This window comes from Deefgea rivuli DSM 18356 (assembly GCF_000620145.1).
Lineage (GTDB): Bacteria > Pseudomonadota > Gammaproteobacteria > Burkholderiales > Chitinibacteraceae > Deefgea > Deefgea rivuli.
Genome location: NZ_JHVM01000008.1, coordinates 1 through 57,671 on the forward strand (window position 1 = coordinate 1; position 57,671 = coordinate 57,671).

Genomic DNA, 57,671 nt, shown 5'->3' on the forward strand with positions numbered 1-57,671 from the left:
CGGAAGCAGAAGCAAACTATTACCGTAATCAAAGCGAGCAGGCTATGTTGGTCTGACTCAAACCAAATAGCCTCCGCGAAACCCGGTGCGATTCAGCAACTAGCGCGCTGGATTATGAGTCGGAACGCATTATTCAAAACAATATGAAAGCTATCTGCCAGGGACGCACAGTGTTGATTATTGCGCACCGTCTTTCTGCAGTACGCGATGCTCATCGAATTGTCGCAATGGAGCGAGGGCAGATTGTGGAAGAAGGCCATCACAGTGAATTAGTTCATCGACCAGATGGTTATTATGCGCGGCTGCATGCGATGCAAGCGGAGTAGCCCACCCCGAATTAAAGTGGAAGTTTTGCCTTGCTTGAAATTAGTAATCAGCATAGACACTAGTGGCGGTTTTGCTATCGGAATCAGTGGTGGGTTTGTGATCGTTTTGAGTGGTAGGTTTGGAGTGTAATATGCAGCTCAGGCCATTTTGGTCTGACTCAAACAACACAGCCTCCGCGAAACTCGATGAGATTCATCCAAAGCCGACCTTGGGTGTAGCACTCGTCTGTTTTTAGCTGCAAACACAGGTCCTAGAACAACTTCAAAACTATGTCGGGGCATTTGTCGGGGCATTAAGCATATTTTCGGAAGAAATAAAAAATGGGTTACAACCGTGAAGTTGTAACCCATTGATTTTATTGGTCGGAATAGTGGGATTCGAACTCACGACCCCTTGGACCCCATCCAAGTGCGCTACCAGGCTGCGCTATATTCCGAGAAAACGCATTTTAGCTGAAACAAACTTACTGTTCAAGCCAAACAAGTAAGTCTTCTAACTCATGGCGCAATTCAGTGAAGCTCACTTCATCGGACGCATGATCGCCCATTGTCGCCATCGATGCACCTAATTGATTTCGAGCCCCACTAATCGTAAAGCCTTGCTCATACAGCAAACCACGAATACGGCGCACCAACAGCACTTCATGATGTTGATAGTAGCGCCGATTACCGCGCCGTTTTACCGGCTTGAGCTGCGTGAACTCTTGTTCCCAGTAGCGCAAGACATGCGGTTTAACACCGCACAGCTCGCTGACTTCACCAATGGTGAAGTAACGCTTCGCTGGGATTGAAGGCAGATCACTGGTTGGAATAACGCTGCTGGAGTTTTGCATAGTGAATTTCAACCATTCCCTTCAGCTTTTGACTTGCGTGAAATGTAACCACACGGCGTGCAGAAATTGGAATTTCCTCGCCAGTTTTTGGGTTACGACCTGGGCGTTGCGGCTTATCGCGCAATTGGAAATTACCAAAACCCGATAGTTTAACGGTGTCGCCTTCTGCCAATGAAATACGAACTTCATCAAAAAAAGACTCAACCATATCCTTGGCTTCGCGCTTATTTAGACCAACTTTGTCGAATAACATATCGGCAAGATCAGCTTTTGTTAGTGTTAATGTGCTTGTTTCGTACTGCATTATGCTCTCAAGATCGCGCCGCATTCCTCTGCCTTCTGGAGTAATTTTTCTACTGCTTCATCGACTTCTACGTCAGTCAAAGTTTTGAGAGTATCTTGCATTAAGACTTTGAATGCAAGGCTCTTTTTGCCTTCTGGCAAACCTTTCCCGCGGTAAACGTCAAAAACTTCGATGCTAGCAACAATAGGCAAATTTGCACTTGCAAAAGCCGTTTGTAACGTGCTAACAGCGAGTGATTCATCCATCAACAAGGCCAAATCACGACGCACTTGCTGAAATTTTGACACCGGCGTTGCTTGCAATTTGTCGAGTTGAGTGAGGATCAATACATCCAATTCAAACACCACAGGCGCGCTCGTTAAGCCATAGCTTTGCACCCACTGTGGGTGCAACTCACCAACGACACCAATCACTTTTCCATCTAGCACAACTTCAGCCGAGCGGCCAGGATGCAATGCTGGATGCACGCTACGGCGGTACTCTGCAACACGTGGCGCAAGCAAAGCTTCAACATCGGCTTTCACATCAAAGAAATCAACACGCTCTTTACCTGTACCCCACTGCTCGGCAAAACGGCCACCCCATGCTAAAGCAGCAATACGCTCTGGCTGTTGATCTGCAGCAACACCTTGAAATACGCGTGCGACTTCAAAAAGGCGAACTCGGTCTTGCTTGCGGTTTAAATTATGTTGCAAGCCAGCGACCAAACCGCCCAGCAAAGTCGAGCGCATCACGCTCATTTGGCTGGCAATCGGGTTCATCAGGCGAATCGGCGTGGTATTCGCTGCAAAATCAGCTTCCCATTTTTCTTCGACAAAGGCGTAAGAAATGGTTTCTTGGAAATTCCTTGAAGCCAAAATCGATTTCAGTGCATTCTTGCTGCGGCGATTACCGGCTTGCGGCAATATACTCATCCGCGCCAATGAAGGGCTGACTGGAATATTGTCGTAACCAAACACGCGCGCCACTTCTTCGATTAAATCTTCTTCGATTTCAATATCAAAGCGGTACGATGGCGGGGTTACGGTAATCACATCGCTGGCTAACTCACACGCCAAACCCAAGCCTTGCAGCATCGCCATAATTTCAGCGGCTGGCAAAGTAATACCCAACACTTTAGCCACGCGGCTCACGCGCAATACCACGGGTGGGCGAGCTGGCAATGTCGTTAATTGCTCAGTGATTGCACCGACTTGACCACCACAAATCTCGACGACGAGTTGCGTCGCGCGTTCCAGCGCTTCGCGCACATTGCCAAAATCAATCCCGCGCTCAAAGCGATGGCTTGAATCTGAAGAAAAACCAAAACGGCGTGCTTTGCCCGCAATGATTTCAGGCGCAAAGAACGCTGATTCAAGGAAAATGTCTTGCGTAGCGACAGTCACACTTGATGCCAAGCCGCCCATAATGCCAGCCAGCGCAAGCACTTCACGCTCATCAGCAATCACCAGCAAATCATCAGTCAGCGTTAGCGCTTTTTCATTGAGCAAAGTAATTGTTTCGCCTGCTTTGGCAAAACGCACGTTAACGCCACCCGACAATTTCGCCGCGTCAAACGCGTGCATCGGTTGGCCGAGTTCAAGCAATACATAATTCGTAATATCAACAATCGCCGAAATCGAACGAATGCCCGAGCGCTCAAGGCGTTGCTTCAGCCAATCTGGCGTTGCAGCGGCTTGATTGATGCCTTTGATGACACGGCCTGCGTAACGTGGGCAAGCAGCACCCGCATTGAGCCCGACAGGGATTGCCGCATCGGAAGCGATTGCTGCAGCTTCAATCGCAATCGGATTCAAATCAGATTTTGTTAATGCAGCTACTTCACGGGCGATACCACGAATCGACAAGCAATCGGTGCGGTTCGGGGTGAGCTTCAAGGTCAGCAAACGATCATCGAGTGCCAAATACTCACGAATCGGCATACCCACTGGGGCATTGCTCGGTAGCACGTATAAACCATCGATGTCCGAGGCTATACCCATCTCATCGCCCGAGCACAACATGCCCGATGATTCGATACCACGAACTTTAGCTTTCTTGATTTTAAAATCGCCGGGCAATACCGCGCCAATTCGCGCGCAGGGCACTTTCAAACCGGCGGCCACATTTGGTGCGCCGCAAACGATTTGCAGTGGTTCAGCTTCGCCGACGTTCACGCTGCATACATTCAAGCGATCCGCATCGGGATGCTTGGCGACGCTTAATACTTCAGCGACAAAAATATCGGTAAATGCGGGCGCTGCCGCTTCATTTTCTTCGACTTCCAAACCCGCCATCGTCAATAAATGCGCGAGTTCGTCGGAATTGAGTGCTGGATTAACCCAGCTACGCAGCCATTGTTCTGAAAATTGCATGATTGATGCTCCGTTTATTTGAATTGTGACAAGGCTATTTGAATTGAGCCAAAAAATTCACGTCGTTTTCAAAAAACAGCCGTAAGTCATTCACGCCGTAATACAGCATCGCAAACCGATCCAAACCAATCCCGAACGCAAAGCCGGTGTATTTTTCTGAATCAATATTCACGCTTTTTAATACATTCGGGTGCACCATGCCGCAACCGCCCACTTCCATCCAACCTTTCGACCATTTCACGTCAATTTCAGCCGATGGCTCAGTAAACGGGAAGAATGACGGACGGAAACGCACTTCCAAATCATCGCGCTCAAAGAAACGGCGCAGAAAATCAACAATCACGCTTTTCAAATCAGCGAAAGAAACGCCCTCTTCAACCCATAAGCCTTCCATTTGATGGAACATCGGTGAATGCGTTGCATCAGAATCCACGCGATAAACGCGGCCCGGCGCAATGATTTTAATCGGCGGTTCGTTATCGAGCATATAGCGCACTTGAATCGGACTAGTGTGCGTACGCAACACCAAAGGCTCGGCTTCATTGTCGATATAAAACGTATCTTGCATCGCACGTGCAGGATGATTTTTAGGGATGTTCAGCGCTTCGAAATTATGAAAATCATTTTCAATTTCGGGGCCATCGGCGACGGCAAAACCCATGCTGCCAAACAGCGCTTCGATGCGCTGCTGCACCAAAGTCACTGGATGCAAGCCGCCTTTTGCGTGGCCACGACCTGGCAATGAAATATCCAAAGCTTCGGCAGCGAGTTGCGCAGCCAGTTTTTCAGCAGCAATGCCATCACGTTTGGCATTGAGCGCAGTTTCAAAAGCTTGCTTGGTCACATTCACTTGCGCACCAAAGGCTTTTTTCTCTTCGGGTGGCATTGCGGCCAACAGCTTCATCAAGGCAGTGATTTGGCCTTGTTTGCCGATATACGTCGCTTTTACGATTTCGAGTTCAACGGGATCATTGGTCGCATTCAGTGCGGCCAGACCAGCGTCAAGCAAGGCTTGCATATTCGCATCCATGTTTTAGGCCCGATAAGGTGAGAGATAGATTGAAAAGTAAATAGAAAAAGCAAAACAAAGCACACACGCAATGCGCTGCTTGGTTTGGATTTCTCAAAACAAATTTAGAATAAAAAAGGGAGGCTGAAAGCCTCCCTTATCACCGGCAGAACCGATTAAGCAGTCAGCTGAGCTTTAGCTTTTTCAACAAACGCAGCAAAAGCTGGTTTATCAAAGATAGCCATATCAGCCAATACTTTACGGTCAACTTCAATACCAGCTTTTTTCAAGCCATTCATGAAGCGGCTGTAAGCCAGACCGCACTCACGGGAAGCAGCGTTGATACGCGCGATCCAGAGTTGACGGAATTGACGTTTTTTCTGACGACGGTCACGGTATGCGTATTGACCTGCCTTCATTACCGCTTGTTTAGCGATACGATAGACATTTTTACGACGACCACGATAGCCTTTAGCCAGGGCTAAGACTTTCTTATGACGAGCGCGAGCTGTGACACCACGTTTAACGCGAGGCATATTTTATCTCCTAGGTTAAGCGTAAGGCATCATTGCACGTACAGACTTCATATTGGTTGAATCAACCATTGAAGTACCGCGCAATTGACGTTTAGTTTTAGTCGTTTTCTTGGTCAAGATGTGACGTTTGAAAGCGTGACTACGCTTAACACCACCACCGCCAAGCACAATGAAGCGCTTTTTGGCGCTACTCTTGGTTTTCATTTTAGGCATTACTTACTCCAGCTAGCCTCGGCTCAAAAGAACCTATTAGTTTAGGCAAAAGGGCGTCTGATGTTGCCATCTGAACTTAATACCCTTCACCCCACCGCGACTACTGACCAATTACTGCTTTGGTCTTAACAGATGTAGTCGCCAACCCGTTATACTTTTTTCTTCGGCCCTAACATCATCACCATTTGGCGACCTTCTAGCTTCGGATATTGCTCTACCACTGCTAGCTCGGCCAAATCAGCTTCAACGCGTTTGAGCTGTGCCATACCAATTTCTTGGTGGGCCATTTCACGACCACGGAATCGCAAAGTGAATTTGCACTTGTCGCCTTCGTTCAAGAAACGGATCGCACCACGCAATTTAACTTGGTAGTCGTTCTCGTCTGTGCTTGGGCGCAGCTTAATTTCTTTAACCTGTACCTGCTTTTGCTTGAGCTTGGCAGCGTGCTTTTTCTTGGCCTCTTCGTACCGGAATTTGCCGTAATCCATCAAACGACAAACAGGCGGCTGAGCGTTTGGCGCGATCTCTACCAGATCTACCTCAGCATCTTCAGCTAATTGGAGGGCCTGATTGAGGGAGACGATACCTAGTTGTTCGCCTTCCACACCTTGCAAACGAATTTCTCGCGCGGTGATTTCACCGTTAATACGCGGGCCTTTATCTTGAGCAGCTATTGTTATTACTCCAAGTCATTCAAAAACAAAACCGTGCACCTGCAAGCGTTAAACTTTAGGCAAATCAGCTTTAACCAGCGCAATCAGCGCTTCCACTGTCATTTGCCCTAAGTCTTCACCACTGCGGTTACGCACGGCCACCAAACCAGCATCACGTTCTTTATCACCGACAATCAGTTGATAAGGAAGGCGTTGCAAGCTATGTTCGCGGATTTTATAGGTAATCTTCTCATTTCTCAAGTCCGTTGATGCACGAAGACCACTTTGATTCAATAAATCAGCCGTTTTTTGTGCATATTCACGCTGTGACTCGGAAATATTCATCACCACCAGCTGCACCGGCGCTAACCAAGCCGGAAATGCGCCAGCGTGATTTTCGATCAAGATGCCAATAAAGCGCTCCAGCGAGCCCAAAACTGCACGGTGCAGCATAATTGGGCGATGTTTTGCATTGTCTTCGCCGACGTATTCAGCACCAAGGCGTTCTGGCAAATTCGGATCAATTTGCAGAGTCCCGCACTGCCACAAGCGACCCAAACAATCTTTCAGCGTAAATTCAATTTTCGGACCATAAAATGCGCCTTCGCCCGGCAAATACTCAAACTCTAAGCCTTTGGAATTGAGCGCTGCAGCCAAAGCAGCTTCTGCCCTATCCCATGCTTCTTCAGTGCCAATGCGTTTTTCTGGGCGAGTCGACAACTTAACGAGAATTTCTTCAAAACCGAAATCGGTATAAACCTCTTTCAGCAAATCAATGAATGCAGCCGCTTCTTGCTGAACTTGATCTTCCGTACAGAAGATATGCGCATCGTCTTGCACAAAACCACGCACGCGCATAATGCCGTGTAATGAGCCTGATGGTTCATTACGGTGACAAGAACCGAACTCAGCGTAACGTAGCGGCAAATCACGGTATGAACGCAAGCCCTGGTTAAACACCTGAATATGGCCCGGGCAATTCATCGGCTTAACAGCGTAATCACGTTTTTCCGATTCGGTCGTAAACATACCTTCGTGGTAGTTTTCCCAGTGACCTGATTTTTCCCACAAACTGCGATCCATCACCATCGGCGTACGAATTTCTTGGTAGCCATGGCGATTCAATTTAGCACGCATGTACTGCTCAATCGTTTGCCATAGCGTCCAGCCTTTCGGATGCCAAAACACCATACCTGGCGCTTCTTCTTGCATATGAAACAAATCAAGCAACTTACCCAGTTTACGATGATCGCGCTTTTCTGCCTCTTCGAGCATATGGAGGTATTGGGCTAGATCCTCCTTCTTAGCAAAGGCTGTGCCATATACCCTAGTTAACATTTCATTCTTGCTATCGCCACGCCAATACGCGCCAGCGACTTTCATCAATTTAAATACTTTTAATTTACCAGTTGAAGGCACATGTGGGCCACGGCACAAATCAGTGAAATCACCTTCACGGTACAAACTCAAAATTTGATCCGCAGGAATCGATTCAATAATTTCAGCTTTGTAGTTTTCACCAATGCCTTTGAAATAAGCAATCGCATCATCACGGCTCAACTCATAACGTTCAAGCGGAATATCTTTCTTGGCCAACTCAGTCATTTTCTTTTCAATGGCGGCCAAGTCATCCAATGTAAATGGACGCTCATAAGCGAAATCATAGTAAAAGCCATTTTCAATCACTGGGCCAATCGTTACTTGAGCTGTTGGATAAAGCTGCTTCACGGCATAGGCCAACAAATGCGCGGTCGAGTGACGAATCACTTCAAGACCTTCAACATCTTTATCCGTAATGATATTCAGCGATACATCGCTCTCCATCACATAGCGCGTATCAACCAGCTGACCATCAACCTTGCCAGCTAACGCGGCACGAGCTAAGCCCGGTGAGATGCTATGCGCAACATCGTATACAGAGACTGCGGCATCATATTGACGTACTGAACCATCGGGGAGCGTAATCGCTGGCATAATCATCGCCTAAATCAGTTACTCGGCAAACCGAGACAAATATCATTTTAAAAAAACAAAAAAAAAGTGCGGCCTAGCCGCACTTTTCTGTCAAACCCGCGTACGACTAGCCTGAAATCACTGAGGTGGTCGTATCGGTCAATAGCATGGGTTTGATTCCTAAATTTTGGTAGGCACGATTGGATTCGAACCAACTACCTCTTCCATGTCAAGGAAGCGCTCTAACCAGATGAGCTACGCGCCTAAAGAAGCAACATAATAAATACCAAAGCACACTTTGGCAAGTAAAGATCGCAACTTCTTACAACTTATATACCCGGCTTGCGCCAAAAATAGCGCCAAACAAAACCTGGCCAAGCAAAAACAATAAATAATGCCAAAGTGCTCGCATAAAACGGCCAGTTTTGTTGATGAACAGGGCTTAATCGGCTCTCAAGCCAATAAGCAAAGACACCAACAAAAACATACAGCAATAGCAATTCACAAAGCCGAAAAATAAAAGCTTTCTTACCGCTTTTAGGCATTACAAAGAAAAAAACCTTCTCAGAGAGAAAAGGCAGGTTAGCTGCAATCACAGCTAACCCGACAATAAACAAAAAATTCTGCATTGAATTAGAACGGCAATGAAGTAAACGATTGTGACACTGCGTCAGACAGTAAGTTCATCAAACGATCCGGCATAAAGCCCAACACCAACAAGAGCAGGCAGTTAATTGACAATACGAACTTCGCATCTGCACCAGCAAGCAAAGGTGATTTGTCTGTTGCATCATCAAAATACATCACTTTGACAATCCGCAGATAGTAGAACGCGCCAATCAGCGAGAACACCACGGCAACAATAGCAAGGCCGACAAAACCCAAGTTCACAACTGCTTTTAAGATCGCTAGTTTGGCAAAGAAGCCCACAAAAATCGGAATCCCCGCCATAGAGAACATCGTGAACAGCATCATCGCAGCAAACCATGGGCTGCGTTGATTTAAGCCTTTCAGGTCTTCAATTTGATCCGCTTCAAACCCTTGGCGCGACAACAGCATAATCAAACCAAATGCCGCAGCGCTCATCAAAATATAAGCCACGACATAAAACAGCGCCGCAGAGTAACCAATTGGACTCGCCACCAAAATGCCCAACAACACAAAACCCATATGCGAAATCGTTGAGTAACCCAGCATACGCTTGATATTCGTTTGTGAAATCGCAGTAATATTACCCAAGCCCATTGAGAGCACAGCCAACACCATCAACATACCACGCCAATCCGGCGCAAAGCCTTCCAATGCCTGAGCCAAAATACGCAGTGCGAATACAAACACCGCCGCTTTAGGCGCAGTTGAGATCAGTTGCGTAATCGGCGTTGGTGCACCTTGATAGACATCAGGCACCCACATATGAAACGGTACAGCACCAAATTTAAAGCCCAAACCGGTCACAATAAAGACGATACCAAACACGGCAAGCAGATTATTAGCTTGACCCGATTGAATCGATTTAGAAACCTCAAAGATATCTAATGAGCCTGTCGAACCGTACAACATAGAAATACCGTACAACAACATCCCCGAAGCCAAAGCCCCCAAGATAAAGTACTTCATAGCCGCTTCTGTTGAAGCCGTTGAATCACGATTCAAGGCAACTAAAGCGTATACAGACAGCGACATTAATTCTAAGCCAACGTACAGCGCCAAGAAATTAGACGCCGACGCCATCACCATCATCCCCAACAACGAGAACAAAGACAGCGTAAACAACTCACCACGGAACAAACCGCGCGCGATGGCGTAACTACGTCCATAAATCAATACAAGTGCCACACCAACAATCATGGCGAGCTTAGCAAAATCAGCCATCGGATCAGCTAAGAACAAACCACTAAATGCCAAACGTGCATGAGGCTCGTGCCCACTCAAAACCAAGGCCGCAGTAACGCCCAAAGTAACAAGAGTGATGATGTAAGTGATATGCCGTTTAGCATCACTGATAAAAATGTCAAGCAGTAGAATGGCGCAAGTTGCACACAGAAGGAAAATCTCTGGTGCTGCCACCCATGCATTAAGACTGGTCCAGGTCATGGTTCTAGCCTATTTCTTATAATAAGGATTAGTTAAGCTTGGTCTGTGAAACTTGCCAAATCAGATCATTCACGGATTGGTGCATCACTTCGGTAAATGGCGCTGGATATAAACCCATCCCCAATACGGCAATAGCTAGGATTGCCAAGATCAAGAATTCACGCGCATTAACATCTTTCAGCTCAGCCACATTTTGATTGGCAACTTCACCAAAAATAACGCGTTTGTACATCCAGAGTGTGTAAGCAGCACCAAAAATCAAGGTTGTTGCACCTGCGACGGCGTACCAGAAATTAACCTGTACCGCGCCCAAGATCACCATGAACTCGCCAACAAAACCTGATGTTGCTGGCAAACCAGAGTTAGCCATAGCAAACAGCATCATGAAAGAAGCAAAAATAGGCATCTTGTTGGCAACGCCACCGTAATCAGCGATTTTGCGGCTATGCACGCGGTCGTACATGACACCGATACAGAAGAACATCGCGGCTGAAATAAAACCGTGAGAAATCATCTGAACCAAAGCGCCTTCAACAGCCCAAGAGTTCAATTCACGGCCTGTTGCACCACCAAACATAAAGAAGCCCAAGGTCACAAAACCCATATGCGAAATCGATGAGTAAGCCACCAATTTCTTCATATCAGTCTGAACTAAAGCCACCATACCGATGTATACGACTGCAACCAGCGATAATCCAACCATTAGCCACGCATACTCCCGTGATGCGTCTGGCGCAATCGGCAATACAAATCGCAAGAAACCGTAAGCACCCAGCTTCAATGTAATTGCCGCCAACACCATCGAACCACCTGTTGGTGCTTCAACGTGAGCATCTGGCAACCATGTGTGAACTGGCCACATCGGTACTTTGACTGCAAACGCAAAGAAGAAAGCAATCAACAACAAGGTTTGCGCGCCCATCGTCAACGGCAAGCGTTGGAATGCAGCGATTTCGAAGCTGCCACCACTTTGATAATACAAGTAGATAAAGGCAACCAAGGTCAACAAAGAACCCATCAAGGTATACAGAAAGAACTTCACCGATGCATAAACACGGTTTGCACCACCCCAAACACCGATAATCAAGTACATCGGAATCAGCATGGCTTCAAAGAATGCGTAGAACAAAATCGCATCCAAAGCCGCAAAAGCGCCGTTAATCAAACCGGACATAATCAAGAATGCAGCCATGTATTGCGCTACACGCTTGTCAATCACTTGCCAGCCAGCCAATACCACCAATAAAGTGGTAAAGCTATTCAGGATCACAAACAGCATGGACAAGCCGTCCACACCCAGATGGTAATTAATATTAAAACTCTCAACCCACGGCGTCATTTCCGTGAATTGCATGCCGCCATGAAAGGTATCAAAACCGAGATAAAGCGGAATTGTTACTAAGAATGAGGCCAAAGCGCCAGCCAGCGCCAGCCAGCGCGCTGCGGGAGCGTTTTTGTCGCTGCCCGTAGCGAGCACAATCAAACCTGCCACGATGGGCAGCCAGATTGCAAGGCTGAGGAGATTACCCGTCATAAGTTAACCTACTTGTTATGTATTAAATCTGTCGTCAACAAAAATGTGAGCAACACCAATCACTGCATAGTCAGCACGCCACCCAACCACCATGTCATCAGCAGCAAAGCACCGATAATCATTGCAAAAGCGTAGTGGTAAATGTAGCCCGTTTGCAGGCGACGAATGATGCTTGAGAACAAACCAACAAGCTTGGCTGTACCATTCACGATCAGACCATCAATCAGCAACGTATCACCCACTTTCCACAACACCGTACCCAAGACACGAGCGCCGGCGGTGAAAACGTTAATGTATAAATGATCCATGTAGTACTTTTCTTCGAGCAATTTCCGAATACCAATTGAAGTAAAGAAACGATCAAATGCAGCAGGAATTTGCGGTGCTTTCATATAGAAGAGCCATGCCGAAGCAGCACCGGCAAACGCTAACCAGAATGGCAAGGTTGCAAGGGCATGAGTCGCCATACCAAATGCATCATGAGCGTGATGCTGCACCACTTCCATTGCTGGATGCGCTTCAAGATTAACCGTCAATACGCCTTTGAAGAACTCGCCAGCGAGCATCGGCCCAATGGCGATATAACCAATCACAACCGACGGAATAGCCAGCAAGATCAATGGCAAGGTCACAACCCAAGGGCTTTCGTGCGGCTTGTCGTTTGGACCCAGACCGTGATGATGATCAGCATGATCGTCATCTGCATGAGCTGCATGGTCATCATGACCGTGTGCGTCATGGCCATGATCTTTCTTAATCATCCACTGCTCTTTGCCATGGAAGACCAAGAAATACATGCGGAATGAATAGAATGCAGTCACAAACACGCCAGCAATCACAGCGAAGTAAGCAAAACCAGCGCCAGGCAATTTCGAAGCTTCAACGGCCAAGATGATCGAATCTTTCGAGTAGAAGCCCGAGAAGAACGGCGTACCAATCAAAGCCAATGAGCCGATCAATGAAGTAATCCATGTGATCTTCATATACTTGCGCAAGCCACCCATATTGCGAATGTCTTGATCATGGTGCATACCCATAATCACTGAACCCGCAGCAAGGAACAACAATGCTTTAAAGAAGGCATGCGTCATCAAGTGCATCAAAGCCACTGAATAAGCCGAAGCACCCAGTGCAACCGTCATATAACCCAATTGCGACAAGGTCGAATAGGCAACAACGCGCTTAATGTCGTTTTGGATAATCCCAAGGAAACCCATAAACAAGGCAGTAATCGCACCAATCACCAGCACAAAGTTCAATGCAGTATCCGACATTTCAAACAGCGGGCTCATCCGCGATACCATAAAGATACCGGCAGTCACCATCGTTGCAGCATGAATCAACGCTGAAATCGGCGTTGGACCTTCCATCGAGTCTGGCAACCAAACGTGCAGCGGAAACTGCGCAGATTTACCCATCGCACCAATGAAGAGCAAGATACAAGTCACGGTCATCAACGACCAATCGGCACCCGCAAACAAGCTAATCGTTGCGTCTTTAAGCTCCGGCGCTTTGGCAAATACTTCGGCGTAATCCAAAGTACCAAAGTGCGCCAATACCAAGCCAATACCGAGCAGGAAACCCAAGTCACCCACACGATTCACTAAGAATGCTTTTAAGTTGGCAAAAGTCGCCGTTGGGCGCTTAAACCAAAAGCCGATCAGCAGGTAAGAAACCAGACCAACCGCTTCCCAGCCGAAGAACAGCTGAACAAAGTTATTACTCATCACCAACATCAGCATCGAGAAGGTAAACAGAGAGATATAACTAAAGAAACGTTGGTAGCCTGGATCTTCCGCCATATAGCCGATGGTGTAGATATGCACCATCAACGAAACAAAAGTCACCACGCACATCATCATGGCGGTGAGATTATCAACTAAAAAGCCGATATTCAGATCCACACCATTGACTGACAGCCATGTATAGAGATTGCCATTAAATGATTCGCCACCATTGAGCAAATAATTTAGCGTGTACGCAGATAAGGCAAAAGAAACAGCAACACCTGAAATGGTTGCTATATGCGCCGCGCGCCGCCCGATGGCCCAGCCGAATAAACCGGCAATGAGCGAGCCCAGTAAAGGCGCCAGCGGTATAAGTAGATAAATCGATTTCATATCCATTGGTATTCTTGTCCGATTCTATGTTGTCCGGTTTAACCCTTAGACTATCCAGATTTTTGACACAGCTCATTACAATCAACGAGCCGTGTCAAACTCGATTAACCCTTCAAACTATCCAAATCTTCAACGTTGATCGACCGTAGATTACGGAAGAGCACCATCAAGATGGCGAGGCCAATAGCCGATTCAGCTGCGGCAACGGTCAGGATAAAGAAGACGAAAATCTGGCCACCGGTATCGCCCAAGAACTGCGAGAACGCGATGAAGTTCATATTTACTGACAGCAACATCAATTCGATTGCCATCAGCAATACGATCAGATTTTTGCGGTTCATGAAAATGCCAAACACACTGGTCGCAAACATAATTGCGCCCAGCAAAAGGTAATGAGTCAGTGTTAGCACATATCCTCCTAAACTCTTATCTAGGCCAATTAAGCGGCAGGTTGATCGGGAGTCGTCGCTGAATCATCAGCCACTTCTTTTGGCTCAGAGGCCATTTTCACAATCCGCAAGCGATCTTCACGTTTCACGCGAACTTGCTCACCTGGATTAATGTACTTGGTGTCTTTACGTTTACGCAGCGTTAACGCAATCGCAGCCACCATACCGACGAGCAACAAGACAGCAGACAATTGGAACGGTAAGAAATATTGGGTATAAATCAACATCCCTAAGGTTTCAGCTGATGCCGTATTGAAACTTGGTTCAAGCAAACGCGACTCATCAATTTGTGCAGCACGATGCGACAGAATCATGACCATTTCAATCAACATAATGATTGCAACAGTGCCTGCCACGGGTAAAAACTTCCAGAAACTCTTACGCAGCGCTTCAAAGTTAATATCCAACATCATCACGACAAACAAGAACAACACCATTACTGCACCGACATAAATCACGATCAGCGAAACCGCTAAAAACTCTGCTTTAATCAGCATCCACAATACGGCGCTATTAAAGAAAGCCAACACCAGATACAACACGGCGTACACAGGGTTTTTAGCTGTAATTACGCGAAACGCGGCAAAAATCAGTACAGCAGCAAAGACATAAAAAAGCGCTAAAGTCATGTTTGTTTCCTAGCGGTATTTAGCATCAGCAGCTTTACGTTCAGCGATTTCTGCTTCGTATTGATCACCGACCGCCAACAACATTGGTTTGGTGTAATACAAATCGCCACGTTTCTCACCGTGATATTCATAAATATGCGTTTCGACAATCGCATCAACCGGACAGGCTTCTTCACAGAAACCGCAGAAAATGCATTTTGTCAGGTCGATGTCATAGCGGCTAGTACGACGAGTTTTGTCGTCTGGGCGCGCTTCTGATTCGATCGTAATCGCCATTGCAGGACAAACAGCTTCGCACAATTTACAAGCGATACAACGCTCTTCACCATTGGCATAGCGACGCTGGGCGTGCAGACCACGAAAACGTGGGCTGTACGGCGTCTTTTCCTCAGGGAATTGCACTGTAATCTTCCGTTGGAAAAAGTGACGACCTGTTAATAACAAGCCCTTCACTAATTCAACCAACAAGAAGGTTTTAAAGAAATATAAAATTTTATCCATGGTCTCAGCCCTTTTCCATTACCAGATCGACCAAGGGGTCATCATCCAAGCACCGACCAAGACAATCCAAACCAAAGTCACTGGAATAAAGATTTTCCAACCAAGGCGCATTAATTGATCGTAACGATAGCGAGGGAATGTTGCACGGAACCACAAGAAGCAGAACAGCAAGAACGCAACTTTCAACACCCACCACAATGGACTTGCAGCGCCCAATACTGGGATCGATGCAGGGAATGGCGACAACCAACCACCCAAGAACATCACCGAAGCCATCGCTGAAATCAAAATCATATTGGCGTATTCAGCCAAGAAGAACAGCGCGAAACCCATACCTGAGTATTCGACCATATGACCCGCAACAATCTCAGACTCACCTTCAGTCACGTCAAACGGTGCGCGGTTGGTTTCAGCTACGCCAGCAATAAAGTACACAACGAACAGCGGCAGCAATGGAATCAGATTCCACGACAAAATTGATCCGCCTGCCATGCCATGACCTTGCTGCTCAACAATCGCCGTGAGGTTCAAACTACCCGAAACCATAATAACGCCAACGAGCGCAAAACCCATTGCCAGCTCATAAGAGATCACCTGAGCCGCAGCACGCATCCCACCAAGGAAGGCGTACTTCGAGTTTGATGCCCAACCAGCTAAAATCACACCGTAAACACCCATCGACGTAATGGCCATCACGTAGAGCAAGCCCACGTTCACATCAGCCAATACATACCCGGGGTAAAACGGTACAACCGCCCATGCAGCTAGCGCAGGAACCAATACCATCACTGGAGCCAAGAAGAACAGTTTCTTGTCTGCGGCACTCGGTGCAATAATTTCTTTCAGCAGTAACTTAACACCGTCTGCAACTGGTTGCAGTAAACCAAACGGACCGACCCGATTTGGGCCAATCCGAATTTGCATAAAGCCAATCACTTTACGTTCAGCGAGTGTCAGGTAAGCAACAGCTCCCATGATTGGTGCAACAATCAATAGAATCTTCAGCAAAGTCCAAACAAAGAATGCAATTTGATAAGCTGTTTCGGCGCTAAAGTAACCCGCTAGGATGTTTTGTAGAAACTCCATTATCTACCCCCTTATCCTTTGAGTACTTCGACAGCAGCAACCATCTCACCCAAACCACGGGTTAATGGATGTGCAGCAGCAGCACGAATAACATCATCAAGCAAACCGTCGTCAACAACTGCTGTCAACTCAGCGCTCCCCTGCCCTTGCTTCACAATCGCTTTATCGCCAGCACTTAAGCCTAGCTTCGCGAGTGTTACCGCATTAGCGCGCAATGTCGTTGCCAACGCAGCTTCTGCTGTCGCTTGCAAACTAGGAGCACGGCGCACTAATGAATCAGTTTGATACAAAGGCACTTCACCTAAGCGAACCAAGCCTTGTACCGATTTCGTGGCCACTGCAACTGGATTGAGCAAAGCATTATTCAAACGGCCAGCGATATCACCAGCGAGTGCTTCGTCGCGAATTTCTTCTGATGAATTGTACTCAAAGCCGTTAAAGCCCAAGATATTGCCAAGCACACGGAATACTTTCCATGCTGGACGCGTTTCACCCAATGGACGAACCACGCCGTTAAAGCTTTGAACTTTGCCTTCCATGTTCACGAATGAACCTGATGTCTCGCTAAATGGCGAAACAGGCAAGAGCACATCGGCATAATCCATCGCGCAGCTTTGGAATGCAGACATCACGACAACCATCTCAGCATTTTTAGCCGCAGCCAATGCTTGCGCGCCGTTGTGTGCATCGTATTCAGGTTCTAGGCCTAAGAATACATACGCTTTTTTACCCGATTCGAAAACATTGCCGCCAACATCCGCACCGATCAATTCAGCACCAACGCTATTGGCGCTCGCCGCTGGCAAGCCCAATTTAGCATCAGTCAATGTCGCCAACGCTTCTGCTGCGGCGTAGATTTCAGCAAAACGGGCTGATTGTTGCGCGATATTGCCCAGCAAGATGGCTGATTTTTCTTTACCGTCAAAACTCTTCGCAATAGCACGTGCTGCATCACTGACTTCAACGCTAGCCAAATCAACGCCAGCAGGCGCGCTAGTTGATTTCAACTCAACAACAGCTTTAACAACTTGCAACAAGCCTTCAACCAATTGGTCTGGGCGAACAACAACTTCACCAGCCAACTTGGTCAGCAATTCATCGCTATGTACATTCACCAGTGACAAGGCCAAGCCTTTTTTCACTGATTGACGCAGGCGCTGTGCTAACAACGGTTGTTCTTTACGGATTGTTGAACCAACGATCAAAACAGCTTCGTTTTGTGCCAATTCTTCAATCGATTGACCTAGCCATTTCGCGCCTTGCGTTTTGGCAGAAAAATCAGCTTGGCGAGCGAATGCTTGAACCGCATCAACACCCAAACCCGCCATCAATTTGCGCAGCGAGAACAACTCTTCAACAGTGCTATTTGGCGATGCAACAGCAGCAACACTATCTTTACCATGCTCAGCAACGACTTGTTTTAAGCCATTCGCAATATATTCAAGCGCAGTTTGCCAATCTGTAGTTTGCCAAACGCCGCCTTGTTTCAACATCGGCTGAGTCAGGCGCTCTTCAGAGTTCAAAGCTTCGTAAGAGTAACGATCACGATCCGACAACCAGCATTCGTTGATTGCATCATTTTCTAGCGGCAGAACACGCATGACTTTATTGTTCTTCACTTGGACAACCAAGTTAGAACCTAAGCCATCATGCGCGCCGACTGATTTACGACGCGACAATTCCCAAGTTCGTGCCGAATAACGGAACGGCTTGCTGGTCAATGCGCCAACTGGACAGAGATCAATCACATTACCGGAAATTTCTGAATTCACGGTCTTGCCAATAAATGGCATTACTTCAGTAAATTCGCCGCGGTTGGCCATACCCAATTCTTGGAAGCCCGCGATTTCTTCGGTAAAGCGAACACAACGGCTGCAATGAATGCAGCGCGTCATATCGGTCGCAATCAAAGAACCCAGGTCTTTGTTGGCGACAACGCGTTTTTCTTCGCTGTACACAGAACCCGTTTGACCATAACCAACAGCCAAATCTTGCAATGAGCACTCACCACCTTGATCGCAAATTGGGCAATCTAGCGGATGATTAATCAGCAAAAATTCCATCACGCCTTTCTGTGCGGTAACCGCTTGATCAGAATGGGTGAAAACTTTCATACCATCGGTAACAGGCGTTGCACAGGCCGGTAAAGGCTTAGGTGCTTTTTCGACCTGAACTAGGCACATACGGCAGTTTGCGGCAATTGATAGTTTTTTGTGATAGCAAAAATGTGGAATGTGCACACCAATTGAATTGGCTGCGTCCATCACAGTGCTACCACCAGGGACTGTCAATTTTTTACCGTCGATTTCGATTTCCAACATGCTCGACTCGATTCAAAGGCAATAATTCAAAAGAAAACTCGATTAATTACAATCTGGCTAATTAAAGCGCGACCAATTTATAAAGCTTTGGCCGATTGGGATTGATTAATCAAATCTTCGAATTCATGGCGGAAGTGTTTCAACATTCCGCGCACAGGGAATACAGCAGCATCACCCAAGGCACAAATAGTGCGACCTGCGATATTGTCACCAACGCGTGACAATAAATCCAAGTCTTCCATTTTGCCTTCACCGTGAGCAATACGATGCACTACACGATATAACCAACCCGTACCTTCACGGCATGGCGTGCATTGACCACACGATTCTTCGTGATAGAAATACGATAAACGCTCCAAAGCGCTGACCATACTCACAGTTTCATCCATCACAATCACTGCGCCAGAACCCAACATAGAGCCCGCTTTAGCGATTGAATCGTAATCCATTGTGCATTCCATCATGACATCCGCTGGCAGTACCGGCGCTGAAGAGCCGCCTGGAATCACTGCTTTCAGCTTTTTGCCATCACGCATACCGCCGCACATTTCCAACAAGACTGAAAATGGCGTTCCCAATGGGATTTCGTAATTACCTGGACGATTCACATGACCAGAAACCGAGAACAATTTAGTACCGCCATTATTTGGCTTACCGAGTTCCAGGAATTTCTGGCCGCCTTCACGAATAATGAAAGGCACTGATGCAAATGTTTCAGTGTTATTGATCGTGGTTGGCTTGCCGTACAAACCATATGACGCTGGGAATGGTGGCTTAAAGCGTGGCTGGCCTTTTTTGCCTTCTAAAGATTCCAGCAAAGCGGTTTCTTCACCACAAATATAAGCGCCATAGCCATGATGACCATGCAGCTGGAAGCAGAAATCAGAACCCAGAATATTGTCACCTAGAAAACCAGCCGCACGGGCTTCTTCTAAGGCTTCTTCAAAAAGCTCGTATGCCGCAAAAATTTCACCGTGGATATAGTTGTAACCCACGCTAATACCCATTGCATAAGCACCAATAATCATGCCTTCAATCAAAGCATGTGGGTTATACATTTGGATATCGAGATCTTTAAAGGTGCCCGGCTCACCTTCATCGGTATTACAGACCAAATATTTTTGACCTGGAAAACTGCGCGGCATGAATGACCACTTCAAACCTGTCGGGAAGCCTGCACCACCACGGCCACGTAGACCAGAGGCTTTCATTTCAGCAATCACTTCATCTTGAGTGATTTTATCTGCAATGATTTTTTTCAGTGCTGCATAACCACCGCGCTTAACATACTCTTCTAAGCGCCAGCAATTTGCATCTTCAAAATCAACGCCGTCAAATACGACGCCCTTAACATAGACGGTCATTATTCAAGCTCCGCCAGTTTTTTATCAATCGCTTCCGGCGTCATGTGATTACACATGCTGTGATTATTCACCAACATCACAGGTGCGTAACCACAGGCTCCCATGCACTCGCCTTCTTTCAAGGTGAATTTACCGTCTGCGCTTGTTTCATTAAAACCAATACCGAGCTTTTTCTTTAAATAATCAGCTGAGGTATAGCCACCTGATAAAGCACAGGGTAAGTTAGTACAAACAGTAATTTTGTACTTGCCCACTGGCTTCATATTGAACATGTTGTAGAACGTTGCCACTTCGTACGCCATCATTGGAGCGATATGAAGATAAATAGCAATGGCTTCAATCAAGTCATTCGTCAAAAATTGCTTTTCAACTTGAGCAATCCGCAGAGCGCTCATCACGGCAGAGCGCGACTGCTCTGCAGGATATTTAGCGACTTCGCGATCAATTTGCTTTAGCGAATCCGCAGATAGAAGATTGTGTAAAGACATTAGCGGTCAATCTCCCCAAATACGATATCTTGCGTACCAATAATTGCTACCACGTCAGAAATCATGTGGCCACGTGACATTTCATCGAGCGCAGACAAATGCACATAACCTGGCGCACGAATTTTCATGCGATACGGTTTATTCGCACCATCTGACACCATGTAAATACCAAACTCACCCTTAGGATGCTCAATCGCCGCATAAGCCTCACCTTCTGGCACATGCATGCCTTCAGTGAATAACTTAAAGTGGTGAATCATGTCTTCCATATTGGACTTCATGCCTTCGCGTGAAGGTGGCGCCACTTTATGGTTGCTCGTGATTACAGGGCCTGGATTGGCTTTCAACCATTGCACGCATTGTTTGATAATGCGGTTGGATTGACGCATTTCTTCAACACGAACCAAATATCTATCGTAACAATCACCGTTCTTACCGACAGGAATATCAAAATCCATCTTGTCGTACACTTCATACGGTTGCTTTTTACGCAAATCCCACTCGATACCCGAGCCACGCAGCATCGCACCAGTGAAGCCCAGTGCCAATGCGCGCTCAGGCGACACCACACCGATACCGACAGTACGTTGCTTCCAGATCCGATTATCCGTGAGCAATGTTTCATACTCATCAACATAAGTCGGGAAGCGATTAGTGAAGTCTTCGATAAAATCGAGCAAACTGCCTTCACGATTTGAATTCATGCGTTTGATGGCGGCGGCATTGCGGATTTTCGATGCTTGATACTTCGGCATTTCATCCGGCAGATCGCGATACACTCCACCTGGACGGTAATACGCCGCATGCATACGCGCGCCAGAAACCGCTTCGTAGCAATCCATCAAGTCTTCACGCTCACGGAAAGCGTAAAGGAAAATGGTCATTGCGCCACAGTCAATACCATGCGCACCAATCCACAATAAGTGGTTCAATACACGCGTGATTTCATCAAACATCACGCGAATATACTGAGCACGAATTGGCACATCCAGATTGAGTAATTTCTCAATCGCCATACAGTAGGCATGCTCATTGGACATCATTGACACGTAGTCAAGGCGATCCATATAAGGCAAAGACTGGATGTAGGTTTTGCTTTCAGCTAATTTTTCAGTACCACGATGCAAGAGGCCGATATGCGGGTCCGCACGCTCAACCACTTCACCATCCAACTCCAACACAAGACGTAAAACGCCATGTGCTGCCGGATGTTGTGGACCAAAATTTAATGTGTAATTACGGATTTCAGCTGCCACCGTAGTTCTCCTCGCGGACAATGCGCGGCGTAATTTCGCGCGGATCGATGGTTACAGGCTGATAGATTACCCGCGCTTGTTCTGGGTCGTAACGCATTTCTACGTAACCCGACAATGGGAAATCTTTACGGAATGGATGACCCACAAAACCGTAATCGGTCAGCAAACGACGTAAATCAGGATGACCTTGATAAACGATGCCGTACAAATCGAATGATTCACGCTCAAACCAGTTCACCGCAGGCCAAATATCAACCACCGAGGCAACAACTGGGAATGAATCATCCGTACAGAACACACGAACGCGCAGGCGGACGTTATATTTGTACGAAAGAAAATGGTAAACCGTCGCGAAGCGATCGCCTTCCCAAACACTGTCTTTGTACGTACTGTAATCGAGACCACAGGCATCAATGAGTTGCTCAAACTGCAATGCAGAATGATCACGCAGTGCCAACGCGACTTCGAGCCAGTTGGCCGCAGAAACTTCTAACGTCACTTCATCAAGCGCAGATTTAAGCGAGACAATTTTGTCTTCACCCAAAGCGGCGCGCAGACTACCCATGAGCGTTTCTAACTTATTCGCCATAGTTCACCTCACGAGCGCGCAATGGTATTGGTACGCTTAATCTTGTTTTGCAGCTGAATGATGCCGTACAAGAGCGCTTCAGCTGTCGGAGGACAGCCCGGAACATACACATCAACCGGCACAATACGGTCACAACCACGTACGACTGAATACGAGTAGTGATAATAACCGCCGCCGTTGGCACAGGAACCCATTGAGATAACCCAACGTGGCTCTGGCATTTGATCGTAAACTTTACGCAGTGCGGGTGCCATCTTGTTACAGAGCGTACCTGCAACAATCATCAAGTCAGACTGACGCGGCGATGGGCGAAACACAACGCCAAAGCGATCCAAGTCATAACGAGCAGCACCTGCATGCATCATTTCTACTGCACAACAGGCCAAACCAAAAGTCATCGGCCAGAGCGACCCAGTACGGGCGCTATTGATAACAGCATCCACTGTCGTGGTGATAAAACCTTTATCTTGGGCTTCCATTTGCTTTACTCCCACTCTAGAGCGCCCTTCTTCCATTCGTAGATGAAACCGACCACTAGAATGGTCAGGAAAATCATCATCGACAAAAAGCCGAACATCCCCAATTCTTTAAGCACAACGGCCCAAGGAACTAAAAATGCAACCTCCAAATCAAACAAGATAAACAAAATCGCCACAAGATAATAACGCACATCAAATTGCATGCGCGCATCTTCGAATGCTTCAAAACCACATTCGTAAGGCGAATTTTTTGCCGTATCTGGCCGAACCGTTCCCAAAACCTTGCCCACTCCATAGCCAAGCACTAGCGGCACAACACCAACCAGTAGACCGACAAAGAGAAACAGCAGGATGGGGAAATAGTTTTGCAGCATGAAAATCCCCAGTTCAGAGTATTACAAAAAGTCTAGACAGCTTATTGTTATTTTTATCACATAGAAACGCTGGGAAATCCCAGCGAATTTGACGACACTAAGCTCGCAAGATCAGCGAGTGAAAATATAGAGCTTAGTTTATACACCGACAAGTTTGCCAAAAAGCACACTTAATCAGGAATTTTTTTGCTCTCAACCTGAGATGCAGCAGCTGGCGCCACAGTAGACATGATCGACTTGCTTTGTTTTGGCGCAGTTAATAGCACCAGTGACATCGAAGTAATGAAGAAAATCGTTGCACAAGCCGCTGTTGCGCGACTTAAAAAGTTAGCCGAACCGCTTGAGCCAAATACGCTACCTGCCGAGCCACTACCAAAGGCAGCCCCCATGTCAGCGCCTTTACCGTGCTGCATTAAAACCAACACAATGACAGCAATCGCTGAAATCACATTTACGACAAGCACTAAACTGGTAATGAAGTCCATTATTTTCTCATTTCAATAGCGGCGTGAATTGTACCATCAGCGCGCTGCTTTGCAAATCTCTACAAATTCGAAGGCAGATAGCGCAGCGCCACCTACCAACACCCCATCGACGTGCTGCACAGCCAAAATTGACTCTGCATTATTCGATTTAACACTACCACCGTAGAGAACCTTAACTCGTTCATCTAATTGATTTTTAATCAAGGCATGCATCGGTGAAATTTGCTCACTGGATGCGACCATCCCGCTCCCCACAGCCCAAGAAGGCTCATAAGCAACGGCATACAAGCCCACCGGCAATTGCTGCAAAACCTGTAACTGTGCTGCAACAACTTCCTCAGCACGCCCTTCTCGGCGTTGCTCAGCGGACTCGCCCACGCAATAGATCCCAAACAAGCCAGCATCCAAAGCTGCGCGCATTTTAACACCAGCTTGCTCTGTCGTCTCACCAAATAATCGACGACGCTCTGAATGCCCCACGATCACAAGCTCACAACCGATATCTGCCAGCATTCCCGATGATACCTCACCGGTATATGCACCGATGTGGTACTGGCTAAGGTCTTGAGCACCACACTGTACATGGGTATTGTGAAGAATTTGTTTTGCCAGCATTAAATAAGGAAATGGCACACAAACCCCCACATTGGCTTGCAACTTAGCTTGTGCGATTTCACCTAATACTGATTTGACCTGACCAATACTACCGTGCAGCTTCCAGTTACCCACTACAAGTTGTTTTGCCATGCTGAGTTGACTCCCCATTGAGGCTGAAATGGTAACGCCCGTAGAGAATGCCCGTCAAACGCTAAAATCCCGTATCACGATCACACAATCTCGCGACCACACACTAAGAACATCGAATCACCACCGCGAAATCCTTAAATTTAATCAGTCAAATTCACGACCCACTGATTCAGTAGCCACATCGACCTTTTGTAATATTACGGAAACATTTAGCGTTTAGCATACGGCCTGTTCAATAAATCTTTACCCAGATAACCCAAGGGATTCAATTCATTATGACTTTAGTTCACAAAATGCTTGTTACTGCTGGCTTAGCTGCAGGTCTATTTACCAATGCAATCGCAGCTGACATCACTGGCGCAGGCGCTACATTCCCATATCCGTTGTATGCAAAATGGGCTGAGATGTACAAAGCGAAAACTGGCACAGGCATGAACTATCAATCAATCGGCTCTGGTGGTGGCATCAAACAGATTTCTACAAAAACAGTAGATTTTGGCGCTTCAGATATGCCACTTAAACCTGCTGATCTTGATAAAGATGGCTTGATGCAATTCCCTACAGTACTGGGTGGCGTAGTTCCGGTTGTTAATGTGCCAGGCATCAAACCAGGCCAACTTAAATTTAACCCTACAGTCCTGACTGATATTTACCTTGGTAAAATCAAAAAATGGAATGACCCTGCAATCGTTGCATTGAACCCAGGTGTAGCACTCCCTGATTTAAATATCACTGTAGTTCGTCGCTCTGACGGTTCAGGCACGACATTCCTCTTCACAAATTACCTGTCACAAGTTTCGCCAGAATGGAAAGAAAAAGTTGGTGCAAACACTTCAGTGCAGTGGCCAGCAGGTGTGGGTGGTAAAGGTAATGAAGGCGTAGCTAACTACGTTCAGCGCATTAAAGGCGCGATTGGTTATGTTGAGTTTGCTTATGCAAAACAAAACAAATTAGCCCATACACAACTAGCAAATAGCACAGGCGCATTTGTTCAGCCATCAGAAGAATCATTCATCGCTGCTGCGGCCAGTGCTGATTGGAAAAATGCGCCAGGTATGTTCTTAGTTTCAACCAATGCACCAGGCAAAGATGCATGGCCTATCGCCAGCCCTACTTTCATTCTGATGCACAAGAAACAAGACAAACCAACACAAGGTACTGAAGTGTTGAAGTTCTTTGACTGGGCCTATGGCGCTGATGCAGACAAAGTAGCGCTCGATCTTGATTACATCCCAATGCCAGATAACGTTGTTGCAATGATTAAAGCCAACTGGAAGTCACAAATGACCGATGGTAAAGCACCAATCTGGAAATAATTGACACACTAACATTGCGCAGAAGATACAATCCGCGCGCAGAAACAAGCACACAGGCAACTCTGTCTGTGTGCTTGTTAGTTTGTATTCAGTAGGACTGGAGATTTTCCGATGTCAAATTTGTCCCAACGGATGAAAATGCAAAGATTGCAAGATACGATCTTTGTGAATAGCACCCGTTTCTTTGCGTTCTTCGTACTCGCCCTATTAAGCGGTATCATTATTTCACTGCTGTATGGTGCAATACCCAGCATCAAAGCATTTGGCTTAGGTTTCATCACATCTACTGATTGGAATCCCGTCACTGAGCAATTCGGTGCTTGGCCCTCAATTCGAGGCACGCTTATTTCATCAGCGATTGCACTCGTTCTTGCCGTACCCATTAGCTTTGGTATTGCCATCTTTTTGACCGAGCTTTCTCCTGTATGGCTGCGCCGCCCTCTCGGGATTTGTATCGAATTACTGGCTGGTGTGCCTTCAATTATTTACGGTATGTGGGGTTTGTTTGTATTTGCCCCGCTCTTTGCCGACCATGTACAACCTTGGCTCACCGAAAGCACAGCTGGAATCCCTTACCTTGGTGCCTTATTTGACGGCCCACCGATGGGTATTGGTATGTTTACGGGTGGCTTAATCCTCGCAATTATGGTTATTCCATTCGTAACGTCTGTCATGCGAGATGTGTTTGAAGTCGTTCCACCGCTACTCAAAGAATCAGCCTATGGTCTAGGCGGCACAACTTGGGAAGTCGTTCGTCACATCGTTGTCCCATACACGAAGACAGGTATTATTGGCGGCATCATGCTTGGCCTTGGCCGTGCGCTTGGCGAAACGATGGCGATTACTTTTGTCATTGGTAACTCAATGAATGAAATGAATTCCTTGTTTGACCCTGCAACAACTATTTCAGCAACGCTAGCGAATGAATTTACTGAAGCGCATGGCGAACTTTATACCTCATCGCTCATTCAGCTTGGTCTCTTACTGTTCTTCATTACCTTTGTGGTACTGGTGCTTTCTAAACTGCTCCTCTTGCGCTTAAATCGCAATGAAGGCTCACACTCTTAAGGTGGCCGTCATGATGACAATGAATAAATCTCTCTATTTCCGCCGCCGCGTTATCAATAAAATCAGTTTGATCCTGTCCATGGCAGCGATGGCATTTGGCTTGTTCTGGCTTTTCTGGATCATGTACACGCTATTTTCTAATGGCATTGCAGGTCTCACATTACAGACTTTCACCGAAAGTACGCCAGCTCCGGGCAGTCAAGGCGGCTTATCGAATGCCATTTTAGGTAGTTTGCAAATGTCTATTGTGGGTGTATTAATCGGTACACCTATTGGCATTCTGGCTGGCACCTATCTTGCCGAATTTGGTAGCAAAGGCTGGCTCGCACCAACAACCCGCTTTATTAACGATATTTTATTATCTGCCCCTTCCATCGTGATCGGCTTGTTTGTGTTTGGTATTTATGTAGCACAAGTCGGGCATTTTTCTGGCTGGGCTGGCTCTTTCGCCTTAGCTATTTTGGTGATTCCAGTTGTTTTGCGGACCACCGAAAACATGCTGCTTTTAGTGCCTACAGCCATGCGTGAAGCCGCCTATGCACTAGGCGCACCAAAATGGAAGATGGTCACTCAAGTTACGCTAAAAGCTGCAAAATCAGGTGTCGCGACGGGTATTTTATTAGCTGTCGCACGGATTCTAGGGGAAACAGCACCACTTCTCTTCACCGCCCTGAATAACCAGTTCTATTCAAATATGAATCAACCGATGGCCAACTTACCAGTGGTGATCTTCCAATTTGCAATGAGCCCATACGAAGACTGGCATCAATTAGCATGGGCTGGAGCCCTAATGATTGGCTTGTTTGTACTGGGCATGAATATTATTGCCCGCGTGATGCTACGCCAGCCTACTCAACACTAATTATCGACTTTGCGACGGAAAATCATTATGAGCACTCAAATCAAAGCTGGCTTGGCCATCAAAAACCTGAATTTTTACTACGGTAATTTTCATGCGCTAAAAAACATTAACTTGGATATTTTAGCCGGTAAAGTAACGGCTTTTATTGGCCCATCGGGCTGCGGTAAATCAACGCTATTGCGTACATTTAACCGCATGTACGATCTGTACCCAAAGCTACGTGCCGAAGGCGAAATCATCCTAAACGGCCAAAACATTTTGGATGCGAATGTCGATTTAAACATGCTGCGCGCCAAAGTCGGCATGGTATTTCAAAAGCCAACACCATTCCCGATGTCGATTTATGACAACGTCGGCTTTGGCGTTAAATTGTATGAAACACTCAGCAAGTCCGAAATGGATGATCGCGTTGAATGGGCTTTGACGAAAGCGGCACTTTGGAATGAAGTAAAAGATAAGCTCAAACAATCAGGTTTAGGCTTGTCAGGCGGTCAGCAACAACGTCTATGTATTGCCCGCGCAGTTGCCGTTAAACCAGAAATTTTGCTGCTGGATGAACCAACGTCAGCACTTGATCCAATCTCAACGGCGCACGTTGAAGAATTGATTCATGAACTGAAAAAAGACTACACCATCGCGATCGTGACGCACAATATGCAACAAGCAGCGCGGATTTCGGATTACACCGCCTATATGTATTTGGGCGAAATGATCGAAATGGACGAAACCGACACGATCTTCACCGCACCTAAAGTGAAAGCGACTGAAGACTACATTACCGGCAAGTTTGGTTAATGACTTAGTATTCAACCCACAATAAAAAAGCCGCTTCTGCGGCTTTTTTATTATGTATATCGACATAAGCCTTGATAATTAAGGATCACAAAGAAATACCCCTAATTATCAACTCAAGTAGCTAAACTTATTCTTCCGCTTCCAACTGTACAACAGAAGCAATTTTTTCCGCCCATTCACGCGCTTCGACTGGATCAGTATGTTCAACCATGACCCGAACAACTGGCTCAGTACCTGAAGGACGCAGCAATACACGACCATCCTGCCCCATTGCAGCTTCAGCTTTTTTCACGATTTCAGCGATTTTGTCTGAAGCATGACAATCAAAACCTTTGGCAATACGAACATTTTTAAGTACTTGCTTAGACAAAGTTAAGTCCTTGCAAAAGCCTGCCAAAGTTTGACCGCTTTCTTGCAGCGCTTGCAGCACTTGTAGTGCCGAAATAATACCATCGCCCGTTGAGTGTTTATCCAAGCACAGCAAATGCCCTGAGCCCTCACCACCGACCAACCAGTTATGCGCGCGCAATTGCTCCATCACGTAGCGATCACCGACCTTGGCACGTACAAAACCAATGCCCTTGGCTTTCAGCGCATTTTCAACGCCCAAATTGGTCATCAAAGTACCGACCACGCCCTCACCCAGCGTGCCTTTTTGCTGACGGTGGCTAGCCAAGACATAGAGCAACTGATCGCCATCAACGATCGTACCATCACGGTCCACCATGATTAAACGATCGCCATCACCATCGAGTGCAATACCAAAATGCGCGCCTTCAGACAGCACTTTCAAACGCAAAGTTTCTGGATGCGTTGCACCAACTTCTTCGTTAATGTTAAAGCCGTTTGGATTCACGCCAATGCTAATAACTTCTGCGCCCAGCTCATGGAAGACATGCGGTGCAATGTGATACGTCGCGCCATGCGCGCAATCCACAACCAATTTCAAACCACGTAAATCGAGTTCATTTGGAAAAGACGATTTGCAAAATTCAATGTAGCGTCCTGCCGCATCGTCTATGCGCTTAGACTTGCCAATTTGTTTCGATTGCACGCAAGGTTGGATTTCTTCAATCGCCGCTTCAATGGCAATTTCAATGTCATCCGGCAATTTTTGGCCGCTAGCGCCGAAAAACTTGATCCCATTATCGTGATACGGATTGTGTGATGCTGAAATCACAACGCCCGCTGACAAACGCAGTGCACGCGTTAAGTAAGCAATACCGGGTGTTGGTAGTGGCCCAGTCAAATACACATCCACGCCAGCAGCGTTAAAACCCGCTTGCAGTGCCGCCTCCAGCATATAGCCCGAAACACGGGTGTCTTTACCAATCAACACCGCCGCATGCTCACCATTTTTACGCAGACTGCTTGCAGCCAAAACTTTACCTGCAGCAAAACCTAGCTTCATTGCAAAGTCGGGTGTAATCGGATATTCCCCGACCAAACCACGCACACCATCGGTACCAAAAAATTTACGCGCCATTATTGATTTCCTATCCTGTAATCGAGCTATTTTAATACTTTCCACAGCTTTAATGCATCCACCGTTTCCCTGACATCATGCACTCGCACAATGGAAGCACCTTTTTGTACCGCCAATACCGCAGCCACCACGCTAGGTAACATTCTTTCACGGACTTCATGCCCAGTGATTTCACCCAACATTTTCTTTCTCGAAACACCGACCAGCAAAGGCACATTGAGCTGCTGACGAATCAGCGCCAGAGATTGAAACAAGGCAATGTTGTGCTCTAGCGCTTTACCAAAGCCAAATCCTGGATCAACAACGATCCGTTCCGCTGCGACTCCCGCACGCAAAACAGTATCAATCCGATCGCTAAGATAAGCTGTTACTTCAGTCACAACATTTTGATAAGTCGGCGCAGTTTGCATGGTTTGCGGATCACCTTGCTTATGCATCAAGCAAATCCCAACTTGGCTATCGCGCAATACATCAATCGCACCATCACCTTCTAATGCAGAAATATCATTCACCAAATCAACACCTGCATCAATTGCCGCCCGCATCACTTCTGGCTTTCGCGTATCAATCGACAGCGGCACGTTTAAGCTAGCAAGCACTTGCAAAACCGGAATCACGCGGCGTATTTCTTCTTCAACCGGAACCAGCACAGCACCTGGCCGAGTTGACTCACCACCAATATCTAAAATGTCAGCACCATCTTTCAATAAGCGCTCCGCATGCGCGACAGCATGCACCAAAGTGTCGTGCTGACCACCGTCAGAGAATGAATCGGGCGTGACATTCACAATGCCCATCACCCAAGGTCGACCCAAATCTAAGTTAAAACGTCCACATGAGAATAATGCCATGTCTATCCTAGTCGAGAAAAAAGGCGGCCAAGGCCGCCTTTTTCAAATTACACCATAACTACTTTACGCTTCTGTTGCAGGCGTGGTTGACGCTTCAGCACCACCTTTTGGTGTCTCATCCACATCAGCAACCACAACACGTGGCAGAGGTAGGGTTTTAGGTGGGCGTGGTTCACGGCCTGCCATAATATCCAAGACTTGCTCGCGATCAATGGTTTCCCATTCCATCAAAGCCGTCGTCATTGCTTCAACTTTATCGCGATTTTCTTCCAAAATCTTTTGTGCAACAGCATATTGCTCATCGATAATGCGGCGAATTTCCGCATCAACTTGCATCATCGTCGCTTCCGACATATTTTTATGCGTCGTCACTGAGCGACCAAGAAAAACTTCACCCTCATTATCGCCATAGACCATAGGACCTAGTTTTTCAGTCATACCGTAGCGCGTCACCATATCGCGCGCCATACCCGTTGCACGCTCGAAATCGTTTGAAGCACCAGTCGAAATACGGTTAATAAACAAATCTTCCGCTACACGGCCACCAAACAAAATCGCCAAGCGATTCAGCATTTGATCTTTATACAGCGAGAAACTATCGCGCTCTGGCAATTGCCAAGTCAAACCTAGCGCACGGCCACGCGGCATAATCGTTACTTTATGTACTGGATCGGTACCTGGCAACATTTCAGCAACAACTGCATGACCTGATTCGTGGTACGCCGTTGCGCGGCGATCTTCTTCAGTCATCACCATGCTACGACGCTCTGGTCCCATGTAAATCTTGTCTTTAGCCGATTCGAAATCATCCATATCGACCAAGCGTTTATTACGACGTGCAGCAAACAATGCCGCTTCATTGACCAAGTTGGCCAAATCAGCACCCGACATACCGGGAGTACCACGCGCAATGATCGATGCATCCACATCGTTCGCAATCGGTACTTTGCGCATATGCACAGCCAAAATTTGTTCACGACCGCGAATATCAGGCAATGCCACGGTGACTTGACGATCGAAACGACCTGGGCGCAACAAAGCCGGATCAAGCACGTCAGGACGATTCGTTGCTGCAATAACAATAATGCCCGAATTACCTTCAAAACCATCCATCTCAACTAGCATTTGGTTCAATGTTTGTTCACGCTCATCATTACCGCCGCCCATACCCGCGCCGCGTTGACGACCTACGGCATCGATTTCATCGATAAAGATAATGCAGGGTGCATTTTTCTTGGCGTTCTCGAACATATCTCGAACCCGCGCCGCACCGACACCAACAAACATTTCAACGAAATCTGAACCTGAAATCGAGAAAAATGGCACTTTCGCTTCACCGGCGATGGCTTTGGCCAGCAATGTTTTACCCGTACCTGGCGAACCGACGAGCAAAATACCGCAAGGCATGCGGCCACCCAAACTTTGGTATTTGCTAGGGTCGCGAAGGTAGTCAACGATTTCAGAAACTTCAGCTTTAGCCTCATCACAACCAGCTACATCTGCAAAAGTGACCGAGTTATTGTTTTCATCCAGCATTTTAGCTTTTGATTTACCAAAACTAAACGCACCGCCTTTGCCGCCGCCTTGCATCTTGTTCATAAAGAAGATCCAAACACCGATGAGCAACAACATCGGAGCCCAGTTGACGAGCAAGCTCATCAACAAACCTTGCTCTTCTTCTGCCTTGGCAGCAAATTTCACATTATGCTTAATCAGCGTATCCACTAAGCGGAAGTCAAATGGCGCTAAAGTTGAATAGCTACTGCCATCCGCTTTCTTACCGCGAATCAATTGACCACGAAGCGGATTACCTTCGATTTCTGCGCTAGCAATTTTGCCCTGCTCTACATCCACCATAAATTGCGAATATGGTAATTGAGTGGCGCCATCTTGGTGCTTAGCAAACTGATTAAACACGGTCATTAGCACGAGGCCAACGATCAGCCAAATGGCGATATTCTTGCCGAGATTGTTCAAGGCTTAACTCCTGAGTTTCCAAAAACGAGGGAAATGTACGTATTAGGCAAAACTTCTCCAGCCGCGTTGCTTCGTCTCGCCGTACGATTTGTACTATCTTCGACTCTGCGCCTTACTGGAAAACTTTTGCTTTGCTACTTAATCATTTTACTCGCTTAGGATTTTTTTTGTTTACCCAATAAATACACTTCTGGGCTGCGGTCACGTGATGCCTTGGGCTTTCGAGTCACAACGGAAGTAAAAGTTTCCCGCATCGCGGTCATATATTCAGTAAATCCATAACCTTGGAACACTTTAACTAAAAAATGCCCGCCAGGTTTTAGTTGTTCACGTGCAAATTCTAAGCCTAGCTCGCATAAGTACATACTGCGAGCCTGATCGGTATCGGCATTACCCGTTATATTGGGGGCAATATCACAAAGCACAAGATCTACTTGGCGACCATTTAATAGCGTAGTGAATTCAGCCAGCACTTCATCGTCGCGAAAATCTCCCAGCAAAAACTCAACACCACGAATCGGCGTGATCTCTAGCAAATCCAAGCCAAAAACACGGCCACTTGGCCCTACTTTATTCGCAGCGACTTGGCACCAACTGCCTGGCGCCGCACCCAAGTCGGCCACCCACATGCCTTGCTTAAGCAATTTATCTTTTTCATCAATTTCAAGTAGCTTATATGCCGCACGTGCGCGATAGCCATCTTTCTTGGCCATCTGCACGTAGTGATCATTAACGTGCTCTTGTAGCCATACATTACTGGAATTAGAACGAGCCATCAGGTAAACTATCCGGTTATTTCAAGGTTTTTAGGGTTAATCTCATGTTACAACTCAGCGCAGATCAATGCCGCCACTTGCGTAGCTTAGCGCACCATCTTAATCCAGTCGTGATGATTGGCAATAATGGCCTAACCGAATCTGTGATGCGCGAAATTGCAATCAACTTAGATGCCCATGAATTAATTAAAATTCGTGTGTTAGGTGATGACCGCGAAGCACGGGTTCAATTTATGGAACAAATTTGCGCCGACTTAGGCGCTTGCCCAGTACAACACTTGGGTAAATTGCTCCTTATTTTCCGTCCAAGCAATACGGACAAACCTAAAATTTTGCTGCCAAAGCAAAAGAAAGCAGCAAAATAAAAGATGGGCGGCTTGGCCGCCCTTTTTATTACTATTTTTGAATCATAAATGCAGTGTTTTATATTTAGCGTTCGCTAGACCAGATGTATACCAAACCCAACACACTCTGCAGCAAATAAATCAAGCTCGAAATCGTATGCCATTGCGCCAAGCCACCACCAAACATGCCTTCTGCGGCATTGCTCACAGCGGGTTTTAGCTCAGCAATCAACGGAAAAATCGCAAACTGATTAATCAGCGTACATAAGAGCATTCCCAACACCAACCATAGGCGCAGGCCTTGAAATGCGCGCAGGCCATCAGTCCAAATCCACCAGATCGCCAAAAACACCCCAGCGACAATCCCGATCCAGCCGATCACATGAAACAGTTTACCCGCCACCATCCCGGCTACGGCTTTATCCAAGCTTGTAAACAGCGCTGGCGCGACCACCATTCCGATAATCCACATCCCACCAATCCATAGCGTGGTGAGCACATTCTTTAGACCATTACCCATGATGTATATGAATGGAGGCTTTATGCGTAAATTACTACACGCACATACCCCACTCTACTCCGCAGTAAATTAAAGGTATTGAACGGATAAAATCTCATACTCACGAATGCCGCCCGGCGCCATCACTTCAGCCACATCTTCGGCATATTTACCGATCAAAGCACGGGCAATCGGGCTTGAAACCGAAATCTTACCCGCTTTAATATCGGCCTCGTCTTCACCGACGATTTGATACGTCACTTCAGCTTCTGTTTCTAAATCTTGTAGCGAAATTGTTGCGCCAAATACCACACGGCCTTCAGCGGTTTCTTCTAAATCTTTTGGATTAATAATTTGTCCATTAGACAACTTACTTTCCAATTCAGCAATCCGACCTTCAACAAAGCCTTGCTTCTCTTTGGCCGCATCATATTCGGCATTTTCTGACAAATCGCCGTGCGAACGTGCTTCAGCAATCGCGGCAATGACCATTGGCCTCTCAACGCTTTTTAAATGCGCCAACTCAGTCTTGAGTCTTTCGGCACCAACCACGGTCAGCGGGACTTTAATCATGCTCTTTCTCCACTTAGCAGGAATCGTCCTGCCAATAAAAACAAGAGCCGCCACCCCAATCTGGGGCGGCGGCTTCACTTGAAGTGCAATACGTTATCAGTTATTCAGTTGCAAATGCAAGTCTTGCAGGCTGTAAACGTTCAACTCTTTCATATCACGAATCCCGACGCAAGCCGCTTTCGCACCCGCAATCGTTGTAAACACCGGCAATTTGGCTTTCAATGCTTCATGACGAATCGAGTAACTATCTTGAATCGCTTGACGACGCTCGTCCACGGTATTGAAAATCATACCGACTTCGCCATTCACAATCATATCAACGATGTGTGGGCGACCTTCCGTCACTTTATTCACCGCAGTCACCGCAACACCCGCCGCTTCAATCGCTGCCGCTGTGCCTTTGGTTGCTAGCACTTTAAAGCCCAACTGATTCATGATCGTCGCGCATTCGATAGCGGCTGGTTTATCACCTTCACGTACCGAAATAAACACACTACCACTGCTCGGCAATACCACACCGGCCGCCAATTGCGATTTCACAAAAGCTTCAGCAAAGGTCGTACCCACGCCCATCACTTCGCCGGTCGATTTCATTTCTGGGCCCAGAATTGAATCCACACCAGGAAATTTAGCAAATGGGAATACCGCTTCTTTCACCGAGTAATACGGTGGAATCACTTCCACAGTCACACCTTGCGACACCAAAGACTGGCCAACCATACAACGCGCAGCGACTTTCGCCAATGCAACGCTAGTCGCTTTCGATACATACGGCACAGTACGCGAAGCGCGAGGATTCACTTCCAACACAAAGACTTTAGCGTCATCGCCCTTGCCTTGAATCGCAAACTGCACATTCATCAAGCCAATCACGTTCAAACCTTTCGCCATCAATACGGTTTGGCGACGCAATTCATCTTGCAGCTCTTTGCTTAATGAATACGGTGGCAATGAACACGCAGAGTCACCCGAGTGAACACCCGCTTGCTCGATATGCTCCATAATGCCGCCGATGATCACATCAGTGCCGTCCGAAATCGCATCCACATCGACTTCAATCGCATCATTCAGAAAACGATCCAAGAGTACTGGCGAATCATTTGATACTTTGACCGCTTCGCGCATATAACGCTCAAGGTCTTTATCCGAATGAACGATTTCCATCGCGCGGCCGCCCAATACATACGATGGACGAACGACCAACGGATAACCCAAGCCGCGCGCCAAATGCAGCGCATCTTGTTCAGTACGCGCAGTGGCGTTTGGCGGTTGGCGTAGATTCAAGTCTTGCAATAATTTTTGGAAACGCTCGCGATCTTCAGCGGCGTCGATCATGTCTGGGCTAGTACCAACGATTGGTACACCGTTGGCTTCGAGCGCACGCGCCAATTTTAATGGTGTTTGACCACCGTACTGCACGATCACGCCGAATGGTTTTTCTACTGCAACGATTTCCAACACGTCTTCCAGCGTCAATGGCTCGAAATACAGGCGATCAGACGTATCGTAATCAGTTGAAACCGTTTCTGGATTGCAATTGACCATAATGGTTTCGTAACCATCTTCGCGCAAGGCCAAGGCGGCGTGAACGCAGCAATAGTCAAACTCAATCCCTTGACCAATTCGGTTCGGGCCACCGCCCAAGATCATCACTTTCTTTTTGTTCGTCGGCGCTGCTTCGCACTCTTCTTCGTAAGTCGAATACATATAAGCAGTATCGCTTGCAAACTCAGCGGCGCAGGTATCTACACGCTTATACACTGGACGAACACCAAATGCATGACGCGCTTTACGCACCGCATTTTGATCACAACCGAGCAAAGTACCCAAGCGACGATCCGAGAAACCTTTGCGTTTCAATTTGCGGAATTCAGCTTTCGTCAGGCTATCGACTGCACGACCACGCAATGCCGCTTCGTCATTCAAGATATCTTGAATTTGCACCAAGAACCATGGATCGATTTTCGAAATATTGTGAACTTCGTCCAGCGTCAAACCAACGCGGAACGCGTCAGCGACGTACCACAGGCGCTCTGGACCTGGTGTAGCGATTTCTGATTCAATCTTGGTGCGATCCGTCGTGATCTCATCAAAACCCGACATACCAGTCTCAAGACCACGCAAGGCTTTTTGCAATGATTCTTGTTGCGTGCGACCAATTGCCATCACTTCGCCGACCGATTTCATTTGTGTCGTCAGGCGGTCATTGGCTTGCGGGAATTTCTCGAACGCGAAACGAGGAATCTTGGTTACGACGTAATCGATTGAAGGCTCAAACGATGCTGGCGTTTTGCCGCCAGTAATTTCGTTTTTAAGTTCATCCAGCGTGTAACCCACCGCCAATTTTGCCGCCACTTTGGCAATCGGGAAGCCGGTTGCTTTTGACGCCAGTGCTGAAGAGCGTGATACGCGTGGATTCATTTCGATGACGATCAAACGGCCATCTTCTGGATTCACCGAGAACTGCACGTTCGAGCCACCGGTATCCACACCGATTTCACGCAGAACCGCAATCGATGCATTGCGCATGATTTGGTATTCTTTGTCCGTCAATGTTTGCGCCGGTGCAACGGTGATCGAATCGCCGGTATGCACGCCCATTGGGTCCAGATTTTCAATCGAGCAAATGATGATGCAGTTGTCGTTCTTATCGCGAACCACTTCCATCTCGTACTCTTTCCAACCAAGCAGCGATTCTTCAATCAGCAATTCTTTGGTTGGCGACAAATCAAGGCCGCGCGTACAGATTTCAATGAATTCTTGCATATTGTAGGCAATACCGCCGCCCGAGCCGCCCATCGTGAACGATGGACGAATAATCGTCGGGAAGCCCACTTGCGCTTGCACTGCCAATGATTCTTCTAAGCTGTGCGCAATGCCAGAACGCGCCGAACCTAGACCGATTTTATCCATCGCCACTTTGAATTTTTGGCGATCTTCGGCTTTGTCGATGGCTTCTGGCGTGGCGCCAATCAATTCAACCTTGTATTTATCCAATACGCCGTTGTGCCACAAATCCAGCGCACAATTCAGTGCAGTTTGGCCACCCATCGTCGGCAAGATCGCATCCGGGCGCTCTTTTGCAATGATTTTCTCAACCACTTGCCATGTAATTGGCTCGATATAAGTCACATCGGCCATATTTGGATCGGTCATGATGGTGGCAGGGTTACTGTTCACCAAAATAACTTTGTAACCCTCTTCGCGCAGCGCTTTACAAGCTTGCGCGCCAGAGTAGTCAAATTCACACGCTTGCCCGATGACAATCGGACCAGCGCCAATAATCAAAATGCTTTTTAAGTCTGTACGTTTTGGCATTGTTATGTGAGGCGCTACGAATACAAGGAGATTTTCACCTCAACCTGCAGCTCTAAGCGCCTAACTCCTTCATCTAAACATGGATAATCAGTTCGAACTCATGCGGCTTGTTTTAGCAAGCCGCCCATTCTCACACCTTACGTTCTGCCAATTGCGCAATGAACTTATCAAACAAGTACGCCACATCGTGCGGGCCTGGGCTCGCTTCTGGGTGGCCTTGGAATGAAAATGCCGGAGCATCAGTCAACTCAATCCCTTGCACTGTGCCGTCAAACAATGAACGATGTGTAACACGTACATTGGCTGGCAAGCTGGTTTCATCCACTTGGAAGCCATGATTTTGGCTGGTAATCATCACATGTTTGCTATCCAAATCTTGCACTGGATGGTTTGCGCCGTGATGGCCAAATTTCATTTTGCTGGTTTTGCCGCCCGCAGCCAAACCGAGCAATTGATGCCCCAAACAGATACCAAAAATCGGGAGTTTTTTCGCCAGCAATTCTTGAATCGCAGTGATTGCATAATCACATGGCTCAGGATCGCCAGGACCGTTCGACAAAAACACGCCATCTGGATTGAGTGCCAATACGTCAGCAGCCGAAGTTTGCGCAGGAACAACGGTCAATTTGCAACCACGCTCAGCGAGCATGCGCAAAATATTGTATTTCACGCCAAAATCGTAAGCCACAACATGGTATTGCGGATTGGATTGCACGGTATAGCCCACGCCCAATTTCCACTCTGCCGTTGTCCACTCAAACGGTTTCTCACAGCTCACAACTTTAGCCAAATCTTGACCGGCCATCGAACCGAAGGATTTTGCTTTGGCAACGGCCGCAACTTCATCGATATTTTCACCGCTGATAATGCAGCCAGGCTGAGCGCCTTTTTCGCGCAAAATACGCGTTAATTTACGGGTATCGATATCCGCAATAGCCACCACCTTGTTTTGCTTGAGATACTCCCCCAAGCTCATCGTGGCGCGGAAGTTAGAATGCAGCAAAGGCAAATCGCGAATGATCAGGCCTTCAGCAAAGACACCACGGCTTTCAGTGTCTTCAGCATTCACACCGTAATTACCGATATGCGGGTAAGTTAAAGTAACGATTTGTTTGGTATATGAAGGATCAGTCAAAATTTCTTGGTAACCGGTCATTGAGGTATTAAATACCACCTCGCCGATGGTTTCACCATCAGTACCAATTGAAATACCATGAAAAATTGTACCGTCGGCAAGCGCCAAAATGGCGGGGGTTGTGGCTGGCGTGGGAACTGTCGTGGACACGGGGCGGCTCCAGGGCATTGCGCCCAATAAGTCAAAATCTGTGGGGTAGGCGTACAAAAACGGAGTTAGCTTGGCCAACCCCGTTTTGATAGCTACAAAATTGGCCGAATTCTACCGTAAAAGCCCTTTCCCATCAATGCAAATCCGTATTGACTCAGACCGTTCCCAGTAACTTTTCAATAAACTGCCTTAAATCTGTAATTTTTCGATACGGCGCAAATCGCTGAATAACGTGCCCTTCTCGATTAATGACAAACTTCGTAAAATTCCATTTAATTCGCCGCGAACCCAAAAAACCACGTCGCTGCTGCTTTAGATATGTAAAAAGTGGCTCTGCTTGCTCACCATTGACATCAACTTTGGCAAACATTGGAAACTCGACGCCAAAATTAAGCTGGCAAAACTGCGCGATTTCAGCGGCGGAACCTGGCTCTTGCCCACCAAATTGATCACAAGGAAAGCCTAAAATCACCAAGCCCTGCTCACGATATTGCGAATAGAGCGTTTGCAAATCGGCATATTGCGCAGTAAAACCGCACTGGCTGGCGACATTGACAATCAACAGCACTTTGCCACGGTACGCCGCCAAACTTTGTGTTTCGCCTGCTAAGGTTTGAACCGAAAAATCGTAAATGTGACTCATTGCATTGCTCGTTAAGGTCTACTCTGTGTATTGTCGCAGAGACTTACAATGTTTAGGTAACTCAATGAATCCAGCCAGCGGCTACGCTCATGGTCCACGCGCCACCGCCCAAGTTGCCATTGCGGCAGTCAGCTCCGCTATGGCACGCGGCGGATTAAGCCAAGCTGGACGGATTTATTTATTTCTCTCCACGCATTTCCAGCACGATATCGATACGACACTACGAGCCGTCACGCAAGTGACCGGCAGCTTTGATGTTTTCGGTGCCAGTGCTGCTGGCGTATTTAGCGATCAAGACTGGTCACTCGACGCCCCCGCAGCTGCCGCCATCGTATTACCCGCCGAACTACACTCAACAACAGGTAATAGTTTCTTTGCTTTAGCCGCCCCCAATACCATCAACCAACATTGGCTCAACCGTGGCGGACAACGTTTTGGCGGCATCGCTGGCGACGCGACTGGCAATGGCGCGTATGCAATTTGGCAAAATGGCCGCCAACACAATGGCTTTGTCGAAACGCCGCTCGCACCGCGTGACATCGTGATTTCGCAAGGCTTCCAAGCGCTCAGCCCGCGCCACATCATCACCGCCAGCCACGGTTTAATGCTCGACACACTCGACAACTTAGCTGCCTTCCCCACTTTGCGCCCGTGGCTACGCCAATATGATCTGCATAATTTAATGGCCGGAATCGGTGATTCAGCACAAGAAACCCAATGGATTCCAGTCATTGGCATCGACGAGCACAAGCAATCGATTATGCTGGCGCAGGAGTTACCGCAAGGCGCGGCGTTGTGCTGGGGACATTTTGATAGCGCCGCCGCCAGTCAAGATTTAGGCCTGCAATTGATGAGCAGCCTAGCTGGACGCGCGCAGCCGCGCTGGGCGCTGGTATTTTCCGGCCATCGCCGCGCCATGGCGGGCAGCGGCATCAGCGAACCCGATTGGAATGTACTGCGCAGCGCGCTACCTGGCGTGCCGTTCGCCGGCTTTTATGGCAATGGCCAGATTGTGCCGCTCGCCAAAAGTAATCAAGTGGTCGACAATAGCGTCCTTGTTGCTTTATTCGACTGAAAACATCAAATTCATCAGTCCACGAAAAGCACGAAAGCCACGAAAAAAAACACTAAAACAACTATTGAGTTTTATAGCTCTTATCTACTCAGCGTTTCTGAGCCGAACCGTTTTTTATTCAGCGAACCGCATTCACTCTTGAATTAAGATTTTTTCGTGCTTTTCGTGTCTTTCGTGGACTAAATATTTTTAGCTTTATAAATACACCGCCAACCCATTAAGACTCATCACACATGCTATTTAATCCCAGCCGCGATGAAGCGCGGCGCTTTTTTATTCAGACTTGGCAAAAACATCAGCAAGGCCAGCCGCTCGCGGATTTGGAGGCTGTCTTGGTTGACGTGCTGATTGCGCACCCGGAATACCATCAATTCCTCAGCAATGATTACCTTGATCATGACTGGCCGCCTGAGCACGGTGATACCAATCCTTTCTTGCATCTGAGCCTGCATTTAGCACTAGCCGAGCAATTATCAATCGACCAACCCGCTGGCGTTCGTGCGCTGTATCAACAACTGCACGCTAAAGTCGGCGATCCGCATCGCGCCTTGCACGATATGCTCGATTGCTTGGCAGAAATGATCTGGCAAGCGCAGCGCAACCACACCCAACCCGACCCGGCGGTTTATCTCGATGGCATTCGCCAAAAGCTGGGAATTATCCAGCAGTAAGCACTGTAGTACGCCGCTCACGCATTCTGATGAAAACATCATAAGCATAGGTATTGCCATCTAGCCATTATCAAATAAGCGCTAGATATAAATACCCACAAGACATTGATTCAAACTGCAGCAACAAGGAAACGCAATGCTGGACACGCCACTGGTGGTACTCGACTTTGAAACCACTGGCCTATCGCCCGCACTGGGCGCACGCATTACCGAAGTCGCGGCGCTGCGCGTAGTGAACGGGCAAATTGTTGAGCGTTTTAGCTCGCTGGTGAATTGCGGCATACGTATTCCTTACGAGATTACGCAAATCACTGGCATCAGCCAAGCAATGGTCAATGCGGCGCCTCGCGCGGCAGACGTCGTTCCAGCCTTGCTGCGCTTTATTGGCAAAGACGCTTTGGCCGCACACAACGCTAGTTTTGATCAGAAATTTTTGCTCAATGAAAGCCAGCTACTCAAGCTCAAACCGCAGCATTCGCACCTCGTTTGCTCCTTACTGCTAGCGCGGCGTGTGCTGCCGCAAATGACGAGCTACAAACTGAGCGAACTTGCGCGCGGCCTGAATATTCGCTTTGCAGGCCAAGCTCACCGCGCCGAAGCAGATGCCGAAGTCACCGTTCACTTGATGAATCACCTTGCCAATGCGCTACGTCAGCACCATCGCTGCCAACATATTGATGCAGGCTTGCTGGTCAGCATTAATCAGCAAACGGCAGCCAAAGTGCCTGCCTTTCTAAAAGCCAAACAGAGCGTAGGTATACCAAGCTAGGCCATATTGAATAAAACGTTGATTAATATACCCATAGAACCAGCCAATCAGGCTGGTTTTTTTACATTTAAACAACGATAAGAACAACGCTTATTTGGTTACACAGCAAAGCAATTTATTTCACTACAGTGACGGCAGAAATTCAAACGGCGTAATTAATTCAGCACCACCCCAGCCCATCACAAAAAGGAAGCCGCCATGCGTGCAAAAATCCTGCTCATCGCTTGTGTCATCGTCACCCTCAGCGCTTGCGGCAAAAGAGAAGACCCCGCCACACTGGGCCAATCAGGCGATTACGCTGCCGAATCAGCCAAAGTCGAATCCGCCGCAGCGCCAAGCACTCCCTCGGTCAAGCAACAACTCAGCTCCAGCGCCAACACGTATAGCGATGGCGAGCGCCAATTTATTCGCAAAGCCGATGTGAAATTCCGCGTCAAAGATGTGTATCAATCGGCGTTGGCGATTGAAGATATCGTCGGCAATATCGGTGGTTTCGTGGAGAAAAATACGATTCAATCTAGTGTTGAGCGCGAGCAAACGGAACGGATTGGCGATGGCAAAGCGCTGAAACTGACGGCCTACACGCTCAATGGAGAACTCACCGTTCGCGTGCCGAGCGCCAAAACGCAGGAATTTTTACGCCTGATCGCGGGGCAAATCGTCTTTCTAGACCAGCGCAGTTTTACCGCACAAGACGCGCAATTTGAGCTACTGCGACAAAAACTAGGCATCAAACGCAATCAAGAAAGCCAGCAGCAACTCGGCCAGATTGTTCAAGAGCGCGGGAAAATAGACGACAAAGCGGATGTGATTGTGGCGCAGAACGACAGCAAAGGTGCGCGCGACGAGGCCATCGTGACTGAAAAAGAATTCGCCGACCAAGTCGCGTTCAGTGAAATCAAACTCGCGCTGTATCAACACACACAAGTCAGCCAAGCCGAAATGCCCGATGTCAGCGGCACGTTTGAGATGAGCAGCCCTGGATTTTTCTACCGCCTTGGCCAAGCTTTCAAATCGGGTTGGCACAGGGGTTTAGAAACATTGATTGATTTGACGAAAATTTGGCCTTTCTGGCTGGCTTTGATTGCAGGTATCGCCATCGTTCGAAAATGGCGTCAGCGCGGCAAATCGACAACACAAAGTGAATAAAACAAAAAGCCGAGCGACTCTGTGAGGCTCGGCTTTTTATACGATATCTAGAATAAGAACTGACTATTTAACACAGGTATCTTGCTGTAGCGATTACTAAACAATGACCACAGCAATATACCCATAAAAAATCTATTTAATCAGCCACAACAAACTTGCCACATTCAGCACTGCGCAGGCAATAAACACAAAGCGAAAGGTACTTTTCTGCGTTTTGTGGCGCAGGCGGCGCTGCGCGAGTAAAGCGCCTGGCCAGCCGCCCAATACAGCCAAAGCATGCAAAGCGACTTCAGGCACTCGCCAAGCATTCTTCTGTGCCTGTGTTTTATCAAATGCATACAGTACATAGCTCGCCACGCTCAACACCGCCATCCCGACAAAAATCGGCCAGCGCATTGGTGACGCTGCGGCTAAGAGCACTGCCAATGGCAATAAGCTGAGCGCGACATAATCAATCCAGTCGTAGCGCGGTTGAGCATTGGCTTGGCGATGCGCGGCGCGACGGGCGTTGGCTTTTTCCAGTTGCTCTGGATTACGCCCCGCCGTTTGCGCGCGCGCGCGACCTTGTTTGTCTTTGCCCAAAGTAAAATAAATCGTGTCACCAATTCGCGGTTGATGAATTCCGCCGCGTTTTAAGGTGCTGATATGCACAAAAATCCGCTCACCATTATCGATTTGAATAAAGCCAAAATCTTTTTTCCACTGTTTTAGTACACCTTGTTGCATCATTTCTCCGTGGCGCTGAACGCCTTATCTTTAAGTTTTATTTTTTTCTATGTTTGTTGGGCAAAAGTGTACTTGCATCGCGACGTCGCCTTGCCGTAAATCTTTTTCAGCATGGCTTAAGCGCTAAAACGTCGCAAAAACGCCTCACTTTCCGCGCGACAGCCACGGCGGTGTACGCCCTTGGTCGGCCCAATATTGCTCTAGGCGCTGCCAAATCACGTCTTTTTCAGCCTCGCTGAGCATGACCCAATGCGCCACTTCTAGCATCGTGCGCTGGCAGCCTTTACATACATCATCGCCCATCCCAGTAGAACACACGGCTACACAAGGCGTATCAGGGCGTTCGCTTGACTGCATCATTCTAATTCTCGGTTCAAAAACATTTTTAGATACTCATTCCAGCCAAAAAATGCAGTTCCAAAGCGTGAAACTGTCTTATTTGCTTCATTTTACTGTCGCACCTTTGTCATATTGCATCCGCATGATGACTCACAAGCCCCTCAGTGGAGTTGTGATTTATGGCGTCTGAACTGCGTTTTCGTAGCATCTGGATTTCTGACATTCATTTGGGCACCGCAGGATGCCAAGCCGATTATCTCTTAGATTTCTTAAAACACACCGAATCGGAGCAATTATATCTAGTTGGCGACATTATCGACGGCTGGGCGATGAAGCGAAGCTGGTATTGGCAACAAAGCCACAACGATGTAATCCAAAAAATCCTCCGCAAGGCGCGCAAAGGCACGCAAGTCACCTATATCCCTGGCAATCACGACGAAGGCGCACGGCAGTTTATTGGCCTCATGTTTGGCGACATTTGCATACAAGACGAAGTCATCCACACGATGGCCAATGGCAAGCGCTATCTCGTCATTCATGGCGACCAATTTGACGGCGTGATTCAATGCGCGCGCTGGCTGGCCGTCGTTGGCGATCAAGCTTACGAAATCACGCTCAAACTCAATCGCTGGTTTAACCGCGCCCGCGCTCGAATGGGTTTAGGTTATTGGTCTTTATCGCAATACCTCAAACACAAAGTCAAAAAAGCGGTCAGTTTTGTTTCTGACTTTGAAGAAGCCGTCGCATCGGAGGCCAAAAAACGCGATCTGGACGGCGTGATTTGCGGCCATATCCACAAAGCCGAAATGCGCATCATCGATGGCATTGAATATTGCAACGATGGTGACTGGGTGGAAAGCCTGACCGCCTTGGTCGAAACGCACAGCGGCGAACTCAAAATTATCACTTGGCAAAAAATGTACGACGCGCAAACCGCGGATATTGCGGCGCTACTCACCCCGATTACCACTCTGGAAGGATCTATCGCATGAAGATTTTAATCGTCACCGATGCATGGGAACCGCAAGTTAACGGCGTCGTTCGTACTTTGAAACAAACCACCGCTGAACTGAGAAAAATGGGCCACACGGTGGAATTGCTGACTCCGCTGGAATTTAAAACCATTCCTTGCCCCACCTATCCCGACATTCGCTTGTCGCTGTTCCCCGGCAGCAAAGTGACGCAACGTATTCGTGACTTTGCGCCTGATGCGATCCATATCGCCACAGAAGGCCCGCTGGGCTTGGCCGCGCGCTCGTACAGCTTAAAAAATAAACTCCCGTACACGACCGCGTACCACTCGCGCTTCCCTGAATATGTGCAATTGCGCTTTGCGATCCCATTGGCCGTGACTTACGCATGGTTGCGCCGCTTTCATAATTCGGCCCAAGCGGTGATGGCGCCGACCAAAGTGGTTGTTAAAGATTTGACCGATCGCGGCGTTAAAAATGTCGTGATTTGGTCGCGCGGTGTGGATTTGGATGTATTTAAACCAGGTCGCCGCGACAAACTCAATTCGCGTACGCCAATTTTTGTTTACGTGGGCCGTGTTGCCGTTGAGAAAAACGTCGAAGCCTTTTTGGAACTCGATTTACCAGGTAGCAAATGGGTGGTCGGCGATGGCCCTGCCGCCGCGGGATTGAAAGCCAAATATGGCGATCAAAAAAATATTCACTGGCTGGGTGTGCTGAACCAAACTGAATTGGCCGAAGTGTATAGCAGCGCGGACGTATTTGTGTTCCCGAGCAAAACCGATACATTTGGCTTGGTATTGCTCGAAGCAATGGCTTGCGGCTGCCCTGTAGCCGCATACCCAGTTACTGGGCCAATTGATGTGATAGGCACGGATGGCCCTGGCGCACTGAAAGAGGATTTACACGAAGCCTGCATCGCCGCGCTACGGATCGATAGAGATGAAGTACGCCGCTTTGCCGAGCGTTATTCATGGGGCGCAGCCAGCCGCCAATTTTTATCTCACTTGCACCCGTTCACGCCGAATGCACAAGCTGAATTGCGCTTGATTGAACAAGGCGCTGGCGGGGAATAAATCGTCCTAATTTAAACTCGTCACGATAAAACCCCAATGAGCTTGCGCCTGTGCGCAAGCTCATTACTTTTTTGCGGCAATCAATCAGCTCAGCCAAGCATTTAGGATTTCATCCTACCGGCGGCGCGCTGCATATCTAAAGGCAAGGCCGGAATCCAGCTCGCTGATCGAAGCAAAACTCTGAATACCGGCTTTCGCCGGTAGGACGATATTTCGACTTAAAACTTAAAAATTACCATACGGCTTCACGCTACCGTCTTTGCCAATCAACACCACCGCAATCGTCCCCGGCTTGTATGCACCCATTCCCGGTGAAGTCGCTGGCATACCTGGCACGGCGATGCCTTTGGCATTCGGTTTTTCTTTCAGCAATTTAGTAATCGCCACCGCCGGTACATGCCCTTCCACCGCATAGCCGCCAATCACAATCGTATGGCAGCTAGGCGCAGCATCGGTGCCATACTTTTGCTTGATGGCGCTCATATTATTGCTGGGCTGCTCCTTAATTTGAAAGCCTGCATCGCGCAGATATTTAGCGTGCTCGCCGCAGCAGCCGCAATTCGGATCTTTATACATCGTTCCCGCTGGCGCGGCCGCCAGCGCTAAAGTGGGCGCAAATAAAAGTGCAGTGATGAGTTGTTTTAATTTCATGATGATTCCTCGTTCATATCGTAAACCGAATGAATAATGTCGCTCGCCTTTGCATGAAGCACGGCGAATTTGATGACAATTCATTCTAATTAGTCAGCTAAGTTCAAAAGATAAATACATAGGTATTGCCACAAATCGCTTATTTAATAAGCTCTACAAGGCAATACTAGTCATTTAACTAAAATCGATTTGAATCCAGCAGTCGCTCAGAAAATAAGCAGCGATACAGCCATGCAGTACTTAAACTGCATACGCTGAAGCGTTATTCACTGGCTGCGCCGTAATTAGGCGAGAAATACCGGAGGCGGTAATAAGGGAGGAGAAGTGAGGCTTTGAAAAATCACCACAGGCGCGGCGATTTGAATCGCATCGGCTGCAAAAATCACCGATTGCAAAGGCATTAATGGCAGCGCAGAAACGCAAATGCTGCAATGATTTACATCCGTAGCGCACGCTTTGCAATCCTGCATTGATGCGTCGCTGGGCATCATCTGCGTCATCGACGGCTGGCAATGATTTGCGCTCGCAGGCTGCGCCACTGCCGCCGTCATATTCAATGACAGCGACAGCGCAAACAATACCAACAAAATCCAGCGCAAATTTAGCATGGTCCAATCTTACGCCGCTGCGCCTAAACAACCAAGCACCGCAGCTTACCGACGAGCCGCATCGGCCAAACGGCGTGCGGCGTCTTGCGCGCTCATATTGTTATTTTTCCAGAACGCATCCACCACATCGTAGAACGCCGATTTCACCTCATCTTGCAGCGCCATATTATGCGCCCACGATGGCACCAACACTTGCTTGCTCGCTGCATTAGCAAAATCGCGAGACGATTGTTTGGCGTAATCATCATAACGGTTCATATTCACATCGGTTCGAGCTGGAATATTGCCTTTATAAAGATTGAACGCTTCTTGGCCTTCTGAACTCATCAACAAACTCACAAAATCCCGCTGCGCTGCGTGTAGGCGCGGATCGCTTTGTTTGAACATCGTTAGTGTGTCGGCTGCAAAGCTGTATTCACCGTTTTGCGTTGGTGATGGCACGCACAGATAATCCACGCCCTGCTCTTTACCCGCTTGTGCAAATTCGCCTTTCGCCCAATCGCCCATCAATTGCATCGCGGCGCGGCCATTAATCACGTCGGCCGTTGCCAAATTCCATTCGCGGCCCGCTGCATCCGGAGTGCAATACGGTTTCATACGGCGCAAAGTTTCAAAGCAACGAATCATTACTGGGCCAGTCAAAGCGCTTTGGTCGAGCTGGCTAAACGCAGCGTTATAAAACGCCGCGCCGCCCAAACCACAGGTGATCGCTTCAAACATCGTCGCGATTTGCCACGATTGCTCGCCGACGGCCAACATCGGCATACCGACTTGTTTGAGTTTTTCAGCTACGGAAAAGAAATCATCCCATGATTTCGGCGCAGCAACACCGGCGCGCTTAAGCACGGCGGCGTTAATCCAGAACATATTCACCCGCGCTACACCGAGCGGCACGGCGACGTATTCGCCGTTGGCCTGCATCATTTTGTCGAGCACAGCAGGCAGCAAATTGCTCCAACCCTGTGCTTGAGCTACCTCATTGAGATTGGCGAGTACGCCGTCCTTTGCCCAGTTTTGGATTTTCACGCCGCCAATAGCCGCTGCGGTCGGTGGATTACCCGCCATGGCGCGAGCACGTAGCGCTGGCGCTGAATTATCGCCCTGCGCATCCGCCCAGTGATGGCCTTGTGCATTGAGCAAAGCTTTAATTTCCGAAACGGCGCGCGCTTCACTGGATGCTGCCCAACCGTGAACAACCTCAATATCAGCTAATTTGAAATTGCCAACGGCTTTCAGCAGGCGCTTGGCGCGTTCATCCAAATGTTTAAGGGTATTGGTGGCTTGTTGCAGCGCCGAATCGGTCGCTTGCGTCATCACGTCGAGCTGCTCGGCAGAACTCGCCAGCGTGTGCGTGGCGGATGATTGCTCTTGCGTTGATTCAGCAATTTGCCGCACTGCGACGACCACGCTGCCCATGTGTTCACGAATCCCCAACATATGGCCGCGCGCGTCTTCGGCCATCGTCACACTATGTGCCACGCGCTCGGCGGTAATCGACATATTGCCAACTGCATTTTGCGTTTCTCGGCCCACCGATTCGATTTTATGCGCGATTTCAACCGTCGCGTTACTGGTGCGTTCGGCCAATTTACGTACTTCATCGGCTACAACGGCAAAGCCGCGTCCCATATCACCAGCGCGAGCCGCTTCAATCGCCGCGTTGAGTGCCAGCAAATTTGTTTGCCCAGCGATGTCTTTAATCACGCCAATAATGCTACTAATTTCTTCAGAACGCGCACCCAGACCATCCATCGTCTGCGTCAATGCGGCAACCGCTTCGGACACTTTGCCGACTTCTTCAGAAACACGCAGCACCGAATCGGCGCTATCGCTCGATAAGCGCTGCGTTTCTTCAACGACATGATCCATATCACGCGCGCTGTCGGCGATGTGATTGATGCTGACCGTGATTTCTTCGACGGTCGCTGCGGAAGATGCCGCGTGATCCGATTGCGTGTGCGTGTCTTTCGCCATTTGCCGCGTAACCGAAGTCAATTCAGACAAACCCAGCGCCAGCCCTTCCATTTCGCGCTGCACATCGCGCAAAATGCTTTGCACTTTATCGGTCGATTCATTGTAAGCGCGTGAAATATCGGCAATGTCACCGTAGCCAACGACCGGCAAACGCGTCATCAAATCGCCGCGATCTGTCGCCTGCAATCGCATCAAATCGCGCATTTGCGCCAATGGCTTAAAGAGTTGATTAATCCCATAAATCAGCGCGCCCACTAGCGCAGCCAATCCAAGTAGCCCAATCAACAAAATTGTAAAAAATAAATCGTTCACCGCAGCAACAGAACTCGTACTCACAACGACCAGCAGCACAATCAGCACCAGCGAATAAATCGCCCCCGAAATTCCAACGACATGATTACGACTCAACATACACATTCACTCCCAAAAAGCCCGCTGCAGATCCATTGATATCGGCCAAAGTAATAAAATCAATAGGGGCAAGCCTGTAATTATTAGGGTTTGATAATACACATACCGACTAAGCGGCTCTATAACAGATTGATGACAAGTCGCTTTTTTCCTTACTACACCACAATCGCCCCATTGAATTGCACGCAGCGAGACCCATTTGATGGAGACGCTCATAGGAAAATCCATGCTGAACTACTTTCGCCGAAAACGCCGTGACCGTTGGTTAGCTCAGCATCCGATTGCTGATGAATTATGGCTGCCAGTGACCACAATGCCAGTACTAAAAAACCTAAGCGTTAGCGAATTAGCGCGTTTGCGCGAATTGGCCGCGTGGTTTTTGCATACCAAAGCAATCAGCCCGAAAGGCGAGTTGATTTTTTCTGACCCAATGCGCGTGATTTTGGCCGCGCAAGCGGTGCTGCCAATTTTAAATTTGGGCTTCGAAGCCTATGACGACTGGCAGGAAATTATTATTTATCCCAGCCAATTTTTAGCGCACAGCCGCCATATCGACCCGATTGGCGTGGTGCATGAAGGCGAGCAATTGCTGGCCGGCCAAGCGCGTGGCGATGGGCCGGTGCTGTTTTCATGGCATGACGTCATGGAAGGCCCGTGGCTCGACGGCTGGAATGTCGTCATCCACGAATTGGCACATAAACTCGATATGCGCAACGGCGGCCACGCCAATGGCTATCCCGCGCTGCATCACGGCATGAATCACGACGATTGGAAAAGCGCATTTTCCGACGCATTTGCGCATCTGGAATCCCTCGCGCATTCTGGCGAGCCCAGCGACATCGATCTGTACGCCGCCACCAATCCCGCCGAATGCTTTGCAGTCCTGAGCGAAGTGTTTTTTGAGCGTCCTTTACTGCTGCAAGAAACCTACCCCGCCGTGTACACGCAGCTCGCCCAGTTTTATAAGCAAGATCCGGTTGAACGACTGCACCCGCTGCGCTATCGTCCGGTGCCGCACTTTTATGAAGCATTTTTATGAGTATTTACTATTTAATGAGCACGAATGACGAGCAGTTACAATGATCGGTCTTCTAAGCCACAACGCCCCCGCCGCACTCCTTGAGCAAGCAGAATATCTAGGTATTGCCATCTGGAGCAGTCCAGCAGAAGGCGCTACGCATATACTCCAATGGAACGATGAACATTTAGAACTGCAGCCGATTGCTGAAAAAGCCGCTGTGTTTGTCGACTTTGTTAGTGGCGCAGCAGCACATCGGCGGCAATTTGGCGGTGGTCGCGGCCAACCCGTTGCCAAAGCAGTCGGTATCAAAGGCGAATATGTCCCGCGCATCTTGGACGCCACCGCTGGCCTCGGTGGCGATGCGTTTGTGCTGGCGAGTTTAGGCTGTACGATGACCTTGATTGAACGTACCCCCATCGCGTATTTACTGCTCAGCGATGGCCTACAACGCGCGCAGCACGATACCCATACCGCAGAAATTGTCGCCAGAATGACGCTGCATTTTGGCGACGGCCGCGAATGGCTGACGGAGCGCGCAGCCGGAAGCGGGCCTTTAGCTCAGCAAGAATTTGATGTGGTGTATCTCGACCCGATGTTCCCCGAGCCGGGCAAGCGCGCCAAATCGAAGAAAAGTATGGCAGCGTTTCAAACGCTAATCGGCGGCGACGAAGACGCCGACGCGCTCCTCGCCCCCGCACGACTCATCGCCAAAAAACGCATTATCGTCAAACGCCCCCGCCACGCCCCCCTGATGGCCAGGGCACGACCGGATTTTGTGTTTGATGGCGAAAGTACGCGATTTGATGGCTATTTGCCGATTGCGGGGAAAAACTAATCTGGAATGAGATCACTAAGCGAAATTCGAGTGCTAATTCATTAATTTACTGATTTGACAGATTCAGCGACGGATAAACAACCCTGTTGTAGTATTTGCTCATTACACACAAAATATTGACGCGTCGATGCCTTCATTTATTGCCTCAGATATAACGCAGTTATGCGACCACTGGTGCAACGCATCAACCTTAGCTGGGGGCGGCTTCACAATGGGGGGAAACACAGAAAAATTTAGGCTATTGAATAATGGCATTCAATTTCATGATTTAAATCATGAAGCTCTATGCGCCTCATTGGTCGGTCTTTCTAAGGTACTACTCCGCCCAGGGATGAATACAATCATTGATCAAGATCATTTTGGACTGTGGTCTTGGTGTGGCGAGTTATTGCTCAACCCACAAGCTAATTTATTCCCTGCAGAGCAATACGAAATTAAATCCCTCTATGACGCCGTAATTCATTGTGCACTGGCTGGTTGCCGAAAACCGGCGGGCTCAAAAGAAGAATGGCAGGAGCAAAATCGGATACAGGGACTACAAGCCCATCACGCCAAGCAGCTTCTTTAAGCATCAAATTTGGTCTTGGCATACATGGTATTTCCATTATTTGAAGCTGTTTTAAAACGCGCGTGCGCAAACTTTGTAACTTTTAATGGGCAAGTCATCACAGACTTCACCATTCAAACTAAGTTGGGAAAATCCAAAAAATACACTCCAAACGGGAGTAGAAATGCTCAGTGCAGCAGCCTTCGAGACCTACTTTTTTTACACTACACATTGGTTGCCAGTCCGACCTTGAAATCTCTGATTGACCGTTTTCGTGATCACATCATATTTCTAGCAGGGCCTGATGACCCATTCGATATTATCTACGACTGGAGAAATCAGTCATTACATGGTTCTACAAATTTCTCAACTATTGGCGGCACTATACTAAATTTCACATTACTAATTTCTTTGTTTGAACTAGAGGATAATTTCGAGCAACGAAGGTTACTATCACTTGAGCACTGTCGATGGGAACAAACGTCACAATACAAAAGTCCTTGGTCTTTCTACCCCCCGTATTAAACAGAAAAAGCTAGTAGGATGGGTTCAGCGAAGCGATTCTCATGAATTGAAACGTCGATGGAACCGCCAAAAACATGGCTCAACCCATCCTACGGCTGCGGCGTACAATCAACGGTATCTCTCTCCCCAAAACCACCGCGATGCTACTCAAAACCACGGCTTTATTTTTCATCACAGCACTCGCTGAAATCGTCGGCTGCTTTTTGCCTTATTTGTGGCTACGCAAAGGCGGCAGCGTTTGGCTGCTGCTCCCTGCTGTAGCGAGTTTGGTGCTGTTTGTGTGGCTACTCACTTTGCACCCCGCCGCCAGTGGCCGCGTGTATGCGGCGTATGGCGGCGTGTATGTCGCGACGGCCTTGCTGTGGTTACATTTTATCGATGGTGTGAAACTCTCCACCACCGATTGGCTGGGCGCAGGTATTGCACTGCTGGGGATGGCTATTATTGTTAGCGGCTGGTCATCGTCTGCGACTTAATCGCCAGACACGAATTCTGCTTTTCAAATCCTATAAATAATATTACACACAAACCCTGACTAGACGACCGGTCTAATAAGCATTAGAATCCATCCCATGAACTCAGATCACATCGACGTACGTCAGCATATTTTAGATACCGCCAAGCCGATTATTTTGGGCAAAGGCTTTTCTGCGGTCGGTTTAAATGAAATTTTGACCGCTGCCGATGTACCCAAAGGCTCGTTTTACCATTACTTCAAATCCAAAGAAGCGTTTGGTGAAGCCTTGCTGGAAAACTATTTTTCCAATTACTGCGGACGACTTGATTCACTATTTAGTACCCAAGACACAACAGCAGCTGAACGGATGCTGACGTATTGGAGTAGCTGGCTGGAAACGCAAAGCTGCGATGATCGCGATGGGCAATGCCTCACCGTTAAATTAGCTGCCGAAGTTTCGGATTTATCCGAAGCGATGCGCGCCACTCTGGTTCGTGGCACTCAGCAATTATTAGCACGTATCGCGCTGTGTTTAAGTGAGGGCGCTGCGGATGGCTCATTACCCCCCTTTGCCAATGCCGAACAGACTGCCTTGCATTTATATGAACTCTGGCTGGGCGCAACGCTGCTGACCAAAATTCGCCGTGACCGCAGCGCACTTGAATCGGCGATGCAAAGCACCCAATTAATCTTGAAAATCAATTAACAAAAAACATAGATCACGAAAAACACGAAAAAAAATACAAAATGCACGAAAATTACGTCGTATCACTTTAGTGTTTTTCGTGCAGCTCAAATATTTCGTGAACTAGCTTCTGTAAGAAATCACCCAGTATTTTTTAATCAATCAATCGCACCAGCGATTTTGCCTAGCAACTAGACGACTGGTCTAATAAAGGATTGCCCCAATGAATAACTTCGAATTTTTCAACCCCACCAAAATCGTTTTCGGCACTGAAACCATCGCCAAGCTTGATCAATTAGTGCCTGCCACTGCCCGCGTGATGGTTTTGCTTGGCGGCGAAAGCGCGCGTAAAAACGGCACATTGGCTGAAGTACGCGCCGCGCTGGGTTCACGTGAAGTGCATGAATTTAATGGCATTGAGCCCAATCCAACTTACGAAACACTGATGCAAGCAGTCGAAATCATCCGCACCGAAAAGCTTGATTTTCTACTGGCAGTCGGCGGTGGCTCGGTGATTGACGGCACGAAATTTGTCGCCGCTGCCGTGCCATTTGTAGGCGAGCCTTGGGATATTTTGACTAGCTTTGGTCAAAACATCAGCAGCGCGCTGCCATTTGGCACGGTGTTGACGCTGCCAGCGACTGGCTCAGAAATGAATCACGGCGCGGTGATTACACAAAAAGCCACGCAAACCAAATTGCCGTTTATGAATCCGCTGGTATTTCCGCAATTTTCGATTTTAGATCCAAGCAAAACCTTCACCCTACCAACGCGGCAAATCGCCAATGGCGTGGTGGATGCCTTTGTTCACACCGTTGAGCAATACCTTACCTACCCTGCGGGCGGCATGGTGCAAGATCGCTATGCCGAAGGCCTACTGAATATTTTGATTGAGATCGGCCCGAAAGTGCTGGCCAATCCGCAAGATTACGATCTGCGCGCCAATTTGATGTGGGCGGCGACGCAAGCATTGAACGGCTTGATCGGTGCTGGTGTGCCGCAAGATTGGTCGACACATATGATCGGTCACGAACTTACCGCGCTCTTTGATATCGACCACGCCCGCACGTTGGCCATTGTGTTGCCTGCTAATTTGGCACTGCGGTCAGAGAGCAAGCGTGAAAAATTGCTGCAATACGCCGAACGCGTTTGGCACATTACTGAGGGCACCGACGCTGAACGCATTGCAGCAGCCATCCACAAAACACGTGAATTCTTTGAAGCGATGGGAATTCAAACTCGCCTTGCCGATTACGGTCTGAGCCAAGATGCAGTGGATGCGGTAGTGAAGCAGCTAGCAGCGCACGGTATGACCGCACTGGGCGAACGCCAAGACGTAACGCTCGCAATGAGCCGCCAAATTTTAGAAAACTCACTTTAATTTCAAGGATTTTAAAATGACTACTAATCGCCAAATCGTACTGAACTCTCGCCCTGTCGGCGCGCCGACCTTGGATAATTTCCGCCTTGTGGAATCTGCCATTCCGGTTCCAGCCGCCGATGAAGTGTTACTTCGCACGATGTATCTGTCGCTAGATCCCTATATGCGAGGCCGGATGAGCGATACCCCTTCTTACGCTCCGCCAGTTGAACTCAATGCCGTGATGGTCGGCGGCACAGTGGCGCGCGTTGAAGCGTCTAATCATACCGACTTTAAAGTCGGCGATCTGGTGCTCAGTTTTAGCGGCTGGCAAGACTATGCCGTCGCCAATGGCGATTCCTTGAACAAATTATCACCCACACTCACGCAACCCTCGATTGCGCTGGGCGCACTCGGAATGCCAGGCTTTACTGCTTATATGGGGCTGCTCGACATTGGCCAGCCCAAAGCTGGTGAAACCGTGGTGGTCGCGGCAGCCAGTGGCGCAGTGGGCGCGATTGTTGGGCAGATCGCCAAATTGCAAGGCTGCCGCGTGATCGGCATTGCGGGCGGCGCGGATAAATGCGCCTATGTCACAGATGAATTGGGCTTTGATGCCTGCATCGATCGCAAAGACCCCGACTTTGCTGCGCAGCTTGCTGCAGCCTGCCCAGCGGGCATTGATGTGTACTTTGAAAACGTCGGCGGCGCGGTATTTGATGCGGTATTGCCGCTGCTGAATGTCGGTGCGCGGGTTCCTGTTTGTGGCTTGATCGCTAGCTATAACGACAGCCAATTGCCAGCAGGGCCAGATCGTTTGGGGCTATTGATGGGCACGCTACTGAAAAAACGCATCAAAATGCAGGGCTTTATTATTTTTGATGATTACGGCCACCGTTACGGCGAATTTTTCGCTGCGATGAACGAATGGCTGGCGGCAGGGAAAATCAAATTTAAAGAAGATCGGATCGACGGTTTAGAAAATGCGCCAGCCGCATTTATCGGCCTGCTCGAAGGCAAAAACTTCGGCAAACTCGTTGTTCATGTTGCTGATTAAGCATTAATCTCCCCATGTCGATATTTAAAATCCCTGCTCATCAATAAGCAGGGATTTTGTCTTTTTTTGTCCGATAAGTCGTCTACGTTCCGCCTCTACCCCCATTAAATAAAAGCATAAACTAGCTTTACTTTATCCAACAGGGGAAACAAAATGTCTCATCAAAAATCGGCACTGCTGCTTATTGACGTACAAGACTCATTTTTTCATCGGCCGTATTTTAGCGATGCTGACTTTCCCGCATTTCAAACTCAGCTCCTCAAATTAATTGATG

58 protein-coding genes, 2 tRNA genes and 1 pseudogene (1 of these 61 running past the window's edge) are annotated in these 57,671 nt (G+C 48.1%); 20 read left to right on the forward strand and 41 right to left on the reverse strand.

Going from position 1 to position 57,671, the window contains the following annotated elements:
• Positions 1 to 89 precede the first annotated feature (89 nt).
• Positions 90 to 326 (forward strand): annotated as a pseudogene (locus Q320_RS0102530) (type I secretion system permease/ATPase); the annotation flags it as partial.
• A gap of 360 nt (positions 327 to 686) precedes the next feature.
• On the opposite strand, the gene Q320_RS0102535 reads toward Q320_RS0102530, so the two are convergent.
• The 27 genes from Q320_RS0102535 to tpiA form a co-directional block, all read right to left on the reverse strand.
• Positions 687 to 763 (reverse strand) — tRNA-Pro (locus Q320_RS0102535).
• Positions 764 to 790: 27 nt separating this feature from the next.
• Positions 791 to 1,159, reverse strand: a complete 369-nt coding sequence (locus Q320_RS0102540; RefSeq protein ID WP_051534405.1) for a MerR family transcriptional regulator — start codon at positions 1,157 to 1,159, stop codon at positions 791 to 793.
• Positions 1,125 to 1,463: an integration host factor subunit alpha gene (locus Q320_RS0102545; RefSeq protein ID WP_035851988.1), complete on the reverse strand. Its 339-nt coding sequence runs from the start codon at positions 1,461 to 1,463 to the stop codon at positions 1,125 to 1,127. Before Q320_RS0102545 ends, Q320_RS0102540 begins: the two co-directional genes overlap by 35 nt.
• Positions 1,463 to 3,817 carry a phenylalanine--tRNA ligase subunit beta gene (pheT, locus tag Q320_RS0102550; RefSeq protein WP_027467699.1) on the reverse strand — a complete coding sequence of 785 codons (2,355 nt, stop codon included), beginning with the start codon at positions 3,815 to 3,817 and terminating at the stop codon, positions 1,463 to 1,465. The genes Q320_RS0102545 and pheT overlap by 1 nt, the downstream gene beginning before the upstream one ends.
• Before the next feature lie 34 nt (positions 3,818 to 3,851).
• A complete protein-coding gene (gene pheS / locus Q320_RS0102555) occupies positions 3,852 to 4,847 on the reverse strand; it encodes a phenylalanine--tRNA ligase subunit alpha (protein ID WP_027467700.1) in 996 nt (331 codons plus the stop codon).
• A 155-nt stretch (positions 4,848 to 5,002) separates the two neighbouring features.
• Positions 5,003 to 5,362, reverse strand: coding sequence for a 50S ribosomal protein L20 (rplT, locus tag Q320_RS0102560; RefSeq protein ID WP_027467701.1), 360 nt, complete (start codon positions 5,360 to 5,362; stop codon positions 5,003 to 5,005).
• Between the two features lie 15 nt (positions 5,363 to 5,377).
• Entirely contained in the window at positions 5,378 to 5,575 is a 198-nt protein-coding gene (rpmI, locus tag Q320_RS0102565; protein ID WP_027467702.1) for a 50S ribosomal protein L35, read from the reverse strand.
• Positions 5,576 to 5,724: 149 nt separating this feature from the next.
• On the reverse strand, positions 5,725 to 6,255 hold the full coding sequence (infC, locus tag Q320_RS0102570; protein WP_444542283.1) for a translation initiation factor IF-3: 531 nt from the start codon (positions 6,253 to 6,255) through the stop codon (positions 5,725 to 5,727).
• A gap of 42 nt (positions 6,256 to 6,297) precedes the next feature.
• Positions 6,298 to 8,202, reverse strand: a complete 1,905-nt coding sequence (gene thrS / locus Q320_RS0102575; RefSeq protein WP_027467704.1) for a threonine--tRNA ligase — start codon at positions 8,200 to 8,202, stop codon at positions 6,298 to 6,300.
• Between the two features lie 167 nt (positions 8,203 to 8,369).
• A tRNA-Val gene (locus Q320_RS0102580) sits at positions 8,370 to 8,446 on the reverse strand.
• Positions 8,447 to 8,510: 64 nt separating this feature from the next.
• A complete protein-coding gene (locus Q320_RS0102585; RefSeq protein ID WP_245590956.1) occupies positions 8,511 to 8,798 on the reverse strand; it encodes a DUF2818 family protein in 288 nt (95 codons plus the stop codon).
• A 16-nt stretch (positions 8,799 to 8,814) separates the two neighbouring features.
• A complete protein-coding gene (gene nuoN, locus Q320_RS0102590) occupies positions 8,815 to 10,275 on the reverse strand; it encodes an NADH-quinone oxidoreductase subunit NuoN (protein WP_027467706.1) in 1,461 nt (486 codons plus the stop codon).
• Between the two features lie 28 nt (positions 10,276 to 10,303).
• The gene (locus Q320_RS0102595; RefSeq protein WP_027467707.1) at positions 10,304 to 11,809 is read right to left on the reverse strand and encodes an NADH-quinone oxidoreductase subunit M; all 1,506 of its coding nucleotides are present in this window, start codon (positions 11,807 to 11,809) and stop codon (positions 10,304 to 10,306) included.
• A gap of 59 nt (positions 11,810 to 11,868) precedes the next feature.
• Positions 11,869 to 13,935, reverse strand: coding sequence for an NADH-quinone oxidoreductase subunit L (nuoL, locus tag Q320_RS0102600; protein WP_027467708.1), 2,067 nt, complete (start codon positions 13,933 to 13,935; stop codon positions 11,869 to 11,871).
• Positions 13,936 to 14,033: 98 nt separating this feature from the next.
• Entirely contained in the window at positions 14,034 to 14,339 is a 306-nt protein-coding gene (gene nuoK, locus Q320_RS0102605) for an NADH-quinone oxidoreductase subunit NuoK (RefSeq protein WP_027467709.1), read from the reverse strand.
• 29 nt (positions 14,340 to 14,368) lie between these two features.
• Complete coding sequence (locus Q320_RS0102610) at positions 14,369 to 15,007, reverse strand: NADH-quinone oxidoreductase subunit J (RefSeq protein WP_027467710.1); 639 nt, start codon at positions 15,005 to 15,007, stop codon at positions 14,369 to 14,371.
• Between the two features lie 9 nt (positions 15,008 to 15,016).
• Positions 15,017 to 15,508, reverse strand: coding sequence for an NADH-quinone oxidoreductase subunit NuoI (nuoI, locus tag Q320_RS0102615; protein ID WP_027467711.1), 492 nt, complete (start codon positions 15,506 to 15,508; stop codon positions 15,017 to 15,019).
• Positions 15,509 to 15,526: 18 nt separating this feature from the next.
• Entirely contained in the window at positions 15,527 to 16,597 is a 1,071-nt protein-coding gene (nuoH, locus tag Q320_RS0102620; RefSeq protein ID WP_373277182.1) for an NADH-quinone oxidoreductase subunit NuoH, read from the reverse strand.
• An 8-nt stretch (positions 16,598 to 16,605) separates the two neighbouring features.
• Positions 16,606 to 18,915, reverse strand: a complete 2,310-nt coding sequence (gene nuoG / locus Q320_RS0102625; RefSeq protein ID WP_027467713.1) for an NADH-quinone oxidoreductase subunit NuoG — start codon at positions 18,913 to 18,915, stop codon at positions 16,606 to 16,608.
• A 77-nt stretch (positions 18,916 to 18,992) separates the two neighbouring features.
• Complete coding sequence (gene nuoF / locus Q320_RS0102630) at positions 18,993 to 20,279, reverse strand: NADH-quinone oxidoreductase subunit NuoF (RefSeq protein ID WP_027467714.1); 1,287 nt, start codon at positions 20,277 to 20,279, stop codon at positions 18,993 to 18,995.
• Positions 20,279 to 20,767 (reverse strand): NADH-quinone oxidoreductase subunit NuoE, encoded by a 489-nt coding sequence (gene nuoE, locus Q320_RS0102635; RefSeq protein ID WP_027467715.1) that lies wholly within the window; start codon positions 20,765 to 20,767, stop codon positions 20,279 to 20,281. Before nuoE ends, nuoF begins: the two co-directional genes overlap by 1 nt.
• Positions 20,767 to 22,023 (reverse strand): NADH-quinone oxidoreductase subunit D, encoded by a 1,257-nt coding sequence (locus tag Q320_RS0102640; RefSeq protein ID WP_027467716.1) that lies wholly within the window; start codon positions 22,021 to 22,023, stop codon positions 20,767 to 20,769. The genes nuoE and Q320_RS0102640 overlap by 1 nt, the downstream gene beginning before the upstream one ends.
• Entirely contained in the window at positions 22,013 to 22,612 is a 600-nt protein-coding gene (locus Q320_RS0102645; RefSeq protein WP_027467717.1) for an NADH-quinone oxidoreductase subunit C, read from the reverse strand. Before Q320_RS0102645 ends, Q320_RS0102640 begins: the two co-directional genes overlap by 11 nt.
• Before the next feature lie 8 nt (positions 22,613 to 22,620).
• Complete coding sequence (locus Q320_RS0102650; protein ID WP_027467718.1) at positions 22,621 to 23,091, reverse strand: NuoB/complex I 20 kDa subunit family protein; 471 nt, start codon at positions 23,089 to 23,091, stop codon at positions 22,621 to 22,623.
• Positions 23,092 to 23,096: 5 nt separating this feature from the next.
• Positions 23,097 to 23,465: an NADH-quinone oxidoreductase subunit A gene (locus Q320_RS0102655; RefSeq protein WP_027467719.1), complete on the reverse strand. Its 369-nt coding sequence runs from the start codon at positions 23,463 to 23,465 to the stop codon at positions 23,097 to 23,099.
• 170 nt (positions 23,466 to 23,635) lie between these two features.
• Complete coding sequence (gene secG / locus Q320_RS0102660; RefSeq protein ID WP_027467720.1) at positions 23,636 to 23,950, reverse strand: preprotein translocase subunit SecG; 315 nt, start codon at positions 23,948 to 23,950, stop codon at positions 23,636 to 23,638.
• A 36-nt stretch (positions 23,951 to 23,986) separates the two neighbouring features.
• Complete coding sequence (gene tpiA, locus Q320_RS0102665) at positions 23,987 to 24,697, reverse strand: triose-phosphate isomerase (protein WP_051534406.1); 711 nt, start codon at positions 24,695 to 24,697, stop codon at positions 23,987 to 23,989.
• A 275-nt stretch (positions 24,698 to 24,972) separates the two neighbouring features.
• Between tpiA and pstS the strand changes: the two genes are divergently transcribed.
• The 4 genes from pstS (at position 24,973) to pstB (ending at position 28,738) form a co-directional block, all read left to right on the forward strand.
• Positions 24,973 to 26,013, forward strand: a complete 1,041-nt coding sequence (gene pstS, locus Q320_RS0102670) for a phosphate ABC transporter substrate-binding protein PstS (protein WP_027467722.1) — start codon at positions 24,973 to 24,975, stop codon at positions 26,011 to 26,013.
• A 111-nt stretch (positions 26,014 to 26,124) separates the two neighbouring features.
• Positions 26,125 to 27,081, forward strand: coding sequence for a phosphate ABC transporter permease subunit PstC (pstC, locus tag Q320_RS0102675; RefSeq protein WP_027467723.1), 957 nt, complete (start codon positions 26,125 to 26,127; stop codon positions 27,079 to 27,081).
• 10 nt (positions 27,082 to 27,091) lie between these two features.
• Positions 27,092 to 27,943, forward strand: coding sequence for a phosphate ABC transporter permease PstA (gene pstA, locus Q320_RS0102680; protein ID WP_373277170.1), 852 nt, complete (start codon positions 27,092 to 27,094; stop codon positions 27,941 to 27,943).
• 27 nt (positions 27,944 to 27,970) lie between these two features.
• Complete coding sequence (gene pstB, locus Q320_RS0102685; protein ID WP_027467725.1) at positions 27,971 to 28,738, forward strand: phosphate ABC transporter ATP-binding protein PstB; 768 nt, start codon at positions 27,971 to 27,973, stop codon at positions 28,736 to 28,738.
• Between the two features lie 127 nt (positions 28,739 to 28,865).
• Here pstB and glmM read toward each other — a convergent pair whose 3' ends face one another.
• From glmM to Q320_RS0102705, 4 genes are all read right to left on the reverse strand, one after another.
• Positions 28,866 to 30,224 carry a phosphoglucosamine mutase gene (gene glmM / locus Q320_RS0102690; RefSeq protein WP_027467726.1) on the reverse strand — a complete coding sequence of 453 codons (1,359 nt, stop codon included), beginning with the start codon at positions 30,222 to 30,224 and terminating at the stop codon, positions 28,866 to 28,868.
• Between the two features lie 26 nt (positions 30,225 to 30,250).
• On the reverse strand, positions 30,251 to 31,075 hold the full coding sequence (gene folP, locus Q320_RS0102695; RefSeq protein ID WP_027467727.1) for a dihydropteroate synthase: 825 nt from the start codon (positions 31,073 to 31,075) through the stop codon (positions 30,251 to 30,253).
• Between the two features lie 63 nt (positions 31,076 to 31,138).
• A complete protein-coding gene (gene ftsH, locus Q320_RS0102700) occupies positions 31,139 to 33,052 on the reverse strand; it encodes an ATP-dependent zinc metalloprotease FtsH (RefSeq protein WP_027467728.1) in 1,914 nt (637 codons plus the stop codon).
• A 155-nt stretch (positions 33,053 to 33,207) separates the two neighbouring features.
• Complete coding sequence (locus Q320_RS0102705) at positions 33,208 to 33,831, reverse strand: RlmE family RNA methyltransferase (protein ID WP_027467729.1); 624 nt, start codon at positions 33,829 to 33,831, stop codon at positions 33,208 to 33,210.
• Positions 33,832 to 33,872: 41 nt separating this feature from the next.
• Between Q320_RS0102705 and yhbY the strand changes: the two genes are divergently transcribed.
• Positions 33,873 to 34,193: a ribosome assembly RNA-binding protein YhbY gene (gene yhbY / locus Q320_RS0102710; protein ID WP_027467730.1), complete on the forward strand. Its 321-nt coding sequence runs from the start codon at positions 33,873 to 33,875 to the stop codon at positions 34,191 to 34,193.
• Between the two features lie 64 nt (positions 34,194 to 34,257).
• Here the strand turns inward: yhbY and Q320_RS0102715 are convergent, their stop codons facing one another.
• From Q320_RS0102715 to Q320_RS0102735, 5 genes are all read right to left on the reverse strand, one after another.
• A complete protein-coding gene (locus Q320_RS0102715; protein WP_027467731.1) occupies positions 34,258 to 34,692 on the reverse strand; it encodes a DUF4149 domain-containing protein in 435 nt (144 codons plus the stop codon).
• Positions 34,693 to 34,761: 69 nt separating this feature from the next.
• Complete coding sequence (gene greA, locus Q320_RS0102720; RefSeq protein WP_027467732.1) at positions 34,762 to 35,244, reverse strand: transcription elongation factor GreA; 483 nt, start codon at positions 35,242 to 35,244, stop codon at positions 34,762 to 34,764.
• 96 nt (positions 35,245 to 35,340) lie between these two features.
• On the reverse strand, positions 35,341 to 38,562 hold the full coding sequence (gene carB / locus Q320_RS0102725) for a carbamoyl-phosphate synthase large subunit (RefSeq protein WP_027467733.1): 3,222 nt from the start codon (positions 38,560 to 38,562) through the stop codon (positions 35,341 to 35,343).
• 130 nt (positions 38,563 to 38,692) lie between these two features.
• Entirely contained in the window at positions 38,693 to 39,847 is a 1,155-nt protein-coding gene (gene carA, locus Q320_RS0102730) for a glutamine-hydrolyzing carbamoyl-phosphate synthase small subunit (RefSeq protein WP_035851998.1), read from the reverse strand.
• A 154-nt stretch (positions 39,848 to 40,001) separates the two neighbouring features.
• The gene (locus Q320_RS0102735; protein ID WP_027467735.1) at positions 40,002 to 40,490 is read right to left on the reverse strand and encodes a glutathione peroxidase; all 489 of its coding nucleotides are present in this window, start codon (positions 40,488 to 40,490) and stop codon (positions 40,002 to 40,004) included.
• Between the two features lie 64 nt (positions 40,491 to 40,554).
• Between Q320_RS0102735 and Q320_RS0102740 the strand changes: the two genes are divergently transcribed.
• From Q320_RS0102740 to Q320_RS0102755, 4 genes are all read left to right on the forward strand, one after another.
• On the forward strand, positions 40,555 to 41,565 hold the full coding sequence (locus Q320_RS0102740) for an FIST N-terminal domain-containing protein (protein WP_027467736.1): 1,011 nt from the start codon (positions 40,555 to 40,557) through the stop codon (positions 41,563 to 41,565).
• Positions 41,566 to 41,798: 233 nt separating this feature from the next.
• Complete coding sequence (locus tag Q320_RS0102745) at positions 41,799 to 42,236, forward strand: DUF1841 family protein (protein ID WP_027467737.1); 438 nt, start codon at positions 41,799 to 41,801, stop codon at positions 42,234 to 42,236.
• A 136-nt stretch (positions 42,237 to 42,372) separates the two neighbouring features.
• Positions 42,373 to 43,005, forward strand: a complete 633-nt coding sequence (locus Q320_RS0102750) for a 3'-5' exonuclease (protein ID WP_027467738.1) — start codon at positions 42,373 to 42,375, stop codon at positions 43,003 to 43,005.
• A gap of 198 nt (positions 43,006 to 43,203) precedes the next feature.
• The gene (locus Q320_RS0102755; protein WP_027467739.1) at positions 43,204 to 44,154 is read left to right on the forward strand and encodes a DUF4349 domain-containing protein; all 951 of its coding nucleotides are present in this window, start codon (positions 43,204 to 43,206) and stop codon (positions 44,152 to 44,154) included.
• A gap of 132 nt (positions 44,155 to 44,286) precedes the next feature.
• Here Q320_RS0102755 and Q320_RS18180 read toward each other — a convergent pair whose 3' ends face one another.
• Together Q320_RS18180 and Q320_RS0102765 are read right to left on the reverse strand one after the other, a co-directional pair.
• Positions 44,287 to 44,880 carry a DUF1294 domain-containing protein gene (locus Q320_RS18180; RefSeq protein ID WP_051534408.1) on the reverse strand — a complete coding sequence of 198 codons (594 nt, stop codon included), beginning with the start codon at positions 44,878 to 44,880 and terminating at the stop codon, positions 44,287 to 44,289.
• 144 nt (positions 44,881 to 45,024) lie between these two features.
• Positions 45,025 to 45,240 carry a DUF1289 domain-containing protein gene (locus Q320_RS0102765; protein WP_027467740.1) on the reverse strand — a complete coding sequence of 72 codons (216 nt, stop codon included), beginning with the start codon at positions 45,238 to 45,240 and terminating at the stop codon, positions 45,025 to 45,027.
• Between the two features lie 158 nt (positions 45,241 to 45,398).
• Between Q320_RS0102765 and Q320_RS18185 the strand changes: the two genes are divergently transcribed.
• Positions 45,399 to 46,211 carry a UDP-2,3-diacylglucosamine diphosphatase gene (locus Q320_RS18185; RefSeq protein WP_035852001.1) on the forward strand — a complete coding sequence of 271 codons (813 nt, stop codon included), beginning with the start codon at positions 45,399 to 45,401 and terminating at the stop codon, positions 46,209 to 46,211.
• A complete protein-coding gene (locus Q320_RS0102775; RefSeq protein ID WP_027467741.1) occupies positions 46,208 to 47,266 on the forward strand; it encodes a glycosyltransferase family 4 protein in 1,059 nt (352 codons plus the stop codon). Before Q320_RS18185 ends, Q320_RS0102775 begins: the two co-directional genes overlap by 4 nt.
• A 225-nt stretch (positions 47,267 to 47,491) precedes the next feature.
• Here the strand turns inward: Q320_RS0102775 and Q320_RS0102785 are convergent, their stop codons facing one another.
• The 3 genes from Q320_RS0102785 to Q320_RS20545 form a co-directional block, all read right to left on the reverse strand.
• Entirely contained in the window at positions 47,492 to 47,917 is a 426-nt protein-coding gene (locus Q320_RS0102785; RefSeq protein WP_035852003.1) for a DUF411 domain-containing protein, read from the reverse strand.
• Positions 47,918 to 48,201: 284 nt separating this feature from the next.
• Positions 48,202 to 48,525 (reverse strand): hypothetical protein, encoded by a 324-nt coding sequence (locus tag Q320_RS0102790; RefSeq protein WP_027467743.1) that lies wholly within the window; start codon positions 48,523 to 48,525, stop codon positions 48,202 to 48,204.
• A gap of 45 nt (positions 48,526 to 48,570) precedes the next feature.
• Positions 48,571 to 50,910: an extracellular solute-binding protein gene (locus Q320_RS20545; RefSeq protein ID WP_051534409.1), complete on the reverse strand. Its 2,340-nt coding sequence runs from the start codon at positions 50,908 to 50,910 to the stop codon at positions 48,571 to 48,573.
• Positions 50,911 to 51,136: 226 nt separating this feature from the next.
• On the opposite strand from Q320_RS20545, the gene Q320_RS18195 reads away from it, so the two are divergent.
• From Q320_RS18195 to Q320_RS0102840, 8 genes are all read left to right on the forward strand, one after another.
• Entirely contained in the window at positions 51,137 to 51,949 is an 813-nt protein-coding gene (locus Q320_RS18195; protein ID WP_084282312.1) for a M90 family metallopeptidase, read from the forward strand.
• Positions 51,950 to 51,989: 40 nt separating this feature from the next.
• Entirely contained in the window at positions 51,990 to 52,766 is a 777-nt protein-coding gene (locus Q320_RS0102805) for a class I SAM-dependent methyltransferase (RefSeq protein WP_027467744.1), read from the forward strand.
• Positions 52,767 to 52,893: 127 nt separating this feature from the next.
• A complete protein-coding gene (locus Q320_RS0102810; RefSeq protein ID WP_027467745.1) occupies positions 52,894 to 53,334 on the forward strand; it encodes a hypothetical protein in 441 nt (146 codons plus the stop codon).
• A 644-nt stretch (positions 53,335 to 53,978) separates the two neighbouring features.
• Positions 53,979 to 54,314: a YnfA family protein gene (locus Q320_RS0102820; RefSeq protein WP_027467746.1), complete on the forward strand. Its 336-nt coding sequence runs from the start codon at positions 53,979 to 53,981 to the stop codon at positions 54,312 to 54,314.
• Positions 54,315 to 54,410: 96 nt separating this feature from the next.
• A complete protein-coding gene (locus Q320_RS0102825) occupies positions 54,411 to 55,001 on the forward strand; it encodes a TetR/AcrR family transcriptional regulator (RefSeq protein WP_027467747.1) in 591 nt (196 codons plus the stop codon).
• 202 nt (positions 55,002 to 55,203) lie between these two features.
• A complete protein-coding gene (locus tag Q320_RS0102830; protein ID WP_027467748.1) occupies positions 55,204 to 56,361 on the forward strand; it encodes an iron-containing alcohol dehydrogenase in 1,158 nt (385 codons plus the stop codon).
• A 16-nt stretch (positions 56,362 to 56,377) separates the two neighbouring features.
• The gene (curA, locus tag Q320_RS0102835; RefSeq protein ID WP_027467749.1) at positions 56,378 to 57,397 is read left to right on the forward strand and encodes an NADPH-dependent curcumin/dihydrocurcumin reductase; all 1,020 of its coding nucleotides are present in this window, start codon (positions 56,378 to 56,380) and stop codon (positions 57,395 to 57,397) included.
• Between the two features lie 153 nt (positions 57,398 to 57,550).
• On the forward strand, positions 57,551 to 57,671 hold the 5' end (the start) of the coding sequence (locus Q320_RS0102840; RefSeq protein WP_027467750.1) for an isochorismatase family protein. It continues 449 nt past the right edge of the window; the window shows 121 of its 570 coding nt (coding positions 1-121); it begins with the start codon at positions 57,551 to 57,553; its stop codon lies off the right edge, out of view.

Excerpts from the sequence above, each read along its gene's own strand:
- secG (WP_027467720.1), bottom strand. The coding sequence starts at position 23,950 with ATGGACTTCATTACCAGTTTAGTGCTTGTCGTAAATGTGATTTCAGCG.
- curA (WP_027467749.1), top strand. The coding sequence starts at position 56,378 with ATGACTACTAATCGCCAAATCGTACTGAACTCTCGCCCTGTCGGCGCG.
- Q320_RS0102595 (WP_027467707.1), bottom strand. The coding sequence starts at position 11,809 with ATGACGGGTAATCTCCTCAGCCTTGCAATCTGGCTGCCCATCGTGGCA.
- rplT (WP_027467701.1), bottom strand. The coding sequence starts at position 5,362 with ATGCCTCGCGTTAAACGTGGTGTCACAGCTCGCGCTCGTCATAAGAAA.
- pstB (WP_027467725.1), top strand. The coding sequence starts at position 27,971 with ATGAGCACTCAAATCAAAGCTGGCTTGGCCATCAAAAACCTGAATTTT.
- Q320_RS0102810 (WP_027467745.1), top strand. The coding sequence starts at position 52,894 with ATGCCTTCATTTATTGCCTCAGATATAACGCAGTTATGCGACCACTGG.
- pheS (WP_027467700.1), bottom strand. The coding sequence starts at position 4,847 with ATGGATGCGAATATGCAAGCCTTGCTTGACGCTGGTCTGGCCGCACTG.
- Q320_RS0102830 (WP_027467748.1), top strand. The coding sequence starts at position 55,204 with ATGAATAACTTCGAATTTTTCAACCCCACCAAAATCGTTTTCGGCACT.
- nuoF (WP_027467714.1), bottom strand. The coding sequence starts at position 20,279 with ATGACCGTCTATGTTAAGGGCGTCGTATTTGACGGCGTTGATTTTGAA.
- Q320_RS0102645 (WP_027467717.1), bottom strand. The coding sequence starts at position 22,612 with ATGGCGAATAAGTTAGAAACGCTCATGGGTAGTCTGCGCGCCGCTTTG.
- Q320_RS0102650 (WP_027467718.1), bottom strand. The coding sequence starts at position 23,091 with ATGGAAGCCCAAGATAAAGGTTTTATCACCACGACAGTGGATGCTGTT.
- carB (WP_027467733.1), bottom strand. The coding sequence starts at position 38,562 with ATGCCAAAACGTACAGACTTAAAAAGCATTTTGATTATTGGCGCTGGT.
- Q320_RS20545 (WP_051534409.1), bottom strand. The coding sequence starts at position 50,910 with ATGTTGAGTCGTAATCATGTCGTTGGAATTTCGGGGGCGATTTATTCG.
- nuoG (WP_027467713.1), bottom strand. The coding sequence starts at position 18,915 with ATGTTGGAAATCGAAATCGACGGTAAAAAATTGACAGTCCCTGGTGGT.
- Q320_RS0102610 (WP_027467710.1), bottom strand. The coding sequence starts at position 15,007 with ATGACTTTAGCGCTTTTTTATGTCTTTGCTGCTGTACTGATTTTTGCC.
- Q320_RS0102825 (WP_027467747.1), top strand. The coding sequence starts at position 54,411 with ATGAACTCAGATCACATCGACGTACGTCAGCATATTTTAGATACCGCC.
- greA (WP_027467732.1), bottom strand. The coding sequence starts at position 35,244 with ATGATTAAAGTCCCGCTGACCGTGGTTGGTGCCGAAAGACTCAAGACT.
- nuoN (WP_027467706.1), bottom strand. The coding sequence starts at position 10,275 with ATGACCTGGACCAGTCTTAATGCATGGGTGGCAGCACCAGAGATTTTC.
- nuoE (WP_027467715.1), bottom strand. The coding sequence starts at position 20,767 with ATGTCTTTACACAATCTTCTATCTGCGGATTCGCTAAAGCAAATTGAT.
- pstS (WP_027467722.1), top strand. The coding sequence starts at position 24,973 with ATGACTTTAGTTCACAAAATGCTTGTTACTGCTGGCTTAGCTGCAGGT.
- Q320_RS18195 (WP_084282312.1), top strand. The coding sequence starts at position 51,137 with ATGCTGAACTACTTTCGCCGAAAACGCCGTGACCGTTGGTTAGCTCAG.
- Q320_RS0102715 (WP_027467731.1), bottom strand. The coding sequence starts at position 34,692 with ATGGGTAATGGTCTAAAGAATGTGCTCACCACGCTATGGATTGGTGGG.
- Q320_RS18185 (WP_035852001.1), top strand. The coding sequence starts at position 45,399 with ATGGCGTCTGAACTGCGTTTTCGTAGCATCTGGATTTCTGACATTCAT.
- Q320_RS0102755 (WP_027467739.1), top strand. The coding sequence starts at position 43,204 with ATGCGTGCAAAAATCCTGCTCATCGCTTGTGTCATCGTCACCCTCAGC.
- Q320_RS0102790 (WP_027467743.1), bottom strand. The coding sequence starts at position 48,525 with ATGCTAAATTTGCGCTGGATTTTGTTGGTATTGTTTGCGCTGTCGCTG.
- Q320_RS0102775 (WP_027467741.1), top strand. The coding sequence starts at position 46,208 with ATGAAGATTTTAATCGTCACCGATGCATGGGAACCGCAAGTTAACGGC.
- thrS (WP_027467704.1), bottom strand. The coding sequence starts at position 8,202 with ATGCCAGCGATTACGCTCCCCGATGGTTCAGTACGTCAATATGATGCC.
- nuoL (WP_027467708.1), bottom strand. The coding sequence starts at position 13,935 with ATGGATATGAAATCGATTTATCTACTTATACCGCTGGCGCCTTTACTG.
- pstC (WP_027467723.1), top strand. The coding sequence starts at position 26,125 with ATGTCAAATTTGTCCCAACGGATGAAAATGCAAAGATTGCAAGATACG.
- Q320_RS18180 (WP_051534408.1), bottom strand. The coding sequence starts at position 44,880 with ATGCAACAAGGTGTACTAAAACAGTGGAAAAAAGATTTTGGCTTTATT.
- glmM (WP_027467726.1), bottom strand. The coding sequence starts at position 30,224 with ATGGCGCGTAAATTTTTTGGTACCGATGGTGTGCGTGGTTTGGTCGGG.
- yhbY (WP_027467730.1), top strand. The coding sequence starts at position 33,873 with ATGTTACAACTCAGCGCAGATCAATGCCGCCACTTGCGTAGCTTAGCG.
- Q320_RS0102735 (WP_027467735.1), bottom strand. The coding sequence starts at position 40,490 with ATGAGTCACATTTACGATTTTTCGGTTCAAACCTTAGCAGGCGAAACA.
- Q320_RS0102545 (WP_035851988.1), bottom strand. The coding sequence starts at position 1,463 with ATGCAGTACGAAACAAGCACATTAACACTAACAAAAGCTGATCTTGCC.
- Q320_RS0102805 (WP_027467744.1), top strand. The coding sequence starts at position 51,990 with ATGATCGGTCTTCTAAGCCACAACGCCCCCGCCGCACTCCTTGAGCAA.
- Q320_RS0102540 (WP_051534405.1), bottom strand. The coding sequence starts at position 1,159 with ATGCAAAACTCCAGCAGCGTTATTCCAACCAGTGATCTGCCTTCAATC.
- Q320_RS0102740 (WP_027467736.1), top strand. The coding sequence starts at position 40,555 with ATGAATCCAGCCAGCGGCTACGCTCATGGTCCACGCGCCACCGCCCAA.
- Q320_RS0102750 (WP_027467738.1), top strand. The coding sequence starts at position 42,373 with ATGCTGGACACGCCACTGGTGGTACTCGACTTTGAAACCACTGGCCTA.
- tpiA (WP_051534406.1), bottom strand. The coding sequence starts at position 24,697 with ATGGCAAAACAACTTGTAGTGGGTAACTGGAAGCTGCACGGTAGTATT.
- Q320_RS0102785 (WP_035852003.1), bottom strand. The coding sequence starts at position 47,917 with ATGAAATTAAAACAACTCATCACTGCACTTTTATTTGCGCCCACTTTA.
- Q320_RS0102820 (WP_027467746.1), top strand. The coding sequence starts at position 53,979 with ATGCTACTCAAAACCACGGCTTTATTTTTCATCACAGCACTCGCTGAA.
- Q320_RS0102745 (WP_027467737.1), top strand. The coding sequence starts at position 41,799 with ATGCTATTTAATCCCAGCCGCGATGAAGCGCGGCGCTTTTTTATTCAG.
- rpmI (WP_027467702.1), bottom strand. The coding sequence starts at position 5,575 with ATGCCTAAAATGAAAACCAAGAGTAGCGCCAAAAAGCGCTTCATTGTG.
- pstA (WP_373277170.1), top strand. The coding sequence starts at position 27,092 with ATGATGACAATGAATAAATCTCTCTATTTCCGCCGCCGCGTTATCAAT.
- nuoI (WP_027467711.1), bottom strand. The coding sequence starts at position 15,508 with ATGGATAAAATTTTATATTTCTTTAAAACCTTCTTGTTGGTTGAATTA.
- pheT (WP_027467699.1), bottom strand. The coding sequence starts at position 3,817 with ATGCAATTTTCAGAACAATGGCTGCGTAGCTGGGTTAATCCAGCACTC.
- Q320_RS0102765 (WP_027467740.1), bottom strand. The coding sequence starts at position 45,240 with ATGATGCAGTCAAGCGAACGCCCTGATACGCCTTGTGTAGCCGTGTGT.
- Q320_RS0102655 (WP_027467719.1), bottom strand. The coding sequence starts at position 23,465 with ATGCTGCAAAACTATTTCCCCATCCTGCTGTTTCTCTTTGTCGGTCTA.
- folP (WP_027467727.1), bottom strand. The coding sequence starts at position 31,075 with ATGGCATTATTCTCATGTGGACGTTTTAACTTAGATTTGGGTCGACCT.